Source organism: Algoriphagus alkaliphilus (genome assembly GCF_900103735.1).
GTDB lineage: Bacteria > Bacteroidota > Bacteroidia > Cytophagales > Cyclobacteriaceae > Algoriphagus > Algoriphagus alkaliphilus.
On the sequence record NZ_FMXE01000016.1, the window covers coordinates 1 to 57,671 of the forward strand.

The window sequence follows — 57,671 nt, forward strand, 5'->3', positions numbered from 1 at the left end:
GCTTTAAATGAGACTTTGTTGTTACGACACAATAAATCTCAGTGCAACATACAAAACTATCAGGTCATCCGATAATCAGTCAGTTACTTTCTTTTATTCCTCGGGAGATTGTCGACCAAGCTTCGGACACTTTTCAATCAGACCGCTATTATAAGACCATGGACACTTGGAAACAGCTGGTGTTCATGCTTTATGGGGTAGTTTCCAAAGTCCATTCGCTCAACAGCTTATGTAAGTGCCTGTTGTTTTTGGGGCAGAAACTTAGCTACCTAGGTATCACTACTCTTCCTGCGAGCAGTACCCTTTCGGATGCCAACCGCAAGCGTCCCAATGAGGTGTTCGGCTACATCTACTACCTACTTTTGGCCTATTATCGTTCGGAGATTTCGGACAGTTACCTCAGCTTGCCCATCAACGGAGAGGTATCTCCCGATCGGATAAAACTGTTTGACTCCAGTACGGTTACCTTGTTTACCGATGTATTCAAAGGAGCGGGAAGGAACCCCATGAACGGCAAGAAAAAGGGAGGGCTGAAGGTTCATGCCCTGCTTCCGCTGGACAATATGGTGCCTGAACTGATCTGGCTTACACCGGCCAGCAGCAATGACAAAGATTTCCTCGGACAGCTGAAGGTAGAACAGGGAGCCATTTACGTGTTTGACAAGGGCTATGTGAACTATGCGGTTTATAAAAAATGGACAGAGATTGGTGCCTTTTACGTGACTAGGCTTAATGAAAATGCTACCTATGAAGTGGTCAGCCAAATCCGAACCGACATCCACGACTTCCTTTCCGGAGGCACTATTCTGGATCAGCTGGTTGAGCTAAAAACTGATCAGGGGCCAATGAAGGCTAGATTGGTCACTTACAAAGATCCATTGACAGGCAAAGTGTTCCGCTTTCTAAGCAACCTGTTTGACTTTCAGTCCCACACGATTGTGTTATTGTACAAAAACCGCTGGGAGATCGAGCCGTTCTTTAAGCGGATCAAGCAAAACTTCGAACTGGGCTATTTTTTCTCGGACAGCCGGGAAGGGATCAAATCACAGGTATGGATGGTTTTGATTGCCAATCTGATATTCACGGTGATTCACAAGAGGATCAAAGAAGCGGAGCAGTTCACCACCTTAGTGTCCATGGCAAGGGCTAACTTGATATCCTATGTCTGCTTCCAAACCATATTAAAAACCAACTACCTGGCAGCAGAAGAACGAAATCTGGAAATAGTGCAATTAGATATCTTTAAAAGTGAGCAGGAGAGTGTTTTGAGAAAGAAAGAAAAATCACCCTAAATAGCCTGTAAACGCCTTATTTTTCACCTTCAAAAATTTACTCGGATGACAGTAATTTTTTAACAGATAATAATTGATTTATTATGAATTCTAACTTACTGGAATTTTTGAAAGACATTAAAGAGAAGGTTAATCAAGTTGATTATTTACCAGAGGATATTCAAAAATTTCAAACAATTCCAATTCTAAACACGCAGTGTATATATATTTACGATTTCTCAAGAAATAAAATTGTTTATTGCAGAAATGCAAACGTTTTAGGATTTAATGATGAAGAGTTTTCCATAGAACATGCTAGCAATTATCATCAAGATGATAAAACTTTAGTAAATACAGTGACTCAATCAGCCATTAAATACGGTATTGAAGATGATATGATAGATCACAATTGTTGTCTTGAACTGACTTTTCGGTTAAAAAGAAAGGATGGTACCTATGTACAAGTTTTAAAACAAACCACAGTCTATCATTTGGATGATAGCCATAGAATGTCGACGAATGTGACTATTCTTAGTGATATCAGTTTTATTCAAACCCCTGGATATGTGAATTGGTCATTTAAATTGAATAATTTAAACAGTGATCACTTCGAAAACAAAATCTGCGGCGACATAAAAAATATTTTTTCAAATAAGGAATTGGAACTACTACCTTACTTTATAAAAGGAGTATCTAGCAAAAAAATAGCCGATCATTTTTTCATCAGTAAACTTACGGTTGACACACACAGAAGAAATATAAAAAGTAAATCTGGATGTAAAAACATGTATGATTTACTCACTTTTTCTAGCCGAAATAAGTTGATTTTAATCAATTCTCTTTTTTAATAAAACAATTTTGGCTGTGCCAGAATATTTCCAATTACCAAACTTAATTAGGGCTTATTGGAAAATCCCTCCGGAATTGCGGTATAAGCTCTTTTTTTGCGTTTATTCTTTAATCTGTCAAACATGTAAGTAATTCTCCTTTTTTCTGCTGATTTCACACCATGAATACTTTAAAATCCTGACATATCTACTTTTAACGATTAGTCAGGTATGGTTTTTCAAACTTCCGAACAATTGTTAAGAAGTAAGTGGTACCTGAGAGGATGACGAAAACTCAGGTATAGAAAATCACCTTGCAGTAAATATTGCAATTAGAGAGTGATTTGGAGGTGTTTATAATACTTCCCATTGGTTGAACCAAAGAATAGGTTTGCTAAGTTAAGTTTTATATGATCAAGGATTGGCTTTTGGTTGAGGTAGGAAAAGTTATTCTGGAATTTTTCGGCCCCTTCAAAGGCCTGGAAAAATTATGGAAATAACTTTTTCGTAACCACTCCTGTTGAGACCATTCAATGTTTCGGCACTAGGCAGCCTGTTTAACAGGTTTTTTTTCATAGCGATCATTGGGCTTTTGTTCGGTAGTATGGTGGGTTTTCTGGTTGTAATAGTCCATGTGTGCTTTAATGCCATCGGCTAATTCAAACCCATCTTTGCATGGATTAAGGTAGATGTAATCATACTTGATGGATTTCCAGAATCGCTCGATCCAGACATTGTCCAAAGCTCTTCCTTTGCCATCCATGGAGATCTCAATCTCTTGGCTCTGAAGGTAGTCAATCCAGCGTGCTGAGGTGTATTGTGAGCCTTGATCCGAATTGATGATTTCAGGCTTTCCATAGCGAAGTATTGCCTCTTGCACCACCTGAAGGCACCAAGCCGCATCCTGACTGTTGGAAAGACCCCAAGCAAGAATTTTTCTGCTATAGACATCCATGACCGCAGTCAGGTACATAAATCCCTTGGCCATCGGCACATAGGTAATGTCTGTAACCCAGACTTGATTGGCTCGATCAATCTTCAAGTTTCGCAGCAGATAAGGCCGAATGTATTCCCGTAATCCTGCTTTGGTTAGATTTTTCCTTCGATACAGCGTCTGTCTGCCCATCACTTTGAAAAGCCTCCGGATTCGTTTGTGGCCCACAACAAAGCCCAGAGCAGTAAGCCAATACACCATCGAGTTCACCCCTTCGGTGGGATGATTTATCAGATGCTTGTCCATGAGCAACATCATTTCCAGATTTTCAGCTTTCTCCTCTTTTGGTTTGTAGTACAAATTGCTTCTGGAGACACCCAGCACACTGCATTGCGCTCGAATAGATAAGGTACCTGAATGAGGTTCGATCAGGTTGATGCGCCCTTTCATATCCCCAGTTTCTTGCAACTTTTTTTTAAAAACTCGTTCTCGACTTTTAAGTTTGCCGATCTGAGCGTATAGCTCGTCCACATCTGGGCCTTGTTCTTCTTCATTTTTCATGCCTTTTTCAAAAACACTGGACATGTTTTCAAGAAATTCGCCTTTCCATTTGGAGATGATTACAGGACTCAGCTCAAACTTGAGCCCAAGCTCTGCTAGGGTTTGTTGATTCTTGACTGCTTCTAAGGCTACTTTTGCCTTGAATTCGGGAGTGAATTTTCGTCGTGTTTGCTTCTTCATTTCAGAGTTAAGTTAGGATGTTTTTTTAACCTAACCTCTGGTCTGAATTTTGGGGAGTATTATAGTTTTACTGCAATATAAATTTGTAACATATTGATAATCAATATATAAAAACTAGGTCTAATAACAAGCGTTTCCTAAACGCTAGATCCAAGTTCGATTCCTAGGTAGGCAACCATAAATTAAAAAAGCCACCCGTTCGAGCAGCTTTCTTGATTTACAGATACTTCAAAAACTTACTTCAATCCCCCGATCATCTCCTCAGGCTTAACCCACTCGTCGAATTGCGCTGAGGTAAGTAAGTTTAAAGCTATTGCTGCTTCTCTTAGGCTTGTTCCTTCTTTGTGCGCTTTCTTGGCAATTGCAGCGGCGTTTTCGTAGCCAATATATGGATTCAGCGAAGTCACCAGCATCAGGGAATTCTCCAAATGACGCTGGATCATGGCCATATTTGGCTCAATGCCAATGGCACAGTTGTCATTGAAGGACACGCAAGCATCTCCAATCAGTCTTGCTGACTGCAAGAAATTCGCTGCAATTAATGGTTTGAACACGTTCAGTTCGAAGTGGCCTAGCGATCCACCGATGGAAATGGCTACGTCATTTCCCATCACCTGAGCAGCTACCATCGTGATTGCCTCCACTTGTGTAGGATTGACTTTGCCCGGCATGATGGAGGATCCCGGTTCGTTTTCAGGAATCAGGATTTCACCGATTCCTGATCTTGGGCCTGATGAAAGCATCCGAATGTCATTGGCTATTTTCATAAGAGAAACAGCCACTTGCTTCAATGCCCCATGCGCTTCCACCATTCCATCATGAGCCGCTAGTGCTTCAAACTTGTTTGGCGCAGTGACAAAGGGAAGACCGGAAAGTTCCGCTATTTTTTTTGCGACCAACTCAGAATAACCCTGTGGAGTATTCAAGCCGGTACCCACTGCCGTTCCGCCCAATGCCAGCTCGGAAAGGTGTGAAAGCGTATTTTTCAATGCCCTCAATCCATGGTCCAACTGGGCCACGTACCCGCTGAACTCCTGTCCCAAAGTAAGTGGAGTGGCATCCATAAAGTGGGTACGCCCGATTTTTACAACTCCTCTAAAAGCTTCTGACTTTTCAGCCAGGGTATCTCTCAATTTTTGCACTCCGGGAATGGTATTTTCTACTACCATCTGATAGGCTGCGATATGCATCGCCGTCGGATACGTGTCATTTGAGGATTGAGACTTGTTGACGTCATCGTTTGGGTGAATTTTCTTTTTGGCATCTTCCAGAGAACCTCCCAAAAGCACATGGGCACGATAGGCGATCACTTCGTTTGAGTTCATATTGGACTGTGTACCGGAACCGGTCTGCCACACCACCAAAGGGAATTGCTCGTCATGCTGCCCGGTAAGGATCTCGTCACAAACCTTGCCGATAATGTCCGCCTTATCCTGTTCCAAAACACCCAATTCGGCATTGGTCAAAGCCGCTGCTTTTTTCAAGAGAGCAAATGCTCGGATAATCTCAATCGGCATGCGGTTTTTCTCGCCTCCGATTTTAAAGTTGTTGATGGAACGTTGGGTCTGAGCTCCCCAATATTTGTCAGCAGGAACCTCTACTGGCCCCATGGTGTCTTTTTCGATTCGGATAGACATATTTTTGGTATATGGGTTTGAATACAAAGCGCAAAGGTAGGGACTGAAGGTCTTTTAGCCTAAAAAGTGCGATGGTTAATCCTTTCCCTTCATCTCAAAATTAATTAACTCATGGAATACTTCCCGTGAGGCTTTTACTTGCCTGTGAAAAAAGAACATGCCAAGCACGTAATTGAAAACAGCCAATCCCAGGCAAATGAATCCATAGGTTTGATTACCTATCGCTGCAATATAGAAGACCGTGAAAGCCAGCAAAATCAGACTCCAAAAAGCCAGAAAAAAAATTGCACCCGGAAAGAGCCTATATCTGATGAAAATGATACTTCCCCTTGGGGTAGACTCCACTTCTCCGGTGATTAGCGGCAGAAAAGTATCTCCTCTGTCAATCACTTTGGAAATTCTGAATCCTTCCTGACCGATCATTCCATTGAATTTGATTTTGGGGTCCGACATCGTGCGGGCATCCAGATAGTTTACCTCGCGGGTCACACGAATCAGGTGCCCCAAAATTTCCTTCTTGGAAAGGGCACTAACTAATGTTTCGCTATGGTGTGGCAATAGAGTCAAAACAAGCTATTTGACGGCAATACAGGAAATTTCCACATTCACATTTTTAGGAAGCTTACTTACCTCAACTGTTTCCCGTGCCGGAGGGTTTAATTTAAAATACTGACCATAGGCTTCATTGATGGTGCCAAACTGTCCCATTTCTCGAATAAAAATGCTGCACTTCACCACATCTGAAAAAGAAAAGCCCGCAGTGCGGAGGACTGCCTCCATGTTCTTCATTACTGCATGCGTCTCCTCCGTAATATTTTCGTTGATTAGCTCACCGGTGTCCGGATCTAATGCAATCTGCCCTGAGATGTAAAGGGTGTTTCCTGCCAAAACGGCCTGTGAATAAGGACCGATCGGTGCGGGAGCTTCTGAGGTAAAGATTATTTGGTTGGGCATGGTGGGTGTGTGGTGAGTTGTTATTGGTTATTGGTTATTGGTAACTGGTAATTGATCATTGGTCATTGATTATTGATCATTGGTTAATTGTGAGTAGTAATTCGTTATTAGTTATTAGTTATTTGACCTTGATAAATTTGGCAATTGATAATTGGAAATTGATCATTGATAATCGGTTATTTCAGCATTCTGACTTACTTCTGCCAACTGAGACTGAATACTGATCACTATTTTCTGCGGCTGCAAACTGACCAACGCCTACTTCATTTTGGCTTCATTCCAATAGACATCCATTTCAGCCAAGGTCATCTCACTTAGATTTTTGCCGCTTTGTTTGGCTGAATTTTCAAGATATTGAAAACGCTTGATAAATTTTAAATTAGTCCGCTCAAGAGCCTCTTCAGGATCAATCTCGATGAATCTCGCATAGTTTATAAGGGAAAAGAGCAAATCCCCAAATTCAGCAGTCGCCCTTTCTTTATCTATTACCTTTTCATCGACAGCATTAAATTCTTCTTTGAATTCCTGCATTTCTTCCTCCACTTTTCCCCATACCTGCTGTTTTTCTTCCCAATCAAAACCAACACCACGTGCTTTTTCCTGAATTCTCATGGCTTTGATCAAAGCAGGCAATGACTTGGGTACGCCTCCTAAAACTGAGACATTTCCCTTTTCTTTCAACTTGATTTTCTCCCAATTTTGACTGACTGTATCTGCATCGGTGGCAATGGTATTGCCATAAATATGTGGATGGCGTCGGATTAATTTTTCGCAGAGGGAATGGGTCAAAGTCGCTATATCAAAATTACCCTCCTCGGAGCCTATCTTGGCGTAGAATACGATGTGGAGTAAAATATCTCCAAGTTCTTTTTTTATTTCTTCCGGATTTCCTTCCAAAATCGCATCCGAAAGCTCAAAAGTTTCCTCGATCGTTAAATGCCTCAGGCTCTCTGTAGTCTGCTTTTTGTCCCATGGACATTGCGCTCGTAGCTCATCCATGATGGTCAATAAACGATCTAAAGCGGCGAGTTGCTCGGCTCGGGTACTCAATTTTGACATGACTTGGGAAACTAAGAGGGAATTGTGAACGTTTTCGAAGTAAAGCTTTAAATTTGCGCAAATTTCTCCGTTATGACAACAGTATTCATTACCGTAGGTTTCGTGGCATTATTCTTCATCCTGATGTCAGTGAGGCTCATATTCCTTAAAAACGGTGAATTCAAGGGTACTTGTGCATCCCAAAGTCCTTTTCTCAATAAAGAAGGAGCTACTTGCGGGTATTGCGGAAAAACCATGGATTCCACTACCGCTTGCGGCAACCCCGACAATGAGGTGGACAAGGTGATGGCAAAATTCAAATAAAATCAGATCCTGTCTGAGACAGGATATTTTAGATATTCACTTTTACTAAATCAACTTACGTGTCGCTTATCAAATCTATTTCAGGAATCAGGGGAACTATTGGCGGAAAAGCCGGTGAGGGACTCACTCCTGTGGACGTTGTAAAATTTACCGCAGCTTACGGAGCCTGGGTCATCGAAAAAACGAATAACCCCAAAGTTGTAATCGGCAGAGATGCCAGAATTTCAGGTGACATGATTTCCAGACTGGTATCGGCTACCCTTCAGGGTATGGGCATTCATGTGATTGACCTCGGGCTGAGTACGACACCCACTGTAGAATATGCCGTTCCCCTCGAAAATGCCGGCGGGGGAATCATCCTGACAGCCAGTCACAATCCGATTCAATGGAACGCCCTAAAACTGCTGAATTCTGTCGGTGAATTTATTTCGGATGAAGAAGGAAAATCAATTCTGGGAAAAGCAGAAAATGAAGATTTTTCCTTTGCTGAGGTAAAAAAACTGGGTTCTTACTCCAAAATAGATGATTACATCGACCGTCACATTCAGCATGTGTTGGATCTTGATCTGGTAGACGTCAAGGCGATCAAAGCAAGAAATTTCAAAATTGTAGTAGATGGAGTTAACTCTACGGGAGGGATAGCTATCCCAAAATTGCTTCGTGCACTGGGAGTCTCTGAAATTGAGGAAATGTACTGCACCCCAAACGGTCACTTCCCACACAACCCTGAGCCACTACCTGAAAACCTTCGAGACATCTCTAAGAAATTAGAAAAAGGGAGCTTTGATCTGGGAATCGTAGTTGACCCGGATGTGGATCGACTGGCCTTTGTTAATGAAGACGGTTCTATGTTTGGTGAAGAATACACATTGGTGGCAGTAGCAGATTATGTGCTGAGCAAAACTCCCGGCAATACCGTATCCAATCTCTCTTCTACCCGGGCGCTTCGTGATGTAACCGAAAAAAGAGGTGGCACTTACACCGCCGCCGCAGTTGGTGAAGTCAATGTGGTAAATCAAATGAAGGCTGTAAATGCCGTCATCGGTGGAGAAGGAAATGGTGGAATTATCTACCCCGCTTCCCATAATGGTCGAGATGCATTAGTCGGAGTGGCCTTATTCCTGACGCATCTGGCAAACTTTGGTAAGTCAAGCTCTATGCTGAGAGCGACCTATCCCAACTATCACATTTCGAAAAATAAGATTGAACTGACTCCTCAAATCAACGTGGATAATATCCTTCTCGAAATCAAAAACAAATACAAAAAGCATCCAATCAATGATATTGACGGCGTGAAAATCGAGTTTGAAAAAGAATGGGTTCATTTGAGAAAGTCAAATACAGAACCGATCATCCGAATTTACTCCGAGTCAGAATCTGAAGCGACGGCGGAGCATTTGGCAAAGAAAATAATGCAGGACATCAAAGAAGTAGTCAGTGCCTCTATGATCTAACCTGCAATTCTCAGCACCCCAACCCTAAAACGATGAAGGTTTATTTTGACAATGCCGCCACCACAGCCATGGACGATCGGGTGATCGAAGCCATGCTTCCTTTTATGAAATCTCATTTTGGAAATCCTTCCTCCGTCCACAGTCATGGACGTGAGGTGAGAAGTGCCATCGAGAAATCCAGAAAAAAAGTAGCGGAATTGCTTAATGCCAGTCCCTCGGAGATTTTCTTCACATCGGGTGGAACCGAGGCCGACAACACCGCATTAGTATGTGGAATTGAAAGCCATGGGATCACACACGCCATCACTTCCCCGATTGAGCACCATGCAGTACTTCATACGCTGGAAGTTTTGGCAAAAAAAGGAGCGGTCAGACTCCACTTACTTGAAGTCAATGAAAAAGGGGAAATCAATCTGGACCATCTCAAGTCTTTGCTGAAAGAGAACCCAAAAAGTCTGGTCTCCCTAATGCATGCAAATAATGAAATCGGAAACCTGAATGATTTGGATCGCATTGGAACATTGGCAAAAGAATATGACGCATTTTTTCATTCGGATACTGTTCAGACAATCGGGCATTTTATACACGACCTGAAAAACCTGCATGTGGATTCCTTAGTTGCAGGCGGTCACAAATTTCATGGCCCTAAAGGCTCGGGGTTCCTTTTTGTGAGAAAAGGCAAAAAAATCCACCCGCTTATCCATGGTGGAGCGCAGGAGCGCAACATGCGTGGAGGAACTGAAAATGTGATTGGAATTATCGGAATTGCCAAAGCACTTGAACTTGCCTATGAAGATATGGCAGGCCACCGCACACACATTGAAAAGATAAAAACGCATTTCATCAAAAAGCTCACAGATGATATTCCGGGAGTATCATTCAACGGACTGTCAGAAGATTTAGAAAAAAGCCTTTATACGGTTTTGAATGTGAGTCTTCCGCCATCTGATTCTAACCGCGGCATGTTGCTTTTCAATTTAGACTTAGAAGGGATATCTGCTTCGGGTGGGTCTGCCTGCAGCTCAGGAGCAACTGTCGGTTCTCATGTGCTAAGAGCACTGGATCACAATCCGGAACGCGATTCTGTACGGTTTTCCTTCAGCCGCTTTAATACCATTGAAGAGGTCGACTATACGGTTGGAAAGCTAAAAGAACTTTACGCTGTTGAAGCTTAATAAAAAGCGGATGTCTCAAAAGGACTGATGGTGTCAACCTGAGCGGAGTCGAAGGCCATTTGCAGTGAATTCAACCGCATTTTGATTTCCCACCACGGTGGGCAACCTGCTCAATGTGACAGACAGCAGTTAGGAGACAGCCTCTTTTTTATTCCCCCCAATTCTTCCACTGTTATTTTGCCGGTTTATATCCAATAGCGTAAGGAGTCCAGATTTCGTAGATCGGTGCTCCTGTTGAGCTCAGACCACTGTGATGCCATTCCCCATCGATTACCTGAAAATCAAATCCTAAACTGGCGCCTACGCGGGAGTTATCTCTTGAGAAAAAGGTGATGTTTTCGATGTATTTCCCATTTACTGCAGAGTAAGTCCCGCCACCTGTACCAGAAAACTCCCTGGTTTCCGAGTTGAAAGCGATCCATTGAAACCGACCTCCACTCAATATTTTGACTGTTCTCCGAGCACCGGGAGTAGAACGTGAGATTTGATCGTCACTTTTTCTTCCGGTAATCACCCAATTGCCGGTCAGGTCATCTTTTGCCTCAGATATTCGTTCCCAGATTTCGACCAGCATCCCGTTGTTTGTATTTGCAGAAAGCACGAGTTTTTTTCCATCCAGTTCGATTTTAAAGGGAGTGGTTGTACCGATCTGAAGCGGATTAAGTGTAAAAAAATCAAGCGTTTCGGAATATTTATCCCCTTCAAATTTATATGGACCACCACCGGCTCCGATGAAGGTATTGTCTGCTACATTTTTGACACCAAAGGCGAAATAATCATCCTGATAAATTTTGATATACTCCTGATCAGTTACCGCATTTCCATTTTGGCTCACCAATTTCCAGGATCCTTCTAGACTTTGACCTAATACCCAACTTGTCAGGAAGAGAAGGGGAAGAAGCAAATATTTTTTCATGGTTAATAAGGTTAAATTCACATGCTATGAAGTTCAGGAACAAAGTACATAATTCCAACATTTTATCAGTGAGTGGCAAATAGAGAGGATCAAAAAAATGAATCAATTATGAGAGATTTTTATTTGGGAGGCTCAATTTCAGAGGTTTTTGAAATGCTGCCAGAATACCGGGTTAAAAAAGTGAAGCTTGGTACCCGGGAAATTGGCCTAGTCCGAATCGGTGAAAGGATTTACGGTTTTTCTTCTTTTTGTCCACATCGGGGAGCTTCACTGATTCAAGGAAGCATCAACTCGCAGGGAGAAATTATCTGCCCTCTACACCAATACCGATTTGAACTTAAAACAGGGCAAGCCAAAGCCGGTGATTGTGCCGATCTTCAAACCTATCCTTGTGAGCTTTCCGAAATAGGCTTAATAATTACGCTGCCATAAATCTCAATGAAGTTTTGACCCATTGGGAACCAATCGCTCCACAGAGGCAAGTACTATTCCTCCTTCAATGGATGTGAATCCTGTGACCAAAACTTCCGACATAAAATCGGCGATTTGCCGTGGCTTGAAATTACAAACACACAGCACCTGCCTTCCTATCAAATCAGCCGGAAGATACAAATCTGTCACTTGGGCCGAGGATTTTTTGACTCCAAGCTCATGTCCCAAGTCTATCCAAATTTTATACGCCGGTTTACGGGCATTTTCAAATAATTCTGCTTGGATAATCGTGCCAACCCTAAGGCCTAATTTGAGGAAATCTTCTAAGTCAATCGTTTGCATAGCCATTTTTTTTCTTAATTTTAGAAACCTTTTGCTAATCCACTAGTTTAACCCTTCATAATTAAATATAACTCATGTTAAATTTAACCGCATCTCATTTTAAAAAGTCGGCATTACTCAGTGTAGCTGTTTTGTTTTTGGCACTGATAGCAGTAGATGCTTCTGCGCAATCAGAAAATGGGAAAATCGAGGAAATTAACAGCAGGAATAGCGATAAAATAATCTTAGAGGATCATACGGTGATCAATGATCATTCATCTCCCTCCCTGCTTGCTCCTAAAGTGAATGTCACTCAAAAAGCCCTTCCCACTTTAGTAAAAAAAGATTTAAACACAGGGGAGGTTATTTCAGAAAAAGAGGCGAGAAAGAATGACTCCCCTTCGACGCTTTCCTTCAACATTTTTTTATATATCGTTGATAAATTTAAAGCAGATTAATAATCACCATCAAAACAAAAAAAGAGGCTTTCGGCCTCTTTTTTTGTTTTATGTGTCTTGTAAAAACTTTTCAAGTTCGGCGAGACTTATTTTCCCTTCATAGTATGCACGGCCAAAAACGGCTGCAGTCATACCCATATCCCGAAGTTTTTTGAAATCATCAATCCCCCTTACTCCTCCCGATGCTGCTACATGGATCGATGGAAATTTGTCAAGAATTTCTTTATAAAGCTCAAAATTCGGACCCTGCATCACACCGTCACGGGTGACATCCGAACACTTGAGATATTTTAAACCTCTGTCATAAAAAAACTCGATATGATCAAAAAGGTCTATTTCAGTCTTTTTAAGCCAACCTTTGATTTTTATTTTATGGTCTTCTGGATTGGTGTCTGCTGCCAGATTTATTTTTTCTCTCCCATAGGATAAAAGGAACTGAGCAAATCGCTCCGGGTGATTTGCAGCTGCAGAGGCAATGGTCACAGTTTTGGCACCAAACTCAAAACACTTAATTACGTCACCATCCGTAGAAACTCCTCCGGTAAAATCAACTAATAGATCTGTGTATCCTGCTATGGCCTCTAAAATGTGATAATTTTTTGGTTCACCTCTTCTTGCTCCATCAAGATCGACCAAATGAAGTCGTTTGATTCCAATACCCTCAAATGTCTGCGCAATTTCCAGCGGGTTACTTGAAATCACCTCCTGAGTTGCAAAATCGCCTCTTTTCAAGCGGACACATTTACCATCAATTAGCCAAATGGAGGGAATTATTTCAAACATGGATTTTTGGATTCGTGAGATTTGGAAAATTGAAAATGTAATTGCTTGCTTAAATATACTACTGATGCGCTGTATAAAAAGCGGCAAAAGCCAAAACTTTACATTTTCACAAAAGAGCCGGGTAATTCTATGCCTCTCCTATAAAAAATAGCAGTTTTTTTATCAATGAATCAAACGCCCAATTCTGCCATTGCCTCCAGAGGCCCAGGTTGAATTTCCGTCCGAAGAAACCTTGACAGCATGGTACCCGGTCATTGAAAAATTTTCCCAATTCAATCCCTCATCCTTTGAAAAATCTGAGCCAGATGGGCCAACAGCAATCACAATTCCAATCTTCTTGAAATACCCCAAACCTGAACGATATCCAAGAGGTGAAGCGATTGGATTCTCGAACGAATCGCCACCAAATCTAACAGCATTTCGATCCCTGAAATCAGGTTTGGTATAATCACCACCCACAGCTACTATTCCTGATTCAATACTTGTGACCGCAAAAATCCCCTGAGAAGCTTCTCCTTGAAGCATGGGAGTTTTTACTTTATCCCATGTTTGATCCGAAAAATCATATAAATATAAATTGGATATCGATCCTCCTGTCCCAAAAATCAATCCTTTTTTGGTAGCAATTAAGGAGGAAGCACTAGCTGCAAAAGCAGCCTCACCTGTTTCTGCTGGAGGCAAATTCTCCAAAGACTTCCAGTTTTTACCTCCATCCAAGGTCTCTAAGACCATCCAATTCCCATTGACAGGGTCTCCGATCAGGAATCCTCTTTTTTTATTTAAGAAACTTATCCCGTCAAAAAAGGCCTGATCGCCTTCCTCGTGAACGCAATCCCACGTCCTGCCCCCGTTTTCAGTTCTTAAAATAAGAGCAGGCTGACCTGCTGAGGCCACCACAGCGGTATTTGCATCAAATGCCTGTATTGATCGAAAATCTACCGAATCCAAACCTGCAATTACGCCATGTTCCCAAGTTTCTCCTCCATTTGTGGTTTTGAGCCAAGTTCCTCCGCTTCCACTTGCCCAACAAACTTGACCTGAAACAGGTGAAAGCCCCCTTAGGGAGGCTTTCACAGGTGTATCAAACTCTTTCCATTGAAGATTTTGAGATTGGGAAAAAATCACCCAAAATAATCCCAGGAACAAAAGCGTACTTAACTTCATACAATGTCCACTTTGCGATAAGCTTCAATCAGTGCTTTTTCACCGTCTACTCCCGGCAAGGCATTGCCGTGCTCCATCCCCATTACTCCGGTAAATCCCTTGGAATTGATGTATTTGAACACATTTCCATAATGAATCTCTCCAGTCCCCGGTTCTTTACGGCCGGGATTGTCCCCAATCTGAATGTAGGCAATTTCGCTCCAGGTTTTCTCCATAGTCGCGATGAGATTACCCTCATTTCGCTGCATGTGGTAAATATCGTAGAGGATTTTACAGCTCGGACTGCTGACTGCCTTGCAGATCATGTAGGTCTGATCCGCATGACGGAGAAAGAGATCCGGATTGTCACTCAATGGCTCCAATACCATGGTCAATCCATGTGGCTCAAGAATTTCAGCAGCTCTTTTCAGGGCTTCAATCACATTCCCTGTCTGTACACCCATCGGGAGATTGCGCTCAAAATAGCCCGGTACAACGGTCGCCCATTTGGCACCTACCCGTTTGGCTACCTCAACTGACTCTCGGCAGGTTTTGAGAAAAACATCCAAAAATTCCTGCTTTCCGGTAGTCAAAGAAACTTTCCAATTGTCTCCGCCATCGATTACAAATACACCCATTCGCATGCCCAGATCATTGAGGGTTTTCCCGATCAACTCCTGATCTGCCACCGACCTTTTCAGCATGCCGTTGTCTTCCAATGACCGGAATCCCTGGTCTGCCATGAATTTCAATTCATCGACAATGCCTCCGGGAGCAGAATTTTTAAACATTCCGAAATGCGGCGCAAAGTCCATTTTAAAGGTTGGAGCCGGAACTTTTTCAGCTCCAAAAGCAGGAATACTCATCGCTCCGGCTGTACCCAAAAGGGCACTGCCTAATCCCATTCGCTTAATAAATCCTCTTCTTTCCATAGTTTAAACGACTTTGGATTTACCAGGAATGGCATGTGGATAATAGCCGTCAGCTCCAGGAAGGATCTTCGGCATAGCATCCCAAGCCAGTTTTTCAGGGAATAAGTCCACAGTACCGTTTAGCGCTTCATCCCAAGTCAGGACCTTCCCTGAATAGGTAGCGTAGCGTCCCATAATCGCAGTCATGGTGGACTTAGCGGCATTCTCTGCATCGGCAAACTTGTATTCGCCTTTGACCAAAGTTGCCCATAGTTCATCATGCTCAGTCTGATATGGGTTAGGCTGATTTTCCCGATTGTGGGTATAGATTGGATTTCCCTTCCAGTCAGTCATCACGCCATGGTTGCCCGCACTCAGGAAAACCTTTCCTTTGGTTCCTTGGAATGTCTCATCCACACGATTGGCAGCACCCGGGAAATGGCGGCACTCGGAGTGAATCACAGAGCCATCGGCATAGGTAAACGTTATCACGTGATGGTCGAAAATTTCCCCGTGGTCTTTGCCGGTTCGGACAGCCCGTCCTCCGGTTCCTTCTGCTTTTACCGGGTAGGAATTTTTAGCCCAATTGGCAATGTCAATGTTGTGAACATGCTGTTCTACGATATGATCACCACATAGCCAGTTGAAATAATACCAGTTTCTCATTTGGTACTCCATCTCGGTTTGCTCCGGCTTACGTTCACGCACCCAGACTCCGCCATCATTCCAGTACACTTGACCGCCGACGATTTCTCCCAAATCCCCGTTGTGAACTCGCTTCATGACCTCGCGGTAGTTGTTCTGATAGTGACGCTGTAGACCAACGACCACGTTTAGTTTTTTGGCTTTAGCCACTTCAGCGGCAGCCAATACTTTTCGGATGCCTGCAGCATCGGTAGCCATTGGTTTTTCTGCAAAAATCTGCTTCCCCTGATTTACTGCTTCTTCAAAATGGGAAGGACGAAAACCCGGAGGCGCGGCCAATATCACCACGTCAGCCTCAGCCATTGCTTTTTTGTATCCGTCAAACCCGACGAATCTTTTTTCAACGGGCACATCTACTTTATCTTTACCATACTTGTCAAAAATAGCTTTGTAGCTACTGTCCATTCGATCCTGAAAGGCATCTGCCATGGCAACCAATTTGATTGGGTGTCCAGTCTCGAAAGCCTGAAATACTGCACCGGTGCCTCGGCCTCCGCAGCCAATGACGGCGAGCTTCAGCTCATTTGCAGGAGCTGCATACGCCCCCGGAACGATAAAAGAAGGGGCCAAAATCCCCCCTGTGACCAAGGCCGAAGTTTTGATAAAGTCCCTCCGTGAATTAAGAGTTTTCATAGATATGGTTAGTTAGGGTTGTTAATAATCAGCAATAGGTTCTTGATTGTAATAGGCTTGAATTTCCTCCGGAGAAGGTGGAATCAGCGGCCTCACGATTCTCAATCCAATAAATGGAGCTTCGGGGAACCACCATTGGCTTTTTGGAATTTGAGGATCGATGCGTTTCCAGGCCGGATCGGAAATTTTACGGACTGCCGACCCGATTTCATTGTCTATTGTTTTAAAGCTTCCGCCGCGTACCACGTGTGGATAAAGTTTCTCTGCTGGATTGAAGGGATTTTCTTTTCCGGATCTAGTGTAAAAATCAGGCTCATACCCGTCAATAGTCCATTCCTGTACATTTCCGTAAATGTCAAAAAGTCCCCAAGGATTCGGTTTCTTTAAGCCCACTGCTTGGGTGCTTCCCTGACTGTTTGAATTCGTCCATGCATATTCGGAAAGCAAAGTATCATTTTCTCCAAAGAAAAACCGTGATTTGGAGCCTGCCCTTGCAGCATATTCCCATTCGGCCTCTGTCGGAATTCGATAGAAAATGCCAGTTTTCAAATAGAGCCAATGACAGTATTGAAGCGCCCCGTATTGGGTCATCCCCACCGCAGGCTTTCCTTCTTTTCCCATCCCGAAAGTCATGTCTAAATATGGCAAACTGGGTCGAGTCAAACCATCCACCCGCTCCCCAAGCCCCCCTTCAGTCATCGATTCTTCAAAGTGTTTATCCAAAAAAAGCTCAAAGGCATCCCAAGTTACCTCATGAACACCCATCCAAAAGGCATCCAATTTCACTTCATGAACGGGGTTTTGATCAGGAAAATCGGGATCATTGGAACCCATCAGAAATGTCCCGGCAGGAATGGGAGTCATGTCAAAGGTCACTTCCGTGCCTGGAATTCTTTGGGTGTAAGCTTCAAACACGGCACGCTCATTCAGCTGAAAGCTCATCAGTATGAGGCCGGATGCCGCAAAGTACTTCTTCATGGTTATGTTGGGCAATTTCAAAATTTAAATTACGTTATTCTGCTGCTATTGGCTTAATTCTTTTGATAAATGGTGACGAAATAGGTAAATCCCATCGTCTTTCAGGTAAAAAAGCAAATATTCTCCAAAGAGCTCAATCTTTCTGATTTCTCCTTTTAAAGAAAGGCCGGATTGAACAGAAGAAAGTGCCTTGAAGCCTCCCATTCCATCCCCAAGGAAAACCAAACCATGATTGGCGTCGTAACGACCAAACTTGATTTTCGCATCAAAAAGATTTCCCCCCAATACTAGATCGGGATTCCCATCTCCATTCAAATCTTTAAATACCGAGGCAAAAACAGGAGAGAACTGGGCTTGTACAGGCAAGAGCTTAGCTTGAAATTTACCACTTTGGTCCAAAACATAATAACTTGTTTCTAATCGGTTGATAAATGTGGATCGACTGTCTTTTCGCTCCTCCTGAGTGAAAAGATTATCCATTTTCACTTCTGAGAAGCTTTTAAAATCCAAGTATCTTTTCTTCAAAAACAAGACCTGACCGAGGACCTCGTCCCGACTAGGTGAAGGATATTTTTCTCCCTGAATGTAATAGCCCAAAATGGCATCGGTGGAACCGTTGGCATCAAAATCCTTGTAAAGCAATTCCATGGGCTGGGTGTCAGAAGCAAAAAGCTGGGAATTTTTGCCATGATTTCCGATGAAAAGCTCCGGCTTTCCATCCAAGTCCCAATCCCCGATCAGTAGGTTTGACCAAAATCCAACCTGTGGCAAATCGAAGTAAACAGAGGTTACATTTTGCCAAATAGCTCCGGTTTTAGTAAAAATCGTGACAGGCATGGAATCTCCTACCAGAATCAATTCTGGCTTACCATCTCCGTTCAAATCTGCAAAACCTGAATCTGTGATCATGCCCAGATTTTTGAAATCCGGAGCCAAAACAGCAGTTTGGTCAGTGAAATTTCCCTTGCCTTCATTTGTCCAGATACGCACTCCGGGAGAAGTGGGGTATTGTCCCGGGACTACACGCCCACCAACAAAAATATCGTCAAAGCCATCTCCATTGAAATCAGCAGTCGCTAAAGTACCAGTTGGAAAGGACTCTTTTGGAAGTCCATTTGGAGACATTGAAAAATTGCCCTTGCCGTCGTTGAGGTACAATCGGACTTGAAGTTCGGCATCACCCAGATTAAACTGATGCATCCCTCCACTTCCGACCACAAGATCTAAAAACCCGTCTCCATTCGCATCAAAACTCAGGACATCGGAATCTTCAGATAGAGCCGCCGCAAGGAATGCGGTGGAATCGGTTCTGGAAAATCTCCCATCCCCCTGACCAAATATCAATCGGGCGCTGACTCCTGCACCTCCGCCCAAAAAGATGTCGGGATTGCCATCACCATTGAAATCCTCCACTGCCATGGCTTTCCCGTTTCCGGAGATACCAAAGCTCAAAAGTGGCTGTCTCTTGAAATCATTGACTGTTTGGGCTTTGGAGGACGGGATTTTAGCCACTTGCGTAAATAGTGGCTGGGGTTTTACCGTTTTTGAATTTTGACTTTTTCTTGCTTCAGCTTGTGAAACGATGAAAGATTCGTTGACATTTAAATCCTTGAGAATGGAAACTTTACCACCGGGCCAGTGTACATGGACTGAATCGGTTTTTGTGTTTTGACCCACTCCAAACACCAAAATTGGAGTGACTGAAGACTGAAATCCCCGGTAGATATTTTGCTCTTGAACTTGCGTTATTCCTCCGGCGAAAACTTTCACGAGTGCGCCCTGACCGATGGTATTTTGCCCCTCGCCCTTGAGTTCGATTTTCAGAAAATTACCTTTCCCCTTTTGAACCGCAAGATTTTCATAGACAAAAGCCGTCGCGTTGATGTTGTTGATGATCAAATCCAGATCTCCGTCATTGTCCAAATCTGCGTAGGCGGCACCGTTGCTGTTTCCGTTTTGCGAAAGCCCCCAAGCTTTACTTACATTTTCAAAGGTCAGGTCACCATTATTGCGAAAAGTATAATTCTTCAGGTTGGATGAGCTCATAGACTTGACCAGATTGAGTAAATCCTCACGCTTCAATTGACCTCCCGCGGTTCGGACGTAATTATCCATGTATTTCAGGAAATCCTGGTTGTTGTAATCTCTCAAATACCCGTTGGTGACGTACAGATCCTTCCAGCCATCGAGGTCAAAATCCGAAAAAAGTGCCGACCAACTCCAGTCAGTATTTGAGATTCCTGCCAATTGACCTACTTCCTGAAAAGTCCCGTTTCCCGCATTGATGTGGAGCATATTCCGCATGTATTGGTAGTGAAATCCACGGTCCAGATTTAATTGAAACAGTTCAAAATTATCCGGTGCAAGGAGTAGCTTCTGCCGAAGATTATCCTCGGGAAGCATATCCAATGTAAAAATGTCCATCAAGCCATCATTGTTGATATCAGCGATATCATTTCCCATCGAAAAATGAGAAACATGATCGAGCATCACCTGAATTTCATCTTTGAATTTTCCGTTTTTCTGGTTGATATACAGGTAGTCTGGCATGGAATAGTCATTGCCGATGTAGATATCCGGCCAGCCATCTCCATTTACATCTGCCACCGAAACACCCAATCCATAGGACAAGCTGGAACTTGAAATCCCGGCTTTTTCGGTTAATTCAATGAATTTTCCATTTTGATTTTCAAAAAGCTGGGAGCCTGCTTCGTGCTTCTCTTTCAATAAATTTTTGGTGACAGTGGCATCATGATTTTGGATGGATTTGGTATTATGATTCAGTAGAAACAAATCCAAATCCCCATCCAGATCAAAGTCAAAAAATGCCGCAGAAGTAGAAGTTGCGTCAGAGGCTATCCCGTATTCTTCCGCCATTTCTTTAAACTGAGGAATCCCATTTGGGTCATTTCCCCGATTGACAAAAAGCTCATTTTTTCGCTTCTCCGGCAATAATGCTCCGGAGTGACAGAGGTAAATGTCCAATTTGCCATCCCCATTAATATCGACCAGGACTACGCCGGTTTTCCAGGGACCAGGTCGACCACTGGCTCCGGAGGATTGTGTGATGTCTTTGAACTTAAGATTTCCCACATTCAAATAAAGTTGATTTTGGCCCACATTGGCCGAAAAATAAATATCTTCCAAGCCATCCTGATTAAGATCCCCTACGGCTACACCTCCACCATTGTAGAGGTATTCATACATCAGGACGTTTAAGTTAAGATTTTCTTCAATTGGATTGGAAAAAGTAATTCCGGTAGAATCAGCGCTTAGTAACCGAAAGAGTGGGTCAGAAGGTGTGGATTCCTGGACTGGAGTTTGTTGCACAGCTTTTTCACAGGAAAAAATAAGCCAAGATAATAGCAGTAAGCAAAAGGAAATTGGAAAGGTCTTCATATAAATAAAGTCTGAGCCACCCCAAATGGGATAGCTCAGACAAATTAAGGAGGAATTTTAATATCCCGGGTTTTGAACAAGTAGCTTGTTCCTGTTCATTTCGTCTCGGTGGATAGGCAGGAAATACATTTTGTCCAGCCATTGACGGTTTTCTTTACCTGGGTCCATTTCGATCACTCGGTATACATAATTGTAAATCTCGGGGTCATACCGATAGGTACTTAGAGTTTTACCCGGTTTAAGTGTTCCGGTGATGTTAATTCCGTTGGCCTTTCTTGAAAACATGGTAGGGGCAAGCATCCATCTACGGACATCATGAAAGCGTTGTTCTTCAAAAGCCATTTCAATTCTCCTTTCGTTTCTATAGCGTTCCTTCAGTGCCTCCCCGGTTTCGGTTACAGCGGGCTGGCCCACTCTGAACCTGATCTGATTGAGCCATGCTTTTGCTTCAGCCTCCTGACCCAATTCAATCGAGGCCTCTACATAATTCAATACTGCCTCCGTATATCTCAAAACCGGCCAAGGAACTTCTTGCCAGGAAGTTTGGTCTATGATAGCAGGATTTGGATCGATAAATTTACGGAAGTAATAGCCGGTATAGCTACCATTCCAATCTTCAATAGGGCTGCTTCTGGTATCCAATCCTGGATGATTTACTATCGTACCTGAGGCATTGGTCACTTGATAAGACCCGGTTTGGATTTGACCTAATGGATCACGAGGCTGATTTGCCAAGGAACGAGGCTTCCACTGTGCACCATCATATAGAACTGAAGCATAAAATCGTGCATCCCTGTTTTTGTAAGGGGCACTTGCGTGTTCGGAATTGCTCCATGTGAACTTGGTACCATCCATCATTTCATAATCATCAATAAGAGATTGTACCGGAGTATTTCCTGCCCAGTTATTGTACCCGTTAGGCCCATTGAATAAACCTTGTCTTCCTCCACCTTCAGCTTTTAAATTGATAAAATAACGGCCTAAAAGAATTTCTCTTTCACCACCGTTCCTTGCCATGGAATTATTTATATAGTTTGTGATTCCTTGAGCATGCGTCACTGGAGCACTCAATCCCATTAGGTTTCCGGTGGTAAGATCCAAAACTGCTTTTGCCGCATCCCGAGCCTTTTGCCATCTTTCTTGTCTGTTGCCGGAGGTATAGGCAATTAGGGATATATTGGTAAAGCTATTGATAGTCGCAGATTTTGCTTTAGCAGTAGGTCCATCACGAAGATCACTTGCCGCATAGAGCAATACTCTTGATTTCAGAGCCAATGCTGCTGCCTGAGTTGCTCTTCCGCGGATTGCTGCTTTTCCCATTAAAAGTCCCGCTGACTCATCGAGATCTTTGACAATGAAATTCACACATTCTTCAAAGGTATTTCTTGCTAATTCAAAAGTTTCAGAATTAAGAGTATAGGGTTCCGAAACAATTGGAAATCCCCCGTAATACCGAAGCAACTGATGAGAATAATAAGCGCGTAAGAATTTAGCATCTCCAATCAAACGATCTGTGGTAGCTCCTTTAATAGGGAATTTTGGATCGGTCAATTTCGCGATGGCTAGGTTTGCAGCCCGAATTCGGAGGTACATGTTTTGCCAGGAAATTGTACCGTTAATCCATCCCGGATCAGCTGGATTTGAGCGCGCCTCAGTTATTGTGGTTATATTTCTACCCGGGTGGGTAAACATGGCTTCATCGGTGAGGGATGCCAGCATCTGTTCATCAAAACCCCCGTTACCAAAGCCTTGGTAAATGCCAAGGACAAAAGCTTCTGCTAGTGCTATATCGCTCCATACACTGGTTTCGTCGACTTCTCCCAAAGGCTTGGTGTCAAGAAAGTCGTCGTTGCATGCAGTGAATGTAAAACAAGCCACAAGCAGAAAAGCCAAATAATTATTTATTCTTTTCATGATTGACAAAATTTAGAAAGTAACATTAAGACCTGCATTGATAACTCTTGCTTGCGGATAATATTGGCCGGTGGCACTTACTGTCTCAGGGTCGTAAACTTTTAATTTATCCCAAGTGAGTAGGTTCAGGCCGTTAATGTAGAGTCTAAGGTCTTTGACTCCGATTCTATCTACAAGATTTGAAGGAAGATTGTATCCCAATTCCACGTTTTTCAAACGGATGTAATCAGAACTTCTGAACCAATAGGAATTACCTCCTGAGAAATATTGATCACTCCGGTTTGCAATTCGCGGGTGAACAGAACTTGGATTATCAATGGTCCATCTGTCCTCATAGATATCCAGCAAAAAGTTACCGATGTTTCCGGATTCACCTGCACTTACATATTGTCTGGCACCTGCAGCACCTTGAAAGAGTAGGGATAAATCAAAACCTTTGAAGGCCATATTCAAAGTCATACCTCCCTGGAACAGCGGTATGTCGTTGTTGTCCATTCTCACCCGATCTTTATCCGTGATTGCCCCGTCGCCATCGATATCCTTGTATTTCATATCACCGGGACGAAGATTGTTTGTGATTGCCGAATAATTCAGTGGATTGCTGCTGATGTCTTCCTGAGTTGCAAAAACTCCGTCATATTGGTAAACCAAGAAAGTGTTCATTGGCTTTCCCGTTGATCGCTGCCACTCTGGAGCTCCCGGTGCTTCGTCCCAGAAGAGGATTTTGTTTTTGGCATATCCACCATTGACACCTACTGAGAAAGTCAAATCACCAATGTTTCCACGGTAGCCCAGATTGATATCAAAGCCTTTGTTCTCCACTTCTCCGATATTCTCGGCAGGAAGGATCAGACCAGTACTTTGGGGCACAGATGCGTTTTTCTGCCAAAGGATATTAGTTCTCTTATTGTAGAACAAATCAAGCTCGAAGAAAATCTTTCCCTGAAATAGTTGCCCTTCAAAACCCAGGTTGGAATTATTGGCAATTTCCCAAGTGATCAAAGGGTTGGGAACACGTCTTTCGAACAGTGTTTTTTGTTCCGTATTGTTGAAAATGTGTGAGCTGAAGCCGTAGGTGGATAAAAACTGGTATTCCTGAAGTTGGCCACCAAAGAAAATCTGGTCATTTCCAAGTTGACCCCAAGAACCTCTGATTTTAAAGAAGTCGACGGTCTTGCCGATTGAATTTTTCCAGAAACTCTCCTCTGAAACAACCCATCCTGCCATCACACCCGGGAAGAACCCATATCGCGTTTCTTTGGGGAAGATGTAGGAGCCATCATTTCTCCATAGAAACTCCAAAAGGTATTTTTCTTTGTAATTGTAAGCCATACGGCCGAAATAATTCAGTCGGGCTTGCTCAAAAGCACCTCCGTTATTGTTTCTCTCCAAATCTCCGCCGGCAAACATTTGATCAATTGCAGTGGAGATGAAATATCTTCTGAAAGCACTAAAATTGTTGCCATTGACAGTCTCTTTATTAAAACCAGCAAGGAAATTGACGGTATGGTTTTTATTGAAGGTCTTGTCGTAATTCACTACAGTACCCAAAAGAATATTTAATTGATTGGAATTTTGCTCATTCAAACTTGGATCAGCCGGCCCCCTTTTACTGGGAACCAATTTTGGAGTTACACCATCTGCTTCAAAGCCTTGTCCAAGTTGATATAAAGTCCATGGAATTTGCCATACTTTATTGAATTGCATTGTTTTATCAACAGCAGCCGTTCCTGTTACTTTTAATCCCTCAACACCCGGGATTTTGATTTCAAGATTTGCGTTGGTTTGGAAATAATCTCGCACATCACGATTATATCCTATCTGATCAGTGGTGATTACTACAGGGTTTTCGCCGTTTTCGATGTCAGGCCCTGGAAGGCCATTTGGCCAGAAAGCAGGCTGGTTAGGCTTACCTCTCATTTGCATACGGAATATTGTTGCCGCTGATCTTGGTGGATTGAACCTGAATTCCTCACGCCCCATTATTCCCAAACTCAATTTTACAAACTTGTTGATGTTGGCATCCAAGTTCATCCGGATATCATATTGCTTATACCCTGTGGCAGATTGCTTGTAGTAACCATCCTGATTCTGATATCCAATTGACGTCAAATATTTAACATTTTCATTGCCACCGGTCAACTGGATATTATATCTTGACTGTGGAGACCAGGTTTTCAAAGTTTCCTTATACCAATCGGTGTTAGGATAAAACCAAGGATCTGATCCGTTTCTGTACAATTCCAACTCGCTAGGTTTGTATGGAGCATTTCTTATCTGTCCATTTGGTCTTGTGAAAGATCCGGTAGTTTTGAAGGCCTGATTCGCTCCAGCCCATTCAGCGACTGGTAATCCGTAGATGTTTAGATCATTCAACATTTCCGCATATTGAGCGGCATCGGCCAAAGCAGGGATGACAGTAGGCTGGGCCCAACCCTGATTTACCTGAAAGGTCAATTCGGGTTTTCCTGATATGCCTCTTTTTGTTGTAACAAGAATTACCCCGTTTGCCGCTCTTGAACCATAGATGGCAGCAGAGGCATCTTTCAATACCGAAATACTTTCGATGTCGTTTGGATTGAGACGGTCCAAGCCACCCGCACGGGCAGGAATTCCGTCAATAACAATGAGGGCATCATTATTTCCCAAGGTGTTGGATCCCCTGATTCTGATGGCTGAACCATCATTACCAGGCTGCCCGCTTCGATTAACCGCCACAACTCCGGCCATACGGCCTGCAATGGAGTTGGAAAGGTTTACAGCAGGCGACTTTGCTAATTCAGACCCTTTTACAGTTGCTACGGAGCCTGTTATAGTCTCCCTCTTCTGCTCACCATAACCCACCACAATCACCTCTGCAAGTGACTTCATATCTGGGCCAAGGGTTACGCTAATCTCACTTCGAGCTCCTACCAAAACCTCTTGAGTAGTAAATCCTATAAAAGAAAAGACTAATACTGACTGATCAGAAGTGACAGAAATTCGAAACTTTCCGTCTACATCAGTAACTGTACCTGAGGTGGAACCTTTTAGAAGGATGGAAACCCCTGGAAGGGGTAAATTATCCTCACCGGAAATTACAACGCCAGACACCTCCTTGGTCTGGGCCTGTGCAGTACCTAAATTGATTAGGCACATCAAAAATGTCAGGCTTAGGAGCCTGGCATAGGTAGAGATTTTCATAGGCATTTTTGGGTTAGTGAAATTATACATCAAATTCCGCCAAATTCACTTAAAAATCTAACTGTATATCTCTATAAACTGACTGTTTTCTGTTGTTTATATAAATGGAAGAGTTATTTTTTGCCTTATTTTAAGATATGAACCTTTTTAGTAAAATTTTTTTCTTGGAATAATGATAATCAAGTTTTTCGTACATTGCTTAAGAAGAAAAGTCCTTTGGGCATTTCATTTTCAGATTTTTGAAATGAATTAGTCATTAAAGCCTTTTTACCACTTCTCTTTTTGGAATTCTTATCGACCACATTCCTCTCAAATCACCCACCTTATGACCTTTGGCATTGTCCTGAGGGTAAAGTTCGTTTAGCTTTTGAAGGGTCTCATCATTGATATCTTTCCCCGGATCACCATGACAACTCAGGCAAAACCCTCCGGGAATAACAATGGGTTTGGTATATAAGAAGACCTCTCCATTCTCAAATTTTTGAATATTTGGCTCACTTTTATTCCCACTTTCCACATTGTATTCATAAGCTTCCAAAATTGCCTTTTCTTCTTCATTGGGTTGGTCTGCCGGATTACGATAGCGATTTGATGCACGCCGAATTTCTACTCCATATTTTTGGTTTACTTCAGCTAAAATCGGAAGTGCCAGCACCTTACAAAATTCAACGGCCCCGGCCTCTCCTTTTTCTGCAATTGCAGATTGAAGATTTGAAATTAACTGTCGCTGTGCCTCTGAAGAAATTGAATCTCCCCAATCCATCGCTTCATCCAATATCTCAACCTCTACCAGCCGCTTAACTTCCATCGCCTGATTTACCTGCTCAAAAGTTTCTTTTGAAACCCGCTCCTGAGGACCACAGGAAAACTGTAAAAATGCGGCAATCCCTAAAATGATTAGCTTCTTCATATGATTTTAATTTGATTTTTATAGGCCATACCAGCCTGCAGGGAATTTCGCATTATGGATAATCTTGCCAGCAACTGCAGTTTTGCATCGAGCCTGTCTGCCACAGGCTCGATTTCATATCCTTTTGAATTTTAGCTTAAATTTATCAAGCATTTTTAGATAACTGTTCAGAACACTTGATTAACTTAAAACTGTTTGTGGTATACTTTAAGGATCTAATATTTTGTTAAGTCTTCATATTGAAGCAATTATTCATGGAATGAAATGAAAAGAATCTCTATTACACTCTTTTTACTCCTCTTTTTATCGATGGAATCCTGGTCTCAAATCTGGACTCGTATGCAAAGTTGGGGACTGGACTTCGAATCTATTGTTTGGATTAATGAAACTGAAGGGGTGATTGTTGGAGAAAATTTGATCATCCGCACCAGTGATGGTGGAGCGACATGGGATGAGGTATTGCAAAAATTTGACACTCGATTTTCGGATGTTGCCTTTTTGAGAAACGGTCATGGGGTAGTCGTAGGTGAAAAAGGGGTGATTTTTACGAGTTCCGATTTTGGAAAAAGCTGGGAACAAAAGACCTCAGGAACTCAAAACAACCTTCGAAGTGTAGCCAAAACGGCATCCACACAACTTGTGGCGGTTGGCCAAAACGGGGAAATTCTTCTGTCAATTAACTCGGGAACAACCTGGTCAAAGGTATCCAGCGGCACCAACTTGGGACTAAACGATATCACATTTGTAAATGAAAACACTGCTTTTATAACTGCCGATCAAGGCAGAATTCTTAAATCTTTTGATAAAGGGAATACCTGGAACGTCACTGCTATTGCCGCCAACAGGGACTTGTTTGGCCTTGTATTTCCAGATCCTATGACAGGCTACGTGGTAGGTCAGAATGGCGCAATTCTAAAAACATCAAACGGAGGAGAATCCTGGTCCGAATTAATTTCGAATACAAACCAGACGCTAAGAAAGGTCACTGTCAGTCCCCTTGACATTCGGGTTATTGTGGCGGTGGGTGATAGAGCTACTATCGTGAGAACAGTGAATGCCGGCAGCACTTTTGCCAATCTCAATCTTGGAGCTACCAATACACGAAACATCAAAAATATTGCTTTCAAACCAAATTCGGCCCTTTCATCTGCTGTGGGACAAGATGGATATCTTCTGAACTCCACAAACTCGGGTGCAAGTTGGGTTCAAAAATTTGCCGGCATTCGAAATAACTTTACTTCTGTTGATTTCAAAAGCATAAACACCGGATACATTGCAGGGGAAAATGGCGGCTTATTTGTCACCTCCAACGGAGCGGCCACCCTTGTTAGCAGACCAATTCCCGAACCCCTTCTTATTCAAACCATAGACTTTTGGAATACCAGCTACGGCTTCACCAGTTCGGCGGGAGGAAAAATATACCGCACGGGAAATTCTGGTAGCAATTGGGTGCCGCTTTCACTTTCGGTAAACAGAACTATTTCCGGATTTTACTTATTTGCTCCTTCTGTCATCTATGCAGCAGGCAATAATGGCTATATCACAAGGTCTACTGATTCGGGAGTGACTTGGGACCAAACCGTAAAATCCAACACGGCCAAAAACCTGAAAGATGTTACTTTTTTTGATTTCGTTTTCGGTTTTGCCATGGGCGATAACGGTCAAATCAGTCGAAGCGCAGGCGGAAGTGAGTGGGAGACACTACCAAAAGTGACGGAGGAAAATCTAAATGCCCTAGCCAAATTGGATACGATACGCGCAATTATTGTAGGAAATGCCGGAACAATACTTAAAACGGATGACAAAGCCAGAACATGGCGAAAAATCGAATCCGGGACCTCGAAAAATCTAAACTCCATCGCCTTTTTTGGTGAAAATATCGGATTCATTGCCGGAGATGAGGGAGTAGCATTGGTCACGCTTGACGGGGGTGAAACTTGGATTAAGTCCTCCACCGGAACAGTTCGAAACTTGACAGGGGTAAGTCCTGGCACCGACTCCAAAGCTTATTTTGTGGGTCAGGATGGATCCATCATTACCTATACTTGCATCCCTCCGGTGGGGACTTTGGGAGAAATCACGGGTGAATCGAAATCCTGTCTGGCAAATACAACCTACCGAATAACCCAACTTCCAAGCCCGGGATCTGAAATCATCTGGAGGATAGACGGAGGAGAAATAATTTCCGGCCAAGGAACCAGTCAAATTGAAGTCAAATGGAATACACCGGGTAGAAATGCAGTCTTGGTCAGTCGTTCCAATTTTTGTGGCAGTGGAGAGACTTCCGCTTTGGAAGTAGAGGTGATTCCAAGCCCCGCTCTTAATCTGGTTATCACAGGAGATGGGGCTGTCTGTAAGGACAACTCTTACAACTATTCCCTTCCAAAGTTTGATGGGACAACTTATACTTGGAACGTGACCGGAGGCGAAATTACCCAAGGACAGGGAACGCATAAAGTCGAGGTCAAATGGACACTTTCAGGACAGCAGCAGTTAAGTGTTTCGCAGGAGAGTCGATGTGGACCCGCTGCACCAATTCTGAAAACGATCACGGTGAATGCTGCTCCCGATTCACCATTGGGTATTTCCGGTGAACCCCGAGTGGGGCTCGGAGAGCAAATCTATGAGGTAACTGCGACGGCAGGATTGAACTATCGCTGGAGTCTATCCGGCGGGGGAAGAATTCTGGCAGGACAGGGGACCGGAAGGGTCATTATTTTGTGGGAAAATGAGGGGGACTATGAACTTGCCATTGAAGCTCAAAATGCGTGCAACTACAGCCCAAAGCGAATCCTGTCGGTGAATGTAAACGTCATCACTTCTTCAGAGCCTTTCGATGAAGGAGATCTGAAGGTCTATCCTAATCCAAGTCAGGGGAATCTGAGCATTTCATCAAAGGCTTTGGATTCGTGGTCCATTGTCTTCATTTACAATTTTGTTGGTCAAGTAGTAGAAACAAGGTCAATCCCACCTTATCAAAATGAAATGCGATTCGATAACCTTCCGAAAGGTTTTCTTTTGATTCAGCTTCTGGGCAAAAATGGTATTGTCTCCAAAAAAATACTGGTTCGGTAGCTTGGATGTGTATTGATGGAAATATGTTAAACCCGGACTATGCATTAGGTTTCGTTATGAGGACAGTAAGTGCAATAAAATCAGGCTGTTTGGAGACTGAGGCATAGCACCGCTATGGTGAAGTCGAAAACAGCAACGTAGTGACTGATTTTGATGCAATTACTGGCCACAATAGAATTGCTAATGCATATTTCGGGTTAAAGGAAAGCGAGAACAAAATAAGCCATCGGAAACCGAAGTTTATTTATTCCTCATCGCGGATCATCACATATTGGAAAATATCGCCAACCCTGCCTCTTTTGATAAATGCTTTTTTTAGAATTGCTTCGGGGATGTATCCCGCTTTTTCCAGTACATTCATAGATTCTCCATTGAAGTCATAGACTTGGGCATAGATTCGCTGGATATCAAATTTTTCAAATACATATTTGGTGTAAAGCTTTACCGCTTCGGAGGCAATCCCTTTTCCCCAAAATGGTTCCCCCACCCAAAATCCTAATTCCAAATTAGTTCGGAGTTCATCTTTTCCGCGTTCTGAACCGATGGACCCGGCCAGCTTTCCCTCATATTCGATGGCAAAGTTTTGCGGTGGGTTAAACTTCTGATTGTGTTCTATCCAGTGCCTCGCGTCATGAATGGTATAAGGCTGAGGATAACTGTCCCTCAGATTCATGGCAATTTTGGGGTTATTGGCTAGCGGATAGAGTTGATGAAAATGGGAGTCATTCCAAGTGACTAGGTTAATTTCTTTTTCTCCTGTTATGATCATAAAAGTAGGTAGGTTATTCCTCCGCTGGTTAATTGTTTGTTCAATATACTTTGTTAATTGATTTCTTCAAAGTCTGTTCCACTTACTCGATTCCTCCGGCTTTCATTTTCTCAAGGTTTTCTGCCAATCGCAGTGCAGAGATGAATTCCTCGATATGCCCATCCATCACATCCGGTAGATTATAGACCGTTTTGTTGATCCTGTGGTCTGTGACACGGGATTGGGAGTAGTTATAAGTCCTGATTTTGTCCGACCGGTCACCACTGCCCACCATTGATCTACGCTGGGCACCGACAGCATCATTGTGCTTGGTCAGTTCGATTTCATAGAGTCTGGAGCGCAATACTTTGAGTGCTTTTTCAAAGTTTTTGATCTGGGATTTTTCATCCTGACAGGTCACTACCAAGCCCGAAGGAAGGTGGGTCAACCTCACTGCGGAATAGGTGGTATTTACGGACTGACCGCCCGGACCGGAAGAACAATAGGTGTCCTTGCGAATCTCATTCATGTCCAGGTGTACCTCAACTTCATCCATTTCGGGTAAAACAGCCACAGATGCGGCAGAGGTATGCACCCTGCCTTGGGATTCTGTGGCAGGCACCCGCTGGACTCGATGTACTCCCGATTCATATTTGAGCATGCCATATACGTCGGCACCCGAGACGGTGGCAATGATTTCTTTGTACCCGCCCGCAGATCCAAAAGTCAAATCGAGTACCGTGAGCTTCCAACCCTGCATTTCACAGAACCGCTCATACATCCGAAACAAATCCCCGGCAAAGATCGAAGCTTCGTCTCCTCCTGTGCCTCCTCTGATTTCCAGAATACAGTCTTTGGAGTCATTTGGATCCTTTGGAATCAGCAGCTGCTTCACCACTTCTTCAAGCACATCCTTTCGCTCCCGAAGGTAATCCAACTCTGCTTTTGCCATTTCACGGAATTCCGGATCCTTTTCTTTATCCAGCACCTCTTTGGAGCTGTAGATGTTTTGAAGCACAAGCTTGTACTCGTCATAGGCAATGACGATTTTCTCAAGTTCTTTGTATTCCTTGGATAGCTTGGTGTATTTGCTCATGTCGGACATGGAGTCCGGCATGATGATGAGTTGACCTACTTCTTCGAAACGGTCTTTCAGGGCTTGTAATTTGTCCAGCATGGGTTTTATTCGCTGCGCAAAAGTAAGGAATTTATCGGGTGAGTAGTCTAAAATTGTCAACTCACACCCCTAAGATGTTGCGCCCGGATTGGAAAATCCGTTCTTGAGGCATGAGAAACCTGCCTGTTTTATTGTTCTTTGGCGCGCTTTTTACTTTTTCCCACTGTGAAGAAGAAAATCCCTTAGCAAATTGTATAGATCCTGAAAAGATCAGGTCAGGGCCATGCACGTTCGATTATACTCCGGTTTGCGGTTGCGACGGAAAAACTTACTTCAATGCCTGTGCCGCTGACCTATCGGGCCTCAAGTCATGGACCCAAGGTGAATGTAAATAATATGGACAGGAACTGATTCCTTGGGTTTAAGATCAATCCATTTTAAAAGGTTAAAGCTAGTCACACAGGTAATTTTACAGGTCGCTGTGTTACTTAATCAAATTTGTTTGATGGTAGGATTGTGGAGTCTGTATATCCGCTTTCTTACCAGTAGCCATAGGAAATAAGGATAGAAGTCCGATGAGACGAGCTGTGGACTGTGGACGGTCGTCTGTCGACGATTATCCGCTTTTTGCAATTTCAATTTTAGCAAACTGGTAGAATTGCGGATAATCATATTGTGGAAATACATATCAGGTAAAATCAACATGTCATGAAAACAAAAAGCCCGAAAATCACTTCGGGCTTTTTGATATAAGATAGAACTAGGTTATTCGACTGTTACAGATTTTGCCAAGTTTCTCGGTTGATCTACATTACAACCTCTCATCACGGCGATGTGGTAAGAAAGCAGCTGCAAGGGAACTACTGCCACCAAAGGGACGAATGCCTCGTGCACAGCAGGAATCTCGATGACGTGATCCGCCATAGCTTTTACTTGGGTATCACCTTCTGTCACTACTGCGATCACTTTCCCTTTTCTGGCTTTTACCTCCTGAATGTTGCTCACCACTTTTTCATAGGAGCTGTCCTGGGTCGCAATGAAGAAAACAGGCATGGCCTCATCAATCAAAGCAATCGGACCGTGCTTCATCTCGGCAGCGGGGTAACCTTCAGCATGGATGTAAGAAATCTCCTTCAGCTTCAATGCTCCTTCCAGTGCAACAGGGAAATTGTATCCCCGTCCCAGATACAGGGCATTGGTCACGTCTTTATATTCTGCTGCAATCTCTTTGATCAGGTCATTGGTCAGCAAAGCTCTTTCCACCTTGGCAGGTATAGCTTCCAGCTCGTTCAGGAGTTGGATGTATTTATTTTCCGGCAGGGTCCCGCGCTGATAGCCCAGCTTAAGTGCCATCATCGCCAATACGGAGATCTGTGCTGTAAAGGCTTTGGTGGAGGCAACTCCTATTTCCGGACCTGCGTGGGTATAGGAACCTGCATGCGTGGCTCTGGGAATGGAAGAGCCCACCACATTACACACTCCGAAAATTGTTGCTCCTTTGGACTTTGCAAGTTCAATCGCAGCCAAAGTATCTGCGGTCTCTCCGGATTGGGAGATCGCAATCACAAAATCTTTTTCGCTGATGACCGGATTACGATATCTGAACTCCGAAGCGTATTCCACTTCCACGGGTACTCTGGCAAACTCTTCAAAAAGATATTCTGCTACCAATCCGGCATGCCAAGAGGTACCACAGGCTGTGATAATAATGCGCTCCGCATTCTGAAATTTATTCATGTAATCCCGTAGTCCGCCCAGTACCAGTCTACCGGATTTGGCATCCAGACGACCTCTCAGACAATCTGCGATAGACTTGGGCTGTTCGTAGATTTCTTTGAGCATGAAATGCTCGTAACCACCCTTTTCGATGGCTTCCAGCTCCATTTCGAGCTGATTGATGTAAGGGTTGGTTTCTACGTTTTCGATGGTTTTGACTTGCAACTTTCCATCTCGAATCACCGCAATCTCATAGTCGTCAAGATAAACGACCTTATTGGTGTATTCGATAATCGGTGTCGCATCTGAAGCCAAAAAGAACTCCTCTTCTCCAACTCCGATAACTAATGGAGAACCTTTACGTGCTGCAATGAGTGTATCAGGCTCTTCTTTATTGATTAATACAATGGCATAAGCACCGACCACTTTGTGCAAAGCCAGCCGAAGGGCTTCTTCCAGTGTGCAATGGTTATTAACGTAGATGTCTTCAATAAATTTGACAAAAACTTCCGTATCGGTATCACTATCAAAGGTATAGCCTTTTTGAAGTAGATCTTTTTTTAACACTTCGTAATTTTCGATGATTCCGTTGTGAATCATCGCAAACTTCTCAGAAGCCGAATAATGCGGGTGAGCATTGACATCATTCGGTTCACCGTGTGTAGCCCATCGGGTATGACCTATCCCGATTTTTGACTTTACTTCCCCGTTTGACTCCAGATACTTCTCTAGTTCAGAGACTTTTCCCTTCTTTTTATAGATACTTAACCCGTGCTTATCCAATAAAGCAACACCGGCCGAATCATATCCTCTATATTCTAATCTTCTGAGACCTTTGAGGATAATGGGCAAAGCTTCCTGCTGCCCGACATACGCGACAATTCCACACATACTTAAAAATTCTTAAAAGTTTTTTTAAACTTCCACAAAGAAACAGCTTTCATGCCAAAAAAAATAATCCACTTCCCTAAAAAAGAGAAGTGGATCTGTGTTACTTTTTCGAAATTGAAAGTTTATCTCGATTTAGAATAGATGACCTTGACTTTGATTTTGTCCTTATTTACCGTGAACTGTCTAAGGGACATTCTAAAATCGTCGATAAAAGAACTTCGATTTACAAGTCCGCCATACAGCAACCAGTCTGTACGGGCTATATCGCCTCTGTATAAAGCATTGAGATAGGACGTTATATCGAGAGAATATTGATTAGTTCGGGCTACATAGTTGGAGACCGCGGGAGCTCTGTCCGGAAGCACCTTATTCCCACTTGCATCCAAGTCGAATTGAGGCTGTTTAGTTAATTGAAGCGTTACGGGGTTATTATCCAGTCTTCTTCGGATAAACTTATTGGATTGGTCCGTGAAATAGGTGTAGAAAAGTGGAAGATTATTCTGTCCTGTAGGCAACGCTCTTACCTCATCGATTTCAAAAATCACCTGATTAAAGACCACTCCCGAGAGCGTATCCAGAAATGCATCAAATGGGCTGGTGTCGATTTTCAAAGACATACCGAGCGTACCTTTCATTCCTACGATAGGTCCTACATCATAATCTCTCCCCCGCTGTACAATACTTGCAGTGGGCGTAGCTGATCTGTCAGATTTGATGCCATTAAAACTTCTGGCGGGGAAGGTGGTAATTCGGTATCGACTTGCAACGGTATCACCTAAATAATGGTAATATAGATCCATCCCGGTGTCCCGACCTACATTCATTCCTATAGTCGCATTATTCGCAGGATCGGATTTGATTGCAATACCTTGCCAAAATCTACGGAAATCAAACAAGCTTTGAATCTCTCTGCCGTTTTGGATTTTGGAGAACACTCCAACTGCAAAATCATTTTTTGCACGGAAGGAAATGGTGGTATCTCTTATATCTCCAAAGGTAAAGCTGAGCTCGGCAATCGGTGTAGGCGCAAAACTCAACTCATCAAAATTGAAATAAAGCGTATCCAGGATCGGTTCAGATAATTGATATACCGAAAACTTCTTGGGCTGATCAAGATTGGTTCCGTTTACACTGACCACGTCAAATTTAAACAAGGCTGAATCAAAAATTGCATCATTTCGAGGTCGCACTGCGCCTATGTCAATGGTCATTCTCGAATAGGCCGTCACTTCGGTTTTCCCAAAAAAATCATCCACCTCATATCCTGTAAGTAGGACAGAGGAATTGGTGGTGTTGAACGAGTCAACCAACACCATTCGTGCGTCAAGATTGAACTCTCTGTAGAAAACACCAATTTGGTTGTTTCCAGGAGCTAACTCCAACCCGACAGATGCCGGGTCGCTGCATGAACTGATGAGAAGGATTGAAATGAAAGCGGAAACCGCCAGTTTACCCGGCAAGGTTGTTATAGATGCCGAAAAGCTCGTCATGAGCTTGTTGCTCTTCTTCGATACTAATTTCAAACTGTTTGTCTTTTGAGAAATCCTCGATGAGTTGGTTTAATTCTGCAGAGACACCGCTACCCTTTACCACCAAATCGGCATATTCCATCCCGATCTTGATAAAGCCTGCGAAGTCTTTGGTCTTCAAAGATGCCAAAATAGTGTCATCGATATCCACCATCTTAACCTTGTTTAACAAATCGTCGCCAAAGGTATGCGAAAATCCATTGTTATAGATCGCAAAGACAGTTTTAGTGTCCTTAAAAAGTGGTTCGTTTTTATAGGTAGTCTTCAGATACATCGGGATAAGCGAAGTCATCCAATCATTGCAATGGACAATGTCAGGAGCCCATCCTAATTTTTTGACGGTCTCGATGACTCCTTTACAGAAGAAAATAGCGCGCTCGTCATTGTCTTCATAGAATTTCAGCTGCTTATCATGAAAAACATGCTTTCGCTGAAAATAGTCCTCATTGTCAATAAAATAAACCTGAAGCTTGGCATTGGGAATCGAGGCAACCTTGATGATCAACGGCTTCTCTTCATCACCTACTGCGATGTTGATCCCGGAAAGTCTGACCACTTCGTGAAGTCTGTTTTTTCGCTCATTGATCAACCCGAACTTAGGTACCAAAATACGGATTTCCATCCCGCGCTCTTGCATGGCTTGGGGAAGGGATCGTAAGAAATTGGCTACTTCAGAAGTTTGTAAGAAAGGGTTGATTTCACTGGCAACGTAGAGGATACGTAGTTTGGACATGCTTAGGGGATTTTAATGAACGTGATAAACAACGGCACAAAGATAAATAAAAAATGGCTAAAAGCATTGTAATTCTGGATTATAATCTAGTTTTGCCCCAATTAGCCGAAATACTACCTACGCGTGAAGCTAATCCGCACAGGAGCCGAATGGAACCCCCTATGGCTCAATCACCTTCGAAATAATCAGCAAATCGGACTCGTTCCCACGATGGGTGCCCTCCATGACGGGCACTTGGATTTGGTTGCCAAATCCCGCTCCACTTGCGATGTGACCCTAGTTTCTATTTTTGTCAACCCAACTCAATTCAATAACCCGGAGGATTTTCAGAAATACCCGAAAACCCTGGATCTGGATCTGGAAAAATTAACACAGGCCGGAGTTGACTATGTCTTTTTGCCTTCGGTGGAAGAGATGTATCCTGCCCCAACTCAATTGAAATTTTACTTTGGGGATTTGGAGCATGTGCTAGAAGGCAAATTCAGACCGGGGCATTTCAATGGAGTAGGCATAGTAGTTTCCAAACTTTTTCATCTCATCCGACCCCATGTTTCCTTTTTTGGACAAAAAGACCTACAGCAAGTCGCAATCATCAAACGTCTGGTGGCCGATCTTTCCTTTGACCTAAAGCTGGAAGTCATCCCTACCAGACGGGAAGTTGATGGATTGGCGATGTCCTCCAGAAATTTGCGTCTCAGTCCTCAGGAAAGGCTGACCGCTTTACTCCTTTTTTCCAGTTTGGAAAAAGCCAAGACTGAACTATTGAATGGGAAATCATGGTTTGAAATTCAAGTTGAAATTAGATCCGGATTTGAAAATGAACCATTCGCACAATTGGAATATTTAGAATTGATTCATCCGGATTCCTTTGAGACTTATACTGTCTTTGACTCAATACAAAAATCTTCAATCTGCGTGGCAGCTTTTATTGGAGCTGTCCGTTTGATAGACAACATGCCGATTATTTCTTAATCTTGCGGCCGAAAAACCAAACCAATGATTATCCAAGTCTTAAAATCCAAGATACACCGGGTAAAAATCACTCAGGCTGAACTGCACTATGTAGGATCCATTACGATCGACGAAGAGTTGATGGATGCTGCTAATCTGATCGAAAATGAGAAAGTCCAGGTCGTAAACGTAAATAACGGAGAGCGCCTGGAGACATACGTAATCAAGGGTGAAAGAGGCAGTGGGCAAGTATGCCTCAACGGTCCGGCAGCAAGAAAAGCGGCTGTCGGAGACATTGTCATTATCATTTCCTATGCGGGAATGGAATTTGAGCAAGCAAAAAAACACAAGCCTATTCTTATCTTTCCTGACGAAAGAAATAAACTCATCTGATGCTCAATCCCAAGGTTAAACAAGGAATCCAGGTCGCTGTATCATTGACGGTAGCGGTCTGGATTTTCTGGTTTTTATACAAAGATATCGAGATGACAAGCCTGATGGCTCAGTTGCGCTCATCAAATTGGTTTTGGATTGTTTCCTCTTTGGCCATTTCACTTTTCGGATTTTGGGTTCGTGGCTGGCGATGGGCTCTTTTGATCCAAGCCGATGAAGGCAAACCTGTCACTGCTAACCGTGCCTACCATGCCGTGATGGTAGGCTATCTGGCCAATATGCTTGTTCCAAGGGCAGGTGAAGTCGCCAGATGTGGAGTGCTCTCCAGAACAAACGGCATCTCAGTGGGGCATTTGATCGGTACGGTAATTTTAGAAAGGAGCATTGATCTTGTATTTTTGACAGGAACCATCCTTCTGGCCTTTGTTCTCGAAAACAACCTGTTCCTGGCTCTTGCACGGGAATTGGTTGATGTGGAAAGTCTTGGCCAAAAACTATTCAATAATCTTCCGATTCTACTTGGAGGCCTGATCATCTTTTTCCTGTTCCTTTACCTTCTTTTCAAAAGGTTCCGAAACCACGGGATTGTCAATAAGCTTCAAAATTTTGGACGGCAGCTCCTGTCAGGAGTGAAAAGTATTTCTACCCTCAAAAATCCAATAGGCTTTTGGGCCAGCTCATTTTTGATATGGATTATCTACTTTTTGACTATGTACTTGGTCTCTCTTGCAATCCAAAGTACTGCCAACTTGACACCCGGGGAAGTTCTCTTGGTGATGGTCATGGGAAGTATTGGCATGATTGCCCCTGTCCAAGGGGGTATTGGGACCTTTCATGCATTGGTGGCTTACATTTTGATCCAATTTGGAGTGTCAGATTCAGACGGTAAGATTTTCGCAGCCATCATCCATGGAACCCAAACGATCATGATCGTGATCGTTGGATTGATCAGCTGGATAGTAATGATGAGAATCCCTGCTTGGATTAAACCTGACAAGGCATAACTTCGTATTAACACCCAGTTTTAAACCACTTAATAAAATGATTATTCTAATCGTAATTGTAGTAGTATTTGCAGGTCTTGGATTTATTGTGAGCAGCAAGCTTAAAAGCAAGTTCAAGAAGTATTCACAAACTACCCTTCAAGCCAACCTTTCAGGCGCTGAGATTGCCAAGCTGATGTTGGCAGATAATAATATTCACGATGTAAAAGTAGTCTGCGTGGAAGGTCAACTCACAGATCACTACAACCCGATGAACAAAACTGTAAACTTATCCCCGGATGTGTTTTATGGGCGGAATGCTGCTGCCACGGCTGTCTCTGCTCACGAATGCGGTCACGCGGTACAGCATGCGACTTCCTATGCTTGGCTGAAAATGAGATCTGCACTTGTGCCAATTCAGAACATTTCCGGAAAAATCTTAAACGTAGTTTTGATCGCCTCTCTCCTTGGAGGGTTTGCCTTGGGCTTACCTTACGAGTTCATTGGATATATCGTAGTAGGTGCATATTCAATTATGACTCTCTTTACATTGGTGACACTGCCAGTTGAATTTGATGCTTCCAATAGAGCCTTGGCATGGGTACAAACCAGAAATATCGTGACTCGACCGGAATATGAGATGTCAAAAGACGCGCTTCATTGGGCAGCAATGACTTATGTAGTGGCGGCATTAGCTTCTTTGGCTACTTTGGCCTATTACATATTTGTCTTTTTTGGCAATCGGGATTGATCCAGATCAAAATAAAATTCTGAAAGGGGCAAGTTTTTGCCCCTTTTCTTTTTTAGGGCTATATTTTCGAATTGAAATAAAACCCGAAATATTACTAACCCTATGAATTTTCAACTGACTGAAGAGCATCTGGCGGTACAGGAAGCGGCGCGAGAATTTGCTCAATCGGAACTACTTCCCGGAGTCATAGCGCGCGACACCGAAGCTAAATTCCCACAGGAACAAATTAAAAAAATGGGGGAATTGGGCTTCATGGGTATGATGGTCGACCCAAAATACAACGGTGGCGGAATGGACACTGTCTCCTACGTCATTGCGATGGAGGAATTATCGAAGATAGATGCCTCTGCCTCTGTCTCCATGTCTGTTAACAATTCCCTTGTTTGCTGGGGCTTGGAAAAGTATGGTTCCGAAGCCCAAAAGCAAAAATATTTGACGCGCCTTACCAGTGGTGAGGTCTTGGGCGCATTTTGTCTTTCCGAACCGGAGGCAGGTTCTGATGCTACCTCCCAAAAAACCAGTGCAGCGCTTGAAGGCGACCACTACATCCTTAACGGCACCAAAAACTGGATCACCAACGGTTCTTCCGCGAGTATCTATCTGGTCATTGCCCAAACTGATGCAAGTCTGGGACATAAGGGTATCTCCGTCTTTATTGTAGAAAAGGGTTGGGAAGGATTTGACATTGGAAAGAAGGAAGATAAGCTAGGCATCCGGGGTTCTGACACCCATTCCCTGATGTTCACTGATGTGAAGGTGCCGGTGGAGAACAGAATCGCCGAGGAAGGCTTCGGGTTTACCTTTGCAATGGAAACATTGAATGGTGGAAGAATAGGAATCGCGGCTCAAGCGCTGGGAATCGCCGCAGGAGCATATGAATTGGCTTTGGCCTATTCCAAAGAGCGAAAGTCCTTCGGCAAGCCTATAAGTCAGCACCAAGCTATCCAGTTTAAACTTGCGGATATGGCGACCCAGATTGAAGCAGCAAGACTTTTGGTGTACAAAGCTGCCTGGCTCAAAGATCAAAAAGAAGATTATGCACATGCATCAGCCATGGCAAAGTTATACGCTTCAGAGGTAGCGATGAATGTAACTATTGAGGCGGTTCAGGTCCATGGAGGATATGGCTATGTGAAAGAATATCATGTTGAGCGATTAATGCGCGACGCAAAAATCACCCAGATTTATGAAGGAACTTCAGAAATTCAGCGAATTGTAATTTCAAGAAGAATTCTCAAATAACCCTGGACAAGCTTTTTCAAAGAGGATAATTACAACTAATTATATCTTTTTTTATTTTTTTGCCCTCATTTATAGAATATTCCTGTTCTTCCGTTGGAAAAGTTATATTTTTACATTCCTACTTTTACTTATAAGTCCATGGATTATTACAACAAAGTCATTGAATCAGTACATGTTCGGTTTTTGAAAGGCAATAATTTCAAAATTGAAAAGCCTGTGACTGTGATGAATTATGTGGAAAGTGAGAATACCCTGATTCTGCTGCATCATGGTACGCTAAAAATGGGCGAAGATCAGGAGCTCGTAAATGAAAGCGAGGTTCTATTTATCCCAAAGGGGCAAAAGACTCAACTCACCTTCGGTTCAGGAACCAAAAAGAATGAGCTGGACATGGAGCAGTTTGGAGATACCAAACGAAAATACCTTCAAAGTCTCAGCTTTAAAGAAATCAAGACCACCGAAGAAGACTGCATTTCCCTGATCCAATTTGAATCCAAAGTCTTTGATGTGGTGAATTTTTTCAATTCCCTGGATATTCCACCGTTTATTATCCGGTTTAACGATCGGGTAGCCACTCTGATAGAGGATATCATCAAAGAAATAGAAGTAAACAGCGTCGGAAAAGAACGCTCACTTAAAGCCCAAACGGAGGTTTTGGTGATAGAGCTTTTGCGTCATATTTTGAAGAACAGACTTTTCACCGAGGAACTTTCGACCAACTCGACCTATTTCAAAGACCCTCGTTTGATTGATCTTTTTAATTGCATCAAAGCAAATATCGGTGGAGATCTTTCCAATAAAGTTTTGGCAAAAGTAGCCAATGTCTCTGAAGACTATGTGGGTCAATATTTTAAGATGTTGACCGGTATCAATCCTCAGGATTACATTGAATATCAGCGTATGGAAGCTGCGGTGGAATTGCTCCGTACCTCCAAAAAATCCATTCGGGACATCGGAAAAGAAGTCGGATACAAGGATACCGCTTACTTCTGTCGTCGGTTTAAGATGATGTATGGTGTGCCTGCAGGCAAAATGCGAAGGAGGGAATCCTTAATTAACAGTCAATGAGTGATTGTACCATCGCTTAAGATCTAAGACCTCGTACAAAAATCCGGGGTCTTTCTCAATAGAATTGCCCAAAACAACCAAATCTGCTCCAGCCATAAAAGCAGATTTTACTTTTTCGGAATTTGACAATCCTCCTCCCACGATTACCGGGGATTTTACTGCCTCTTTAACGGCCGAAATTATGGTTGCACTTACCGGAATGCTGGCTCCACTCCCGGCATCGAGGTAGAAGTAGCGCATACCGAGAAATTTGCCCGCCAAAGCTGTGGCTTTGACAAATTCAGCATCTTCATTAGAAAGAGGCATCGTCTGGCTTACTGAATGCACACTTAAAAGCTCTCCATTGTTAACTAAAATGTACCCGGTAGGCAAAACTTCCAAACCGGATTGTTTGACTTTTGCCGCTGCTTGAACTTGATGCGAAATAAGATATTCGGGATTTCTTCCCGATATCAGTGACATAAAGAGGATCGCGTCAGCTTGATCAGACAATTGAAGATAAGACCCGGGAAAAATGCAAATCGGGATATCTCCACTTACTTTTTGGAGTAATTGAATGGTCTTTTCAAAATTTGAAGAAGAAGGACTACTCCCCCCAACCAAAATTAAATCCAGGCCGGAATCCTTTACCCGATCAAATTGATCAAAGTCAGAATCCTTTTCAGGATCCACCAGCCAAGCGATTCCCTTTTGTTGAGTTTTTGAAAGATTTTTGAGAAGTCTACTGACTCTTTTCAATTTCTTTGTCTTCATCTGCGGGAACAAAAATCATGTTATAAATTTTGTCTTTCGCCAGGGCAAGACCCAAGATCAACAGGCGCTGTGTTAAATTGGGCCAAAAAGTTGACTGCTTGGAACTCATCAAACGGGTTCTGATATCCTCATTGAGCAGACCTTCTTTCTCTAAAACTTCCATCGCTCTGATGGTATCTATTTTCACACGCTTCTTTCGGGTCGATTTGACAATGCCGTATCCGATTACTACACCAACAGCCACCACTGCACCAAATTTCAACCAATCTTCGGAGTCCTTTTTGAGCAGTTCTATCTGCTTGGCGAGGGTTTGCTCTAATTCTTCAGACTTACTTTCAAGGTAATTGCTCATCGTCATTTTCGTTTTTGTTTCGCTTCATTTTAAAAATAAAATTGTTCAACAGCCCTTCGGTTTTTTTCTGTATCTGTAAAGAATCCTTCGTTTGAAATAACAGTATGACAACCATAAAGTAAATCATGGCCACAATTAAAAATCCCAGATAGGGGCTTTTGGTAACTTGACTCAAGAAGAAGGCCAAGGAAAGTGACAAAAACAAAAAAACAAGCAAAAGCAAACTTCCCATCAAAATCAACAAGATAATTCGGGACAATATTTCGACAAATTGCTTTTGAATTTCTTGCTTTACTAGTCCTACCCGAGTTTCAACGATCCCTTTCACAGTCTCGATGATGTGGCTTATTTTCAACATAACTTAAGCTTTTATCTAATGTTCTAATATACTGGAAAACTTAGGTCCAAAAAAATAAGACGGCTTCCCTTTACTCTGCTTCTTTGTAGAATTTAAACCTCAAAACCAACTCCAAAGCCATCAAAATAGCTTGATTGACTGGATATTGATTAGCCAAAGACTGATCCACATCTGCCAAACGGGTATAATAAGCTGCCGCAATAGGGATTTCCATGTTTAAGTTGATTCGTGAAGATGTCAGGGAAAAAGCTTCTTGTTTTTCCGCTTTCAGGATTTTGCAGGTGATGAGATCCTTTTGTCCATACTTGGTTTTGCGGGCAGATGCTCCAAAAAGTCTACAGATCAATCCTCTATTTGAATAATTACCACAATATCCTTTCGTAGGGTCATCCTTTTGCGAACGGTAAACGATGCAGTTGCCTAATTGGTCCTGAAGAGCGAGTTGATTGGCTATTTCTTCGGCTATTCCTTTTTCATAGAGATCAAATGCAAGTGGCAGAAATTCCAAGGGTGAGGCTGGAATTTCTGGATTTGCGCAACAAAATCCGCAACCGAATACACAACCCATCCCTGACTCAGCATGGAATTGCCGCGATTCATCTTCCAATGCCTGAAAGAGTTCTCGGACTGCCTCGGATTTTTCAAATAAATTCATTTATAAATCATTCAGAAAACAAAAGTAGTGGATGTTACTCCCATAAAACCCTTTGTCTCTTGCATTTTTTCTCATTGACTATCAGCTTCTTAAAAGTCAAAGCCCGGAAGACACCACCTTTTCAAGCTTAGAATCGTTTTTTTGAGGGAATAAAACGAATTAACATGAGCAATTTAGAAGACAACAAGGCCGAAGAACGGATCAAACGAGCTTTTAAAGAACGCGACTGGAGTGAAATCAGAAGCGAGGATTCTTGGGCTATTTTTAAAGTAATGTCAGAATTTGTGGAAGGCTACGAGAAGCTCGCGAAGATAGGGCCCTGTGTTTCAATTTTCGGGTCTGCTCGGACTCCACGCGACCATGAATATTACATGATGGCAGAAGAAATCGCTGCAAAGCTGGTCCGACACGGGTATGGCGTAATCACCGGAGGTGGACCGGGAATTATGGAGGCCGGTAACAAAGGGGCTTACTCTGAAGGTGGCAAATCTGTGGGATTGAACATTGTCCTGCCTTTTGAACAATTCAACAACATCTACATCGATCGGGACAAACTTCTCACTTTCGATTACTTTTTTGTGCGAAAGGTTATGTTTATGCGCTATGCTCAGGGATTTGTAGTGCTTCCGGGTGGTTTCGGAACATTGGATGAACTTTTCGAAGCGTTTACCTTGATCCAAACCAATAAAATCGGGCGCTTCCCGATTGTACTTGTGGGTAAATCCTTCTGGGAAGGATTGATAGATTGGATAAAAAAAACCCTACTCGCAAAAAATAATTTCATCAAAGAGGAAGATCTTGACTTATTCTCAGTGGTGGATAATGCTACCGACGCGGTCAAAGTGATTGACGAGTTTTACAGCAAATATTTATTGAGTCCAAACTTTTGATTAAGCGGCGGAACTCAACATGTAGAGGCTGTCTCAAATGGCCTGATTTGTGTCAGCCTGAGCACCTGACCAACGAGAGTTGGGCAGTACGAAGGCCAGTAGAAGCGAATACAGACGCATTTCTACTTCGCTACCGATGATGTAAGGTATTTTGGCAGCTGAATGTGTGTCATTCCGAGCAGAGTCGAGGACCTTTCGACTCTGCTCAAGGTGACAAACTGCAGGTATGAGACAGCCCCTTGTTCCTGAACTTAGCTGTTGTCAACCTACTTTAAGCCTCAATTCTCCTTGCCTTTTCACAACCTTAAGCTCAAAATACTGGTTGATGAAAGCCTTACAGTGGTTTTCTGCCCACTCTGCCCTGGATTCGGTATCGTAAAGCAGGGTCATTCTAAGCATGGTTTTGACATATTGTTCATGCTGACCGAGCTCTCGGAGCCACGCGATAAAGCACGCTTCCCATTCTTCCTTAAACTTGTCAAAATGAGTCCGTCCATCAAAAAGTAGCTCAAGTTGATTGTCTCTGTTTTTAAACCGATAGATCCCGCAGAGCTGACGGTAAATCAACCTCACCCGATCAGAGGGGAATTGGAACGTATCCAAAATCTTGGCGTAAGTCTGATCCATCAATTGAAGTGGATTGTATAAATAAGTATAGGACCGCTTCAACTCATAGATCATCTGATCCAACAATTCTTCTTCCAAGACAAATTGGGCTTGTCTGAGAATATAATTTTTGTCAAGCGGGAAAAGTTTATCTATCATGCAGCTATCAAGGTTCTTGCAAAAGTACAGTTTATCTTTTTAATCTCGAAAGAAGTAAATAGAAAGTACAGGATCTATCCCAATCGGATTATGGAATTTTTATTTTCTTTTCAAGAATCTTGGAGGATTTTACATTCACCAATCCGCAGGCCGTCTTGCTTGATATGCTGACATTTGATCCAGCAGATCCACGGGGTCATCGGATATGATCAGCATTTCTTCCTGTTCCGGATACAGAAAGCCCTCATCCATGGCATGATTCAGGAATTCAATCAACTTATCAAAATACCCATTCACATTATATAATGCGAGCGGCTTTTGAATATAATAGAGTTGATTCAAGGTCATAATCTCAAAAAGTTCTTCCAGTGTTCCAATACCTCCCGGCATTGCGATAAATCCATCTCCCCGCTCCGCCATCAGCCACTTACGGTCACGCATCGTCTCTACAATTATCAACTCCGTGCAACCGGTGTGCGCCACTTCCCTATCCACCAGTTTTTGCGGAATAATCCCCAATACTTCCTTTCCTGCAGCCAGCATTTCATCTGCAATCACTCCCATCAAACCGACACGGCCAGCCCCGTAAACCAAGGAATGATCCCGCTTGATCATCTCCAGAACCAAGGCGCGAGCCCCTGCCTCGTAGACACTGTTAGTACCCTTTTTTGAGCCGCAGTAAATCGTGATTTTCTTCATGCCCCAAAATACAAGTTTTTGCTAATAAGGATAAGAAAGCCATTTCAATGAAGACAAGAAAAAACAGGATTACCCGAAATTCTGCCAGTAGATCAAGAAGAAACTTGGAATTGACGGGGTTCGTTTTATCGAACTTCAAACCTTAGTTCCCTTGACTATTGGCAAGAAAAACGATTTACAGCATAAAAAACGTTAGCTAAAGACCGAATAGACTCTGCCTTGGCTTTTTAAAAATCAATTTGAGCAGCTCTTCCCAAATTCTCTGAAACCTTTGCAGTACATTTCCATGTAGTTCCCAAAATTAATTGTGTATGAAAATCTGCTTTGCAACCAATAATTCCAAGAAAATTGAAGAAGTGAAAGCAGCCCTAGGGCCTGGCTTTGAAATCGTATCCCTTCAGGAAATTGGCTGTACTGAAGAACTTCCTGAAACCGGCGATACCCTGGATTACAATGCATTTGAAAAAGCCCGGTTTGTCAAAGACAATTTCGGTGTCGATTGCTTTGCCGATGACACCGGACTGGAAGTGGAAGCTTTGGGAGGGGAACCGGGTGTTTATTCGGGGAGATTTGCCGGTGAACCAAGAAGCGATGAGCGGAATATCGAATTGCTTTTGAAAAAAATGCAGGATAAAAGTAACCGAAAAGCCAAGTTCCGAACTGTGATTGCATTGATTTTGGATGGAAAGGAATATTCCTTTGAGGGAACAGCCAAAGGGGAGATTTTGGAAGAAAAAGTAGGTTTTGGTGGCTTTGGGTATGATCCAGTCTTCAGACCTGAAGGATTTACAAAGACTTTCGCAGAGTTGACTTTAGCAGAAAAGAATGAAATAAGTCATCGTGGAAAAGCTGTCAAGGCTTTGATTTCATTTCTAAGCAATAGAAAATTCTGAGATCAAGCTTAAATCCTTTAACTTTGGCGCCAATGAAAAAACCATTCATCGTCGGGATCACGGGAGGTTCTGCCTCTGGCAAAACATTATTTTTAGAGCGATTGCTCAGCAGTTTCGAAACCGATGAAGTCTGCCTCATCTCTCAAGACAACTATTATAAGCCCCGTCACCTGCAACCCATTGATGCGCAAGGTGTTCATAATTTTGACACGCCACATAGCATCGATTTCGAGCAGTATGCAGCAGACATTCGAAAAATCCAAGATGGGGAAACAGTTCTCCGAGAGGAATACACATTCAATAATGCTGCTAAGACGCCTAAAATATTGAGTTTTGCGTCTGCACCTGTGGTTGTGGTTGAGGGGATTTTCGTGCTTTACTATCCGGAATTAGCAGATCTTTTGGATTTAAAAATTTTTATTGATGCTAAAGATCACATCAAATTAAAACGTCGAATCATCCGGGACAAAATAGAGCGGGGCTATGATTTGGATGATGTACTGTATCGCTACGAGATGCATGTAATGCCAACTTATGAAAAATACATTAAGCCATTCAAAAACGAAGCAGATCTTATTGTGCCTAACAATTCCAGCTTTGACATGGCCTTGGATGTGATTCGAACTTACCTGCGGGCCAAATCGGGCAAATGATCCAAAAAAATTAAAGCAAAAGACGTGATTTTCAAATAATGTCTATATTTGCCTCGCAAGAAATAAAGCATCTCAATGATGACATACACTGAGATACTCTTAATCAATGCGAGATTCCAGCCCGATTATCGGGACAGGTGTTGACTTTGAATAGCAGAACATAAACAAGTGAAAAACAGGTTAATCCATAGCAATCTATTCCAGCAGCGATTCACGCTGTTGATGGCTTTGCTTTTTTGCCTGTTTATTTCCAGCGTGGAATATGTGCCTCAGAATAGCGAATCTTCCCAGACTGAGCAAGCCTCCAAAAATCAGGATCAGACTTTCATTAATGTTGCTGTTGACGCGGTAGTCCCTTTTGTGCTTCATGTAGCTGATACGGTATTGTATCTGATCTATCAGGTTTTCAGCTTTGAATTCGAGATCCCAAGTCTGCAGGCCGTCTCCGCATACTACCCAAATCAGTTGGTAGAAATTCTTTTTGAGCGGATCATATCTACCAAAGGCCCCTGAAATCCACCTTTTTCTGTCTGATAACCCCAGCTAAATCTATTTTGGTTTAGCATCCCCTTGTATTTCTTAATCAATTTAACTTTCCAATCCTTATGCAAAACAAAGGTATCATTGTGTTTTTGACAGTGATTGTTACAGTGCTCTGCCTGTACTATCTGTCCTTCACACTCGTATCGAATGGTGTCCAAAAGAAAGCTGAAGCTTTTGCTACGGACACTTCCGGCAATATTGACTTTGCCAAAAAAAGAGCCTACCTAGACTCCGTATGGAGAGAGCCAGTTTACAGTTTTCTGGGTGGTAGTTTCACTTATCAGGAAATCAAAGAAACCGAACTTGGTTTGGGTCTTGACCTCCAGGGAGGTATGCATGTCACTTTGGAGGTGTCTCCAGTGGAAATCGTCAAAGGACTTGCCGGAAATCCAAAGGATGAGGCCTTCAATAAATCTGTAGCGGAAGCCCGTGAAGAGGCAAAAACCTCAAATACAAGATATGTAGACCTCTTTTACGCGGCATTTCAACGAAATAATCCAGGTAAATCACTGAGCAGCATTTTTGCTACCGCTGCCAACAGAGGCCGAATCTCTTTGGAAACTACGGATTCTGCTATTCTTGATATCATCAATACCGAGGTTGAAAATGCCATCGGAAGATCATTCAACATTCTCAGAACCCGTATTGACCGATTCGGAACTTCTCAGCCAAACATCCAGCGAATTGCAGGTTCTGGCCGAATCCAAATCGAACTTCCGGGCGTTGACAATCAGGAGCGGGTAAGAAATATGCTTCAAGGCGTGGCAAAGCTTCAGTTCTGGGAAGTCTTGGAACTGAACGAATACGGAGGATCCATCGAAACGATCAATACCACTTGGGTTGCTGATCAGAAAGCAAGTCCAGCTTCAGTTGACACGACAGCGATGGAAGAACTTTCTGCGGAAGATTCACTCAAAAATGCCTTGGAGAAACAATTGGAACAACTGGACCCGGCAAAAAGCGCAACGAATGTCTCTCCTTTGATCAGCTTATTAAAAGGCAATGGTTTAGTATATGATGTTCGTGACACGATCACAATCAATAGAATCATTAAGAATGAGCGGTACAAATCATTTCTTCCAAGAGATCTGAAGCTCCTTTGGGGTGTAAAGCCCGTCAAAGCTGAGGATGGATCTGAATTGTTGGAACTTTATGCCATCAAGACCACGCGAGGAAGTGACCAAGCTCCTCTTGAAGGAGATGTGGTAACTGACGCAAGACAGACCTTGGATCAAACTTCCCGTCCGGCTGTATCCATGCAAATGAATGCGGATGGAGCAAGAAAATGGAGAAAACTGACAAGTGAGAATATCGGTAGAAGAATCGCTGTTGTATTAGATGACTATGTCTACACGGCTCCTGTGGTAAACGGAGAAATCCCCAACGGACAATCTGAAATCTCAGGTAACTTCAACATTCAAGAAGCTCAGGATTTAGCAAATATTCTAAAATCAGGATCCCTTCCTGCGCCTACTCAAATCGTGGAGGAAAGCATCATCGGCCCTACACTTGGTAAAGAAGCACAAAGTCAGGGTGTGTTCTCCATGATTGCCGGATTGGTACTTGTTGTGCTTTTCATGGTAGCCTATTACGCCAAAGGCGGTCTGGTAGCTATCGCGGCATTGGTATTCAACATCTTCTTTATTCTTGGAATCCTTGCTCAATTGGGTACTGCCCTGACATTGCCCGGTATTGCCGGTATTGTCTTGACCATCGGTATGTCGATTGATGCTAACGTCTTGATCTTCGAACGAATCAAAGAAGAACTAAGAAACGGTGTCGGCTTGATGGCCGCGATAAATGCGGGTTACAGCAAAGCTTTCTCTGCAATTCTTGACGGTAACGTGACCACATTCCTCACAGGTGCGATCTTATTTGCCCTAGGACAAGGACCGGTTAAAGGTTTCGCCATCGTATTGATGATCGGTATCGCATGTTCATTCTTTTCATCAGTATTCATCACCCGAGTGATTGTATCATGGATGACTTCTAAGGGAGACAAGAGCAATATCAACTTCACTGCACCATTTGCTAAAAACGCATTGAGTGGGCTGAATATCGACTTCATGGGCAAAAGAAAATTTGCTTACATCATTTCAACCTCAATCATTGTAATCGGACTTGGTATTGCAGCGGTCAACGGATTAAAATTCGGTGTTGACTTCACCGGAGGTCGCTCTTACATCGTTGCCTTTAATGAGGCTGTAGTGCCATCTGACTTGAAAGTGGGTCTTGACGGAGAATTTGACGGTTCGGTAGAAGTGAAAACTTACGGTTCAACTAACACCCTTAAAGTCACCACGTCATACCTCATCAATGAGGATGATGATGCGTCCAACAGAGAAGTGGAGTCCAAAGTAAAAGAAGGAATCACTACAGTAACCGGATTTACTTTCGTAGATAACCCAGAGCAAATCGGTGCAGGGCAATTCTCCATCACCGGATCGTCCAAAGTAGGGGCTACCGTAGCGGATGACATCAAGGCTTCCTCAGCAGAAGCGATGATTGCGGCACTTATCGCCATCTTCCTTTACATTCTGTTGAGATTCCGTAAGTGGCAGTTCTCCCTAGCTTCAATTATCGCATTGGTTCACGATACCATGTTTGTGATTGCAGCTTTTGCGATTGCCAGTGCATTCGGAGCCACATTTGAGATTGATCAGGTATTCATTGCCGCCATGCTTACTGTAATTGGCTATTCCATCAATGATACCGTAATCGTGTTTGACCGTATTCGGGAAAACATTGAAAGCCGTGGGACTAACAAACTGGTAAAGGTATTCAACGATTCGATCAATCAGACATTAAGTAGAACCTTGATCACCTCCTTCACGACCTTGATTGTGGTGATTGTCTTGCTACTGTTCGGAGGTGAAGTATTGAGAGGTTTCTCGTTCGCATTGTTCGTTGGGATTGTAGTAGGTACGTATTCTTCTATCTACATTGCTACTCCTATCGTGGTGGATTTGATGAAACGAGAAATTGAAAATGAAGGCGCAGCAGCACCAAAAGATGCTAAAAAAGTTGCCTAAACTGTATAATTCATAACTATTCAAAGGAGCGGGAGTCATCTCGCTCCTTTTTTTTATCCTATCCCGGCAAAATGCATTATCTTTTGAAACTATTTATTTTTAATTCAACGCATATCAAACCAACCCAAAATGAAAATCAGTAAGAAGGATTTCGAGGAAATGCAGAAGAAGTACAAACAGGAAGTAGGACAGGGAAAACCCGGCAAAAACCCAAAAGGTGATGTCACCAAACAAACGGAATGGGTTTTCTTTGATCGGGATACACTTCAAAATCTACTGGATCAAGCTGACCAAGACGGAAAAACGGGCGGAATAAAATTCTACCTTACTGAGTACACCGAGGAATTAGCCAAAAAGTGGCATCCAACCGAACCGAATAGCTATAGCGGAGGGATCACACTTGTTCTTAAGGCAGCAAACCTCAAGGATGGCAAGCCTGTAGACGTGACCGACAGCGAAGTAGCCGGCGAAGAGTATGAGAATCGCGGGATAAAATGTCCACCTACTTGTCAATAATAGTTTATCACGAAAAATGCTTTCATTTTGGGATAGAGTAAATAATTGGTACTTCATCAGTATATCCTGTATTTTAATTCTGGCATTGCTTTTTTTCTTTTTTCTAGACAAAGAAAAAAAAGGAAAACCCGAATTTTACCTTCCATTTTGTTTGATAATTCTCACTGTATTTTATGAATATTTAGCTGCAGTAACTGTACATTTCAAAGAAGTCAACAAATGGCTTTATCAGGTTTTCAATTACACATACGAAAACAATTACAACCTCTGGGTCTATAACTTCTTTGGTGCGCACCTTACCTCACTGCTCTTTTTAGCGCTGATCTATCAATACTTATTCAGTCCCCTCAAAAAGAGAATTGTAAAGGGTTTGTCTCTATTGTTTATTATCTCATATGTGGTATTTCAGGTATTGGGAATTGAATCGATATTTGAGCAACAAGCATACTCTATTTTGGTGGGAGATTCTGCTGTAATCATTGTTTGTGGATTTTATTTCATGGAGCTGATCTCCCATCCTGAATATTCGGAAATCAATCCAATAAAAGCCTTTTCGTTTTGGCAGGTAACTGCAATTTTATTTAACGACACCCTTAAATTTTTACTTGAAATTTCCTTTAATTATATTATTAGCGTTAGCATGAATCTAATGGCATCTTTATACATAATTTCCATGCTGACATGGTTAATGGTATTGTGTTCTTTTTTAGTCCCTATTATCCTAAACACCCGTTTTTTCGCCCCAAAAGAATTGTCATATGAGTGAGCAGGAAAGCCAAATCGCTTTGATTTTTTTTGGAGGAGCTTTTCTCGCCATACTGATGTCTACATTCATTGTTTCGATGGTAGTACTTCATAGGCAGCGGCAGGTACAGAATCGACAGAAACTGGATCATCTCAAAACCGAATATGAAAAAACCATTCTGAATATTGAGAATGAAATCCAACAGGAAACACTCACCCATATCGGACGAGAACTGCATGACAATATTGGCCAACTGTTATCATTGGCCAAACTGAACCTCAATTCCACCAAACCCGAAAAACAAGCCGAAGGCAAAACGTACATCAATCAAATCATAAAAGAAGTAAGATCGCTGTCTAAAACTTTAAATTTAGATTGGGTAGAATCAGTCACATTGGAAGATTTTATTCAACAACAATTAGATAAAATTCAGGGTACCGGATTCTGTCAAACTTCTCTCGACTCAGATTTTTCGTTCCAGGAATTAAAAAAAGATCAAAAACTGGTACTTATCCGAGTCATTCAGGAGTGTCTTAACAATGCAATAAAACATGCACAGCCTGATCATTTAACGATTCAAATGGCTAAAAACGGCGCTTTCAGAGAAATCAACATCATAGACGATGGACTTGGGTTTGACACCAATCAAAAATCAGAGGGAAGTGGAATGTTTAATCTTACCAAACGAATGGAAACTATCGGAGGAACATTTAAACTGACATCTACAGTCGGAAAAGGCACACGCATCACTTTGTTGTTGCCTTTATGAATTAAGTGTTTTACTTTCCGTAGTCTTTAGTAAATCTCCCTCAGCTAACAAACCTAATCACCTTCCTACAAAATGATCCGAATCGCACTAGCCGATGACCATAAATTATTTGCCAAAGGACTGGAGGGACTCATAGAGGAGCACGAGGGATTTTTGGTCACGGGCTTATTTCCCAATGGAAAAGAGCTGCTTGAATTTTTGGACAAGGAAGAAGTCGATCTCGTGCTGACAGACCTCAATATGCCTATCGTCGATGGATTCGGAGTGCTCCGCCACTGCAAAAAACACCATCCGGAACTGAAGGTGGTCGTATTATCCATGTACGATGAAGAAAAGATTTTTAAAGAATGTATGCAATTGGGCGCTGATGCCTTTATCCTGAAAGATGCCGATCCTGATGAACTGATCTTTACCATCATTGAAGTGTATGAAGGACGATATCTTGTAGACTTCAACCGAGTCATCCAACAAGCGAATCTGACACCTTTTTTTGATGCATTCCGTGAGCGATATCGACTTTCGAGACGGGAAACTCAGATCCTGAAAATGATCAGTGATGGAATGCTCAATCGGGAAATTGCCGAAGAACTAAGTCTGAGTGTTCAAACCATCGAGACACACCGAAAAAACATCCATCAAAAACTTCAAGTCACTTCACGCGTCGAGTTGATCAAAAAAATCAACGAAATGCATCTATAAGCTCTATTATGAATAAGCCCATTCGCACCGCTTTAGTCGGCTATGGCTCTGTAGCCGAAAAAATGCATGCTCCCTTGATTTCAGTGTGTCCTGACTTGGATTTGGTGGGAGTGGTGGAGCGAAATAGTACAAAATGTGGGGAGAAATTCCCCAATGTGAGGACGTTCAAAAGCCTGGAGGAATTGCTTGACGCTGACTTTGCAGACTTGATCTGTATCACTACGCCCAATGAGTTTCACTATCCCATGGCCAAGCAATGTCTGCTCGCCGGAAAGCACGTCGTAGTGGACAAACCCGTCACGATCTATTCCCATGAAGCAGAAGAACTGGAGAAAATCGCCAAAGAAAGAAATCTGATTTGCAGTGTCTTTCATAACCGACGCTACGACGGGGATTTCCGCACCCTGCAAAAACTTGTCGCTGAAAATACACTCGGAGATTTAGTCTATTTGGAGTCGCATTTTGACCGATTCAGGCCACAGGTTTCTGAAAACTGGCGTGAAAAGGCCGTACCCGGAAACGGCATTACCTTCGATCTGGGTTCACATCTGATAGACCAAGTCGTTTTGCTTTTTGGAAAGCCGGACTCCATCTTCGCAGACATCCAAAAACAGCGAAAAAACGCCATTGCAGACGATTATTTCGATATTTCACTTTTCTATCCAGCTTTCAAAGCCCGGGCGACAGCAGGTGTTTTGGTCAATGTCCCGACGCCGAAATTTTTACTTTTAGGGGAAAAGGGAAGTTTTCAAAAGTTCTTTTTAGACGTGCAGGAGCAAGCCTTCAAAGATGGGAAGAAGCCCGAAGGAGTCAATTGGGGAGTAGATCCTGAGGATCGCTGGGGAAAACTCTTTTTCGAAAATGAGACAGTTGCCCTTCCAACTTTGCCCGGAGACTACCGGATTTTTTATCAAAATGTTGCGGATGCAATTTTGAAAGACACGCTCCTTCAAGTGACTTTGCCTCAGACTATATCCGTGCTGAAAATCATTGAGGCTGCATTCACAAGTGCAAGAGAAGGAAGGAAAATCTCGAGTGTCGAGGGAGGTTGGTAACTATCTTGGCTTGGACTTTGTCTAGTTCAAATTGTTCAACCAACCTTATACCGTATGAAAAAGCTTTTCTTTCTTTCGATTTTCTTAATGGGTTTGATACATGTAGCTCAGGCCCAAGTGAGTGCGGGTATCAACTTTCAAAATACCCGAACCTTTATTACCATAGGCACCGACCCGGATAAGGAATTTTTCGGCGAAGCGCGCTTGGGTTTGGGACGGGCAATCGGACTTGAGTTGATGGGGGCCTATAATTTTGTCAAAAAATCCGACGTCAATGCCTACGTGGGTGTCGGAATTGGTCTTTTTGATCATTATTACCATCGAAGAGACCGATATTACAATGGTACCTACTTGGTAATTCCTTTTGGCGTTTTGATTAAACCTCTGGACAATAAAAACTTCGGGTTTTTGATCGAGGCCGCACCGGTATTCTATGATGAATATGGCAGCTACCTGCGGGGTGGCGTAGGAGTCAAATATACGTTTAGGTAAGAATGGAAGACAGAAGACGGGAGACCGATGCTTCGACTCCGCTCAGCACAAGTGACGGAAGAAGCGGGATTTCATTTTGATTTCACCTCGACTTCCTACCCTCCCTAGAATAAATCATAATTCGGTGGCCGAGCTGCCTGTCCGACGTGGCGGAAAGTCGAGGTCATTTGTCAAAAACAAATGTAAAAAGCCTCCGAACGACAAATTCAGAGGCTTTTTCATTTATAAGAAAATCGTGAACCCAAAGCGTGGATTGATAAGAAATCCAGCTCGGAATTCATATTGGTTGTGATCTGAATCCAGAGAAAATTGAGTTCGTTCATACTGAATAAGATTCGTTTGTATATGAACTCCCAGCTTAGAACTGATTAAGTACTGAAGTCCCAAAATGCCTTGAGCGGATACCGTCTTTCGATATTGGCTCGCTTCCTCACCTGCAGGTTCATTAAAAACAACTCGATTTTTCACCCATGAGAACTCCGATCCCACCTCTGAAAAGAAAGAAAGGCTTTCATTTATTGGCATATACTTACGGATAAAGACACCTGCTCCATAAGTAAACTGATTACTTTTTTTGAATTGATAGGGTATGTTTTGATCGAAATCTTTGTTTCTATTCAAAGTATTTCCCAATAGTCCTGATACTCCTATTGCAAGATTATCCGACACAAAATAGCCCGCTTTAGGATGAAGGGAAAAACCAGAGACTGGATTTGACTTTTCATCCGTATTCGGGAAATAGCTTCTACTTCTTTCAAATCCTGCACTTCCTTCCATTATCCAGGATCCCTTTTGCATTTGAGCTTTTGATTCTATGGACCAAAAGCCAACAGCCAGTATAAGTACTAATAGCTTTCTCATTTCTTATTCAGGAAAAAGTGAGCTCCGATATAAAATGACTGACTATTGAGATTCAGATTAAACGAATTGGTATTCTGATCAGCAAAAGTAGATCCCACTTCATTTCTATTTACTGAGTGTGAAAAAGAAAGCGGATTCATGGATAAATCAACACTCATCCAATTGGTTGGGAAAAATGCCAAGCCCAAAGTGCCTCTCAAATTAAACGCATTCGTACTTCGCTCTGAATTTTGATTCGGGAAGGAAGCAAAAGTCTGTTCGGTTTTTCCGAAACTGTAGCCTAATTCTGCCTGACCATAAAAAGCCACCCATTCCTTTACAGGAAAATACCTTCTTACAAAGGGTCCAAAACCAAATCGATTGAGACCATTTGTAAATTCCTGCCCGTTTATTGTATTTTCAGTCGAAAATGAAAAAATATCTAACACCAATCCAACGACTGTTCGGTCAGAGACAAATACACCAAGGTGGGACTGTTCGTAAAACTGATGGTTTTACTGGTCTGGCCCATCACTCCTATTGGATCTTCTGAAGTAGTTTTCGAAGTCGAATAATTTAGTGTCCCTCCCAGAATCTTATTTCCCTTTTGAAGTTGGGCAAAGCCGCTAAAAGACAACAGTAAAAGTGGTAAAATTAATAAAAGTCGGTGTTTCATATTAGAGCGAGTTAGTTGAAGAATAAGGGAATCAACGAGGGTTGTATT

Annotated in this window: 54 protein-coding genes; 25 read left to right on the plus strand and 29 right to left on the minus strand. The window is 42.7% G+C overall.

Annotated elements, in window-relative coordinates; all coding sequences use genetic code 11:
* Nucleotides 1-41: 41 nt before the first annotated feature.
* Both BLQ81_RS12020 and BLQ81_RS12025 read left to right on the plus strand, forming a co-directional pair.
* The gene (locus tag BLQ81_RS12020; RefSeq protein WP_092730304.1) at nucleotides 42-1,292 is read left to right on the plus strand and encodes an IS4 family transposase; all 1,251 of its coding nucleotides are present in this window, start codon (nucleotides 42-44) and stop codon (nucleotides 1,290-1,292) included.
* A gap of 83 nt (nucleotides 1,293-1,375) precedes the next feature.
* Nucleotides 1,376-2,119: a LuxR C-terminal-related transcriptional regulator gene (locus BLQ81_RS12025; protein ID WP_092730306.1), complete on the plus strand. Its 744-nt coding sequence runs from the start codon at nucleotides 1,376-1,378 to the stop codon at nucleotides 2,117-2,119.
* Nucleotides 2,120-2,642: 523 nt separating this feature from the next.
* Here BLQ81_RS12025 and BLQ81_RS12030 read toward each other — a convergent pair.
* The 5 genes from BLQ81_RS12030 to mazG form a co-directional block, all read right to left on the minus strand.
* A complete protein-coding gene (locus tag BLQ81_RS12030; RefSeq protein WP_092730308.1) occupies nucleotides 2,643-3,773 on the minus strand; it encodes an IS3 family transposase in 1,131 nt (376 codons plus the stop codon).
* Nucleotides 3,774-4,009: 236 nt separating this feature from the next.
* Nucleotides 4,010-5,410: a class II fumarate hydratase gene (gene fumC / locus BLQ81_RS12035; RefSeq protein WP_092730310.1), complete on the minus strand. Its 1,401-nt coding sequence runs from the start codon at nucleotides 5,408-5,410 to the stop codon at nucleotides 4,010-4,012.
* A gap of 75 nt (nucleotides 5,411-5,485) precedes the next feature.
* Entirely contained in the window at nucleotides 5,486-5,977 is a 492-nt protein-coding gene (locus BLQ81_RS12040; protein ID WP_139183625.1) for a hypothetical protein, read from the minus strand.
* 6 nt (nucleotides 5,978-5,983) lie between these two features.
* A complete protein-coding gene (locus BLQ81_RS12045; protein WP_092730314.1) occupies nucleotides 5,984-6,364 on the minus strand; it encodes a RidA family protein in 381 nt (126 codons plus the stop codon).
* A 258-nt stretch (nucleotides 6,365-6,622) separates the two neighbouring features.
* Nucleotides 6,623-7,423, minus strand: coding sequence for a nucleoside triphosphate pyrophosphohydrolase (mazG, locus tag BLQ81_RS12050; protein WP_092730316.1), 801 nt, complete (start codon nucleotides 7,421-7,423; stop codon nucleotides 6,623-6,625).
* Nucleotides 7,424-7,495: 72 nt separating this feature from the next.
* Between mazG and BLQ81_RS12055 the strand changes: the two genes are divergently transcribed.
* Genes BLQ81_RS12055 through BLQ81_RS12065 form a run of 3 tightly spaced genes read left to right on the plus strand, consistent with a single transcriptional unit; the run spans nucleotide 7,496 to nucleotide 10,355 of the window.
* Nucleotides 7,496-7,726: a hypothetical protein gene (locus BLQ81_RS12055; RefSeq protein WP_092730318.1), complete on the plus strand. Its 231-nt coding sequence runs from the start codon at nucleotides 7,496-7,498 to the stop codon at nucleotides 7,724-7,726.
* Between the two features lie 59 nt (nucleotides 7,727-7,785).
* On the plus strand, nucleotides 7,786-9,180 hold the full coding sequence (gene glmM / locus BLQ81_RS12060) for a phosphoglucosamine mutase (protein WP_092730320.1): 1,395 nt from the start codon (nucleotides 7,786-7,788) through the stop codon (nucleotides 9,178-9,180).
* 32 nt (nucleotides 9,181-9,212) lie between these two features.
* On the plus strand, nucleotides 9,213-10,355 hold the full coding sequence (locus BLQ81_RS12065; RefSeq protein WP_092730322.1) for a cysteine desulfurase family protein: 1,143 nt from the start codon (nucleotides 9,213-9,215) through the stop codon (nucleotides 10,353-10,355).
* A gap of 172 nt (nucleotides 10,356-10,527) precedes the next feature.
* Here BLQ81_RS12065 and BLQ81_RS12070 read toward each other — a convergent pair whose 3' ends face one another.
* Entirely contained in the window at nucleotides 10,528-11,271 is a 744-nt protein-coding gene (locus BLQ81_RS12070; RefSeq protein WP_092730324.1) for a hypothetical protein, read from the minus strand.
* A 108-nt stretch (nucleotides 11,272-11,379) separates the two neighbouring features.
* Between BLQ81_RS12070 and BLQ81_RS12075 the strand changes: the two genes are divergently transcribed.
* On the plus strand, nucleotides 11,380-11,703 hold the full coding sequence (locus tag BLQ81_RS12075) for a Rieske (2Fe-2S) protein (protein WP_092730469.1): 324 nt from the start codon (nucleotides 11,380-11,382) through the stop codon (nucleotides 11,701-11,703).
* A 3-nt stretch (nucleotides 11,704-11,706) separates the two neighbouring features.
* Here the strand turns inward: BLQ81_RS12075 and BLQ81_RS12080 are convergent, their stop codons facing one another.
* On the minus strand, nucleotides 11,707-12,045 hold the full coding sequence (locus tag BLQ81_RS12080; RefSeq protein ID WP_092730326.1) for a tRNA-binding protein: 339 nt from the start codon (nucleotides 12,043-12,045) through the stop codon (nucleotides 11,707-11,709).
* A gap of 74 nt (nucleotides 12,046-12,119) precedes the next feature.
* On the opposite strand from BLQ81_RS12080, the gene BLQ81_RS12085 reads away from it, so the two are divergent.
* Complete coding sequence (locus BLQ81_RS12085; protein ID WP_139183626.1) at nucleotides 12,120-12,482, plus strand: hypothetical protein; 363 nt, start codon at nucleotides 12,120-12,122, stop codon at nucleotides 12,480-12,482.
* 48 nt (nucleotides 12,483-12,530) lie between these two features.
* Here the strand turns inward: BLQ81_RS12085 and BLQ81_RS12090 are convergent, their stop codons facing one another.
* The 9 genes from BLQ81_RS12090 to BLQ81_RS12130 form a co-directional block, all read right to left on the minus strand.
* Nucleotides 12,531-13,265 carry a 1-(5-phosphoribosyl)-5-[(5-phosphoribosylamino)methylideneamino]imidazole-4-carboxamide isomerase gene (locus BLQ81_RS12090; protein ID WP_092730330.1) on the minus strand — a complete coding sequence of 245 codons (735 nt, stop codon included), beginning with the start codon at nucleotides 13,263-13,265 and terminating at the stop codon, nucleotides 12,531-12,533.
* Nucleotides 13,266-13,427: 162 nt separating this feature from the next.
* Entirely contained in the window at nucleotides 13,428-14,429 is a 1,002-nt protein-coding gene (locus BLQ81_RS12095; RefSeq protein ID WP_092730332.1) for a WD40/YVTN/BNR-like repeat-containing protein, read from the minus strand.
* On the minus strand, nucleotides 14,426-15,340 hold the full coding sequence (locus BLQ81_RS12100; protein ID WP_092730334.1) for a hydroxypyruvate isomerase family protein: 915 nt from the start codon (nucleotides 15,338-15,340) through the stop codon (nucleotides 14,426-14,428). Before BLQ81_RS12100 ends, BLQ81_RS12095 begins: the two co-directional genes overlap by 4 nt.
* 3 nt (nucleotides 15,341-15,343) lie before the next feature.
* Nucleotides 15,344-16,657, minus strand: coding sequence for a Gfo/Idh/MocA family protein (locus BLQ81_RS12105; RefSeq protein WP_092730336.1), 1,314 nt, complete (start codon nucleotides 16,655-16,657; stop codon nucleotides 15,344-15,346).
* A 21-nt stretch (nucleotides 16,658-16,678) separates the two neighbouring features.
* Complete coding sequence (locus tag BLQ81_RS12110; protein ID WP_092730338.1) at nucleotides 16,679-17,635, minus strand: formylglycine-generating enzyme family protein; 957 nt, start codon at nucleotides 17,633-17,635, stop codon at nucleotides 16,679-16,681.
* 45 nt (nucleotides 17,636-17,680) lie between these two features.
* On the minus strand, nucleotides 17,681-20,965 hold the full coding sequence (locus BLQ81_RS12115) for a VCBS repeat-containing protein (protein WP_245693253.1): 3,285 nt from the start codon (nucleotides 20,963-20,965) through the stop codon (nucleotides 17,681-17,683).
* Between the two features lie 126 nt (nucleotides 20,966-21,091).
* Entirely contained in the window at nucleotides 21,092-22,948 is a 1,857-nt protein-coding gene (locus tag BLQ81_RS12120) for a RagB/SusD family nutrient uptake outer membrane protein (protein ID WP_092730342.1), read from the minus strand.
* Nucleotides 22,949-22,960: 12 nt separating this feature from the next.
* The gene (locus BLQ81_RS12125) at nucleotides 22,961-26,131 is read right to left on the minus strand and encodes a SusC/RagA family TonB-linked outer membrane protein (protein WP_092730344.1); all 3,171 of its coding nucleotides are present in this window, start codon (nucleotides 26,129-26,131) and stop codon (nucleotides 22,961-22,963) included.
* A 256-nt stretch (nucleotides 26,132-26,387) separates the two neighbouring features.
* The gene (locus BLQ81_RS12130) at nucleotides 26,388-27,041 is read right to left on the minus strand and encodes a Tll0287-like domain-containing protein (RefSeq protein ID WP_092730346.1); all 654 of its coding nucleotides are present in this window, start codon (nucleotides 27,039-27,041) and stop codon (nucleotides 26,388-26,390) included.
* Nucleotides 27,042-27,305: 264 nt separating this feature from the next.
* Between BLQ81_RS12130 and BLQ81_RS12135 the strand changes: the two genes are divergently transcribed.
* Nucleotides 27,306-30,116: a YCF48-related protein gene (locus BLQ81_RS12135; protein WP_092730348.1), complete on the plus strand. Its 2,811-nt coding sequence runs from the start codon at nucleotides 27,306-27,308 to the stop codon at nucleotides 30,114-30,116.
* A 244-nt stretch (nucleotides 30,117-30,360) separates the two neighbouring features.
* On the opposite strand, the gene BLQ81_RS12140 is transcribed toward BLQ81_RS12135, so the two are convergent.
* Nucleotides 30,361-30,885 carry a GNAT family N-acetyltransferase gene (locus BLQ81_RS12140; protein ID WP_092730350.1) on the minus strand — a complete coding sequence of 175 codons (525 nt, stop codon included), beginning with the start codon at nucleotides 30,883-30,885 and terminating at the stop codon, nucleotides 30,361-30,363.
* A gap of 82 nt (nucleotides 30,886-30,967) precedes the next feature.
* Nucleotides 30,968-32,041, minus strand: a complete 1,074-nt coding sequence (gene prfA / locus BLQ81_RS12145) for a peptide chain release factor 1 (RefSeq protein ID WP_092730352.1) — start codon at nucleotides 32,039-32,041, stop codon at nucleotides 30,968-30,970.
* A gap of 110 nt (nucleotides 32,042-32,151) precedes the next feature.
* On the opposite strand from prfA, the gene BLQ81_RS12150 reads away from it, so the two are divergent.
* Nucleotides 32,152-32,376, plus strand: coding sequence for a Kazal-type serine protease inhibitor family protein (locus tag BLQ81_RS12150; protein WP_092730354.1), 225 nt, complete (start codon nucleotides 32,152-32,154; stop codon nucleotides 32,374-32,376).
* Nucleotides 32,377-32,746: 370 nt separating this feature from the next.
* Here BLQ81_RS12150 and glmS read toward each other — a convergent pair whose 3' ends face one another.
* The 3 genes from glmS to BLQ81_RS12165 form a co-directional block, all read right to left on the minus strand.
* Nucleotides 32,747-34,588, minus strand: a complete 1,842-nt coding sequence (gene glmS, locus BLQ81_RS12155) for a glutamine--fructose-6-phosphate transaminase (isomerizing) (RefSeq protein WP_092730356.1) — start codon at nucleotides 34,586-34,588, stop codon at nucleotides 32,747-32,749.
* 122 nt (nucleotides 34,589-34,710) lie between these two features.
* Complete coding sequence (locus BLQ81_RS12160; RefSeq protein WP_092730358.1) at nucleotides 34,711-36,078, minus strand: DUF4270 family protein; 1,368 nt, start codon at nucleotides 36,076-36,078, stop codon at nucleotides 34,711-34,713.
* The gene (locus BLQ81_RS12165) at nucleotides 36,038-36,850 is read right to left on the minus strand and encodes a glycogen/starch synthase (RefSeq protein ID WP_092730360.1); all 813 of its coding nucleotides are present in this window, start codon (nucleotides 36,848-36,850) and stop codon (nucleotides 36,038-36,040) included. Before BLQ81_RS12165 ends, BLQ81_RS12160 begins: the two co-directional genes overlap by 41 nt.
* Nucleotides 36,851-36,973: 123 nt before the next feature.
* Here BLQ81_RS12165 and panC point away from each other — a divergent pair, with 123 nt between their 5' ends.
* The 6 genes from panC to BLQ81_RS12195 all read left to right on the plus strand — a co-directional run bounded on the left by panC (nucleotide 36,974) and on the right by BLQ81_RS12195 (nucleotide 42,238).
* Complete coding sequence (gene panC, locus BLQ81_RS12170) at nucleotides 36,974-37,822, plus strand: pantoate--beta-alanine ligase (RefSeq protein ID WP_092730362.1); 849 nt, start codon at nucleotides 36,974-36,976, stop codon at nucleotides 37,820-37,822.
* Between the two features lie 24 nt (nucleotides 37,823-37,846).
* Entirely contained in the window at nucleotides 37,847-38,194 is a 348-nt protein-coding gene (panD, locus tag BLQ81_RS12175) for an aspartate 1-decarboxylase (protein ID WP_092730364.1), read from the plus strand.
* Entirely contained in the window at nucleotides 38,194-39,198 is a 1,005-nt protein-coding gene (locus tag BLQ81_RS12180) for a lysylphosphatidylglycerol synthase transmembrane domain-containing protein (protein WP_092730366.1), read from the plus strand. The genes panD and BLQ81_RS12180 overlap by 1 nt, the downstream gene beginning before the upstream one ends.
* 43 nt (nucleotides 39,199-39,241) lie before the next feature.
* Nucleotides 39,242-39,928 (plus strand): zinc metallopeptidase, encoded by a 687-nt coding sequence (locus BLQ81_RS12185; protein WP_092730471.1) that lies wholly within the window; start codon nucleotides 39,242-39,244, stop codon nucleotides 39,926-39,928.
* Between the two features lie 102 nt (nucleotides 39,929-40,030).
* Nucleotides 40,031-41,170, plus strand: coding sequence for an acyl-CoA dehydrogenase (locus tag BLQ81_RS12190; protein WP_092730368.1), 1,140 nt, complete (start codon nucleotides 40,031-40,033; stop codon nucleotides 41,168-41,170).
* Between the two features lie 138 nt (nucleotides 41,171-41,308).
* A complete protein-coding gene (locus BLQ81_RS12195) occupies nucleotides 41,309-42,238 on the plus strand; it encodes an AraC family transcriptional regulator (RefSeq protein ID WP_092730370.1) in 930 nt (309 codons plus the stop codon).
* On the opposite strand, the gene BLQ81_RS12200 is transcribed toward BLQ81_RS12195, so the two are convergent.
* From BLQ81_RS12200 to BLQ81_RS12215, 4 genes are all read right to left on the minus strand, one after another.
* The gene (locus tag BLQ81_RS12200; protein WP_245693254.1) at nucleotides 42,221-42,991 is read right to left on the minus strand and encodes a phosphoglycerol geranylgeranyltransferase; all 771 of its coding nucleotides are present in this window, start codon (nucleotides 42,989-42,991) and stop codon (nucleotides 42,221-42,223) included. The genes BLQ81_RS12195 and BLQ81_RS12200 overlap by 18 nt on opposite strands.
* The gene (locus BLQ81_RS12205) at nucleotides 42,960-43,343 is read right to left on the minus strand and encodes a hypothetical protein (protein ID WP_092730372.1); all 384 of its coding nucleotides are present in this window, start codon (nucleotides 43,341-43,343) and stop codon (nucleotides 42,960-42,962) included. The genes BLQ81_RS12200 and BLQ81_RS12205 overlap by 32 nt, the downstream gene beginning before the upstream one ends.
* On the minus strand, nucleotides 43,327-43,701 hold the full coding sequence (locus BLQ81_RS23130; RefSeq protein WP_092730374.1) for a phage holin family protein: 375 nt from the start codon (nucleotides 43,699-43,701) through the stop codon (nucleotides 43,327-43,329). The genes BLQ81_RS12205 and BLQ81_RS23130 overlap by 17 nt, the downstream gene beginning before the upstream one ends.
* Before the next feature lie 70 nt (nucleotides 43,702-43,771).
* Nucleotides 43,772-44,356 (minus strand): YkgJ family cysteine cluster protein, encoded by a 585-nt coding sequence (locus BLQ81_RS12215; protein WP_092730376.1) that lies wholly within the window; start codon nucleotides 44,354-44,356, stop codon nucleotides 43,772-43,774.
* A gap of 164 nt (nucleotides 44,357-44,520) precedes the next feature.
* On the opposite strand from BLQ81_RS12215, the gene BLQ81_RS12220 reads away from it, so the two are divergent.
* On the plus strand, nucleotides 44,521-45,246 hold the full coding sequence (locus tag BLQ81_RS12220; protein WP_092730378.1) for an LOG family protein: 726 nt from the start codon (nucleotides 44,521-44,523) through the stop codon (nucleotides 45,244-45,246).
* 261 nt (nucleotides 45,247-45,507) lie between these two features.
* On the opposite strand, the gene BLQ81_RS12225 is transcribed toward BLQ81_RS12220, so the two are convergent.
* Together BLQ81_RS12225 and BLQ81_RS12230 are read right to left on the minus strand one after the other, a co-directional pair.
* Nucleotides 45,508-46,011: a hypothetical protein gene (locus tag BLQ81_RS12225; protein WP_092730380.1), complete on the minus strand. Its 504-nt coding sequence runs from the start codon at nucleotides 46,009-46,011 to the stop codon at nucleotides 45,508-45,510.
* A gap of 135 nt (nucleotides 46,012-46,146) precedes the next feature.
* A complete protein-coding gene (locus tag BLQ81_RS12230) occupies nucleotides 46,147-46,710 on the minus strand; it encodes an LOG family protein (RefSeq protein WP_092730382.1) in 564 nt (187 codons plus the stop codon).
* Nucleotides 46,711-47,021: 311 nt separating this feature from the next.
* On the opposite strand from BLQ81_RS12230, the gene BLQ81_RS12235 reads away from it, so the two are divergent.
* From BLQ81_RS12235 to BLQ81_RS12280, 9 genes are all read left to right on the plus strand, one after another.
* Nucleotides 47,022-47,603 (plus strand): non-canonical purine NTP diphosphatase, encoded by a 582-nt coding sequence (locus tag BLQ81_RS12235; protein ID WP_092730384.1) that lies wholly within the window; start codon nucleotides 47,022-47,024, stop codon nucleotides 47,601-47,603.
* Nucleotides 47,604-47,635: 32 nt separating this feature from the next.
* Nucleotides 47,636-48,256, plus strand: coding sequence for a uridine kinase (gene udk, locus BLQ81_RS12240; RefSeq protein ID WP_092730386.1), 621 nt, complete (start codon nucleotides 47,636-47,638; stop codon nucleotides 48,254-48,256).
* A 168-nt stretch (nucleotides 48,257-48,424) separates the two neighbouring features.
* Complete coding sequence (locus BLQ81_RS12245; RefSeq protein ID WP_139183627.1) at nucleotides 48,425-48,769, plus strand: hypothetical protein; 345 nt, start codon at nucleotides 48,425-48,427, stop codon at nucleotides 48,767-48,769.
* Nucleotides 48,770-48,861: 92 nt separating this feature from the next.
* On the plus strand, nucleotides 48,862-51,831 hold the full coding sequence (gene secDF, locus BLQ81_RS12250; RefSeq protein WP_092730390.1) for a protein translocase subunit SecDF: 2,970 nt from the start codon (nucleotides 48,862-48,864) through the stop codon (nucleotides 51,829-51,831).
* A gap of 129 nt (nucleotides 51,832-51,960) precedes the next feature.
* The gene (locus tag BLQ81_RS12255; RefSeq protein WP_092730392.1) at nucleotides 51,961-52,347 is read left to right on the plus strand and encodes a molecular chaperone DnaK; all 387 of its coding nucleotides are present in this window, start codon (nucleotides 51,961-51,963) and stop codon (nucleotides 52,345-52,347) included.
* Nucleotides 52,348-53,105: 758 nt separating this feature from the next.
* Nucleotides 53,106-53,861: a sensor histidine kinase gene (locus BLQ81_RS12265; protein ID WP_092730396.1), complete on the plus strand. Its 756-nt coding sequence runs from the start codon at nucleotides 53,106-53,108 to the stop codon at nucleotides 53,859-53,861.
* A gap of 72 nt (nucleotides 53,862-53,933) precedes the next feature.
* A complete protein-coding gene (locus BLQ81_RS12270) occupies nucleotides 53,934-54,560 on the plus strand; it encodes a response regulator (protein ID WP_092730398.1) in 627 nt (208 codons plus the stop codon).
* Nucleotides 54,561-54,568: 8 nt separating this feature from the next.
* Entirely contained in the window at nucleotides 54,569-55,615 is a 1,047-nt protein-coding gene (locus tag BLQ81_RS12275; protein ID WP_092730400.1) for an oxidoreductase, read from the plus strand.
* Between the two features lie 54 nt (nucleotides 55,616-55,669).
* Nucleotides 55,670-56,107, plus strand: coding sequence for an outer membrane insertion C- signal (locus BLQ81_RS12280; RefSeq protein ID WP_092730402.1), 438 nt, complete (start codon nucleotides 55,670-55,672; stop codon nucleotides 56,105-56,107).
* A gap of 222 nt (nucleotides 56,108-56,329) precedes the next feature.
* Here BLQ81_RS12280 and BLQ81_RS12285 read toward each other — a convergent pair whose 3' ends face one another.
* Nucleotides 56,330-56,968 carry an outer membrane beta-barrel protein gene (locus tag BLQ81_RS12285; protein ID WP_092730404.1) on the minus strand — a complete coding sequence of 213 codons (639 nt, stop codon included), beginning with the start codon at nucleotides 56,966-56,968 and terminating at the stop codon, nucleotides 56,330-56,332.
* Entirely contained in the window at nucleotides 56,965-57,399 is a 435-nt protein-coding gene (locus BLQ81_RS12290; RefSeq protein ID WP_175454225.1) for a hypothetical protein, read from the minus strand. The genes BLQ81_RS12285 and BLQ81_RS12290 overlap by 4 nt, the downstream gene beginning before the upstream one ends.
* Nucleotides 57,400-57,671: the final 272 nt, after the last annotated feature.

Coding starts and splice junctions, on each gene's coding strand:
- BLQ81_RS12025 (WP_092730306.1), top strand. CDS start 1,376: ATGAATTCTAACTTACTGGAATTTTTGAAAGACATTAAAGAGAAGGTT.
- BLQ81_RS12030 (WP_092730308.1), bottom strand. CDS start 3,773: ATGAAGAAGCAAACACGACGAAAATTCACTCCCGAATTCAAGGCAAAA.
- fumC (WP_092730310.1), bottom strand. CDS start 5,410: ATGTCTATCCGAATCGAAAAAGACACCATGGGGCCAGTAGAGGTTCCT.
- BLQ81_RS12045 (WP_092730314.1), bottom strand. CDS start 6,364: ATGCCCAACCAAATAATCTTTACCTCAGAAGCTCCCGCACCGATCGGT.
- mazG (WP_092730316.1), bottom strand. CDS start 7,423: ATGTCAAAATTGAGTACCCGAGCCGAGCAACTCGCCGCTTTAGATCGT.
- BLQ81_RS12055 (WP_092730318.1), top strand. CDS start 7,496: ATGACAACAGTATTCATTACCGTAGGTTTCGTGGCATTATTCTTCATC.
- BLQ81_RS12065 (WP_092730322.1), top strand. CDS start 9,213: ATGAAGGTTTATTTTGACAATGCCGCCACCACAGCCATGGACGATCGG.
- BLQ81_RS12070 (WP_092730324.1), bottom strand. CDS start 11,271: ATGAAAAAATATTTGCTTCTTCCCCTTCTCTTCCTGACAAGTTGGGTA.
- BLQ81_RS12075 (WP_092730469.1), top strand. CDS start 11,380: ATGAGAGATTTTTATTTGGGAGGCTCAATTTCAGAGGTTTTTGAAATG.
- BLQ81_RS12080 (WP_092730326.1), bottom strand. CDS start 12,045: ATGCAAACGATTGACTTAGAAGATTTCCTCAAATTAGGCCTTAGGGTT.
- BLQ81_RS12085 (WP_139183626.1), top strand. CDS start 12,120: ATGTTAAATTTAACCGCATCTCATTTTAAAAAGTCGGCATTACTCAGT.
- BLQ81_RS12090 (WP_092730330.1), bottom strand. CDS start 13,265: ATGTTTGAAATAATTCCCTCCATTTGGCTAATTGATGGTAAATGTGTC.
- BLQ81_RS12095 (WP_092730332.1), bottom strand. CDS start 14,429: ATGAAGTTAAGTACGCTTTTGTTCCTGGGATTATTTTGGGTGATTTTT.
- BLQ81_RS12100 (WP_092730334.1), bottom strand. CDS start 15,340: ATGGAAAGAAGAGGATTTATTAAGCGAATGGGATTAGGCAGTGCCCTT.
- BLQ81_RS12105 (WP_092730336.1), bottom strand. CDS start 16,657: ATGAAAACTCTTAATTCACGGAGGGACTTTATCAAAACTTCGGCCTTG.
- BLQ81_RS12110 (WP_092730338.1), bottom strand. CDS start 17,635: ATGAAGAAGTACTTTGCGGCATCCGGCCTCATACTGATGAGCTTTCAG.
- BLQ81_RS12120 (WP_092730342.1), bottom strand. CDS start 22,948: ATGAAAAGAATAAATAATTATTTGGCTTTTCTGCTTGTGGCTTGTTTT.
- BLQ81_RS12125 (WP_092730344.1), bottom strand. CDS start 26,131: ATGAAAATCTCTACCTATGCCAGGCTCCTAAGCCTGACATTTTTGATG.
- BLQ81_RS12130 (WP_092730346.1), bottom strand. CDS start 27,041: ATGAAGAAGCTAATCATTTTAGGGATTGCCGCATTTTTACAGTTTTCC.
- BLQ81_RS12135 (WP_092730348.1), top strand. CDS start 27,306: ATGAAAAGAATCTCTATTACACTCTTTTTACTCCTCTTTTTATCGATG.
- BLQ81_RS12140 (WP_092730350.1), bottom strand. CDS start 30,885: ATGATCATAACAGGAGAAAAAGAAATTAACCTAGTCACTTGGAATGAC.
- prfA (WP_092730352.1), bottom strand. CDS start 32,041: ATGCTGGACAAATTACAAGCCCTGAAAGACCGTTTCGAAGAAGTAGGT.
- BLQ81_RS12150 (WP_092730354.1), top strand. CDS start 32,152: ATGAGAAACCTGCCTGTTTTATTGTTCTTTGGCGCGCTTTTTACTTTT.
- glmS (WP_092730356.1), bottom strand. CDS start 34,588: ATGTGTGGAATTGTCGCGTATGTCGGGCAGCAGGAAGCTTTGCCCATT.
- BLQ81_RS12160 (WP_092730358.1), bottom strand. CDS start 36,078: ATGACGAGCTTTTCGGCATCTATAACAACCTTGCCGGGTAAACTGGCG.
- BLQ81_RS12165 (WP_092730360.1), bottom strand. CDS start 36,850: ATGTCCAAACTACGTATCCTCTACGTTGCCAGTGAAATCAACCCTTTC.
- panD (WP_092730364.1), top strand. CDS start 37,847: ATGATTATCCAAGTCTTAAAATCCAAGATACACCGGGTAAAAATCACT.
- BLQ81_RS12180 (WP_092730366.1), top strand. CDS start 38,194: ATGCTCAATCCCAAGGTTAAACAAGGAATCCAGGTCGCTGTATCATTG.
- BLQ81_RS12190 (WP_092730368.1), top strand. CDS start 40,031: ATGAATTTTCAACTGACTGAAGAGCATCTGGCGGTACAGGAAGCGGCG.
- BLQ81_RS12195 (WP_092730370.1), top strand. CDS start 41,309: ATGGATTATTACAACAAAGTCATTGAATCAGTACATGTTCGGTTTTTG.
- BLQ81_RS12200 (WP_245693254.1), bottom strand. CDS start 42,991: ATGAAGACAAAGAAATTGAAAAGAGTCAGTAGACTTCTCAAAAATCTT.
- BLQ81_RS12205 (WP_092730372.1), bottom strand. CDS start 43,343: ATGAGCAATTACCTTGAAAGTAAGTCTGAAGAATTAGAGCAAACCCTC.
- BLQ81_RS23130 (WP_092730374.1), bottom strand. CDS start 43,701: ATGTTGAAAATAAGCCACATCATCGAGACTGTGAAAGGGATCGTTGAA.
- BLQ81_RS12215 (WP_092730376.1), bottom strand. CDS start 44,356: ATGAATTTATTTGAAAAATCCGAGGCAGTCCGAGAACTCTTTCAGGCA.
- BLQ81_RS12220 (WP_092730378.1), top strand. CDS start 44,521: ATGAGCAATTTAGAAGACAACAAGGCCGAAGAACGGATCAAACGAGCT.
- BLQ81_RS12225 (WP_092730380.1), bottom strand. CDS start 46,011: ATGATAGATAAACTTTTCCCGCTTGACAAAAATTATATTCTCAGACAA.
- BLQ81_RS12230 (WP_092730382.1), bottom strand. CDS start 46,710: ATGAAGAAAATCACGATTTACTGCGGCTCAAAAAAGGGTACTAACAGT.
- BLQ81_RS12235 (WP_092730384.1), top strand. CDS start 47,022: ATGAAAATCTGCTTTGCAACCAATAATTCCAAGAAAATTGAAGAAGTG.
- udk (WP_092730386.1), top strand. CDS start 47,636: ATGAAAAAACCATTCATCGTCGGGATCACGGGAGGTTCTGCCTCTGGC.
- secDF (WP_092730390.1), top strand. CDS start 48,862: ATGCAAAACAAAGGTATCATTGTGTTTTTGACAGTGATTGTTACAGTG.
- BLQ81_RS12255 (WP_092730392.1), top strand. CDS start 51,961: ATGAAAATCAGTAAGAAGGATTTCGAGGAAATGCAGAAGAAGTACAAA.
- BLQ81_RS12265 (WP_092730396.1), top strand. CDS start 53,106: ATGAGTGAGCAGGAAAGCCAAATCGCTTTGATTTTTTTTGGAGGAGCT.
- BLQ81_RS12270 (WP_092730398.1), top strand. CDS start 53,934: ATGATCCGAATCGCACTAGCCGATGACCATAAATTATTTGCCAAAGGA.
- BLQ81_RS12275 (WP_092730400.1), top strand. CDS start 54,569: ATGAATAAGCCCATTCGCACCGCTTTAGTCGGCTATGGCTCTGTAGCC.
- BLQ81_RS12280 (WP_092730402.1), top strand. CDS start 55,670: ATGAAAAAGCTTTTCTTTCTTTCGATTTTCTTAATGGGTTTGATACAT.
- BLQ81_RS12285 (WP_092730404.1), bottom strand. CDS start 56,968: ATGAGAAAGCTATTAGTACTTATACTGGCTGTTGGCTTTTGGTCCATA.